The organism is Phenylobacterium sp., from assembly GCF_031425575.1.
Lineage (GTDB): Bacteria > Pseudomonadota > Alphaproteobacteria > Caulobacterales > Caulobacteraceae > Phenylobacterium.
Genome location: NZ_JANPJP010000131.1, coordinates 1 through 55,462 on the forward strand (window position 1 = coordinate 1; position 55,462 = coordinate 55,462).

Here is a 55,462-nt window from a genome sequence, read left to right on the forward strand (position 1 = left end):
CCCTGGCCGCCGCCAACCTGCAGCTGGAACTGGCGGTCCACTCAGGGCCGCCGCCGGCGCCGGCCACGAGTTCGGGCCGGCTGGTGGACCAGTCGGCATGAGCAAGGACCTCCGCCTGGCCGTCGCCCTGAAGTATGACGCCCCTGGCGCCCCCCGGGTGGTGGCCGCCGGCCGCGGCCTGGTGGGAGAGCGAATCATCGCCGCCGCGGAGGCCCACGGCGTGCCCCTGGAGCACAATCCCCTGCTGGCCGAGGCGCTCTCCAAGGTCGAGGTCGACAGCGAGATTCCCGAGCGGCTGTTCGTGGCCGTCGCCGAAATCCTCGCCTTCCTGATGCGCAAGGGCCCTGAAGCGAAGACTCTTTGACGAAACAGCGTTTTGTCTCCGCCTCGGTAACCTTATCGCTACATCATTACCCGCCTCATGGAGACGAGACTCTGGGGGCGACGGACAAGACATGATCGAGCTATCAGAAGCCGCGCGGCTGTGCGCCCTCGACGACTATCAAGTCCTTGATAGCGCTCCGGAGGCGGCCTTTGATCGACTGACGGCGCTCGCCGCAGATCTGTTCCACGCTCCGATCGCTCTGGTGTCCCTGGTCGACGCCGAGCGGCAATGGTTCAAGTCCCGCCACGGCCTGGACGCGGTGGAAACGCCACGCTCCCAAGCCTTCTGCGCCCACGCCCTGCCCCTGGCGCCCGGCGCGACCCTGGTGGTGGAGGACGCGACCCGCGACCCTCGCTTCCGGTCCAACCCCCTTGTGACTGGCGATCTGGGAATCCGCTTCTATGCCGGCGCGGTCCTGACCGGCAGGGACGGCCACAACCTTGGGACGCTCTGTGTCATCGACACCAAGCCCCGTCCGACGCCAGGTCCTGAAGATCTCGACCGCCTGCGGAATCTGGCCCGTGTCGTCGTTGACACGTTGGAACTGCGCCGCGCCAAGCCAGAGGCCGAAGAGAGGCGACGCCTTGTGGAGATGACCGAGCGCATCTCAGGGGTCGGAAATTGGCGCTATCAGTCTAACCGCGGTCACCTGACCTGGTCCGATGAGGTCTATCGGATCCACGGCGTTACGCCTGAGAGCTTCGATCCCGCCTACGCCGGCGCGGTCAACTTCTACATCGATGGGGACAGCCAGCGGGTTGATCAGGCCGTCACGGAAGCTTTGCGCACCGGCGAGGGGTTCAAGCTCGAGGCCCGCATCCGCCGTCCCGATGGTGAGGTGCGGGACGTGCTCTGCAAGGCAGACTGCATCCGAGGCGCTCTGGGCGAGGTGATTGGCCTGCATGGCGTCTTCCAGGACGTCACCGAACAGAAACAGGCCGTGCACCACCTGGAGTCCCTGGTCCGCCGTGCGGAGGCCGCCGAGTCGGTGGCCCACCTCGGCAACTGGCGGCTCGATGCGCGCACCCGCGAGCTGACCTGGTCACCGCAGATGTATGAGATCTACGGCCTGTCACCCGATTCGCCCCTGAACCCCACCGCGGTTCTCGCCGTATACCACCCTGACGATGTCGCAGTCGCCGAAGCGCGGGTCGCGCGCCAACTCACCACCGGCGAGGCTGTCGAAGGCGCCATCACCCGCATCCTCCGCGACGGGGAGGTTCGTTATCTCTCCTACAATTCCCGCGGCGAGCGCGGGCCCGACGGTGAGCTGGTGGCCTTGGTCGGCACCGCCGTCGACATCACGCGCCAGCACAGGGCCGAGCTCGCCGTGGCCGAGAGCGAGGCCAAGTATCGTGCGCTGGCCGAAAACTCGACGGATATCCTGGTGCGCTTCGGGCGCGATGGCCTGATCCGCTACATGTCGCCCGCCTGTCGCAGACTGGGCCTCGATCCAGACGAGGAGGTGGGGCGTCCTATCGCCCGACTGATCGCGCCTGACCACCTGAACCACTCCGCCGCGATCATAGCCGCCCTGTTCAGCGGCGCTGAGATCGACACCACGGTGCGTCGGCAACACAAGATCGTCGGTGAAGCTGGCCGCGAGGTGTGGTTGGAGGGCAGCCCCAACCTTGTCCGGGACGCAAGCGGCGAGGTGGTGGAGGTCGTCACCGTCCTGCGCGATGTCACCGCCCGGCATGAGATCGAGGCGGCCCTGGCCCAGAGCGAGCACCGCTTCCGCACCCTGACCACCAAAGCCCCAGACATGATCAGCGAGATGCGGCTGGACGGCACGCTGACCTATGTCTCGCCGGCCAGCCAGGCGATCCTTGGCTTTACGCCCGAGGAGATGATCGGCCGTACGCCATTCTCGTTCATGCACCCGGATGACGCGGCTCGCGTGCTGGAGATGTGCAAGACGGTCTTCGAGTCCGAGGGGCAGGTCGAGCCCTGGTCGGTGGAGTACCGCGCCTATGACAAGGCGGGCCAGGAACTGTGGATGGAGTCCAAGCCCACCTTCGTCACCGATCCGGTGAGCGGCCGCTTCGTGGGGCTCACTGACGTCATGCGTGACATCACCTCCCGCAAGGCGCTCGAAGCCAAGTTGCGTCTGGCGCAGGCCGAGGCCGAGGCCGCCGCCGCGGTGAAGACCGAGTTCCTGGCCAATATGAGCCACGAGCTTCGCACGCCGCTCACCAGCATCATCGGCTTCACCTCCCTGGCCGGCGAACAGCCCGACCTCGCGCCCCTGACGCGGGCCTATGTCGAGCGAGTGGGCGACGCCAGCCGCGCCTTGCTCTGCACGGTCAACGACATCCTTGATTTCTCCAAGTTGGAGGCTGGCCAGGTCACCTTCCAGGTCCAGCCCGTAGCCCTGGCCAAACTGTCCCGGGCGACACTCGATCTCTTCACCCCACAGGCAGGCGCCAAGGACCTCCGCCTCACCCTGGACGGCGAGGATGGCGACTTGATCCTGTCCATCGATCCGGACCGCATCCGCCAAATCCTGCTGAACCTGGTGGGCAATGCGGTGAAGTTCACGCAAGGGGGCGGCGTCACCCTGCGCACCCGCTATGACGCGCCTGCCCGGACCTTGAAGGTCGAGGTCGTCGACACGGGAGCGGGCATTCCCGCCGACAAGCAGGACCGTCTGTTCCAGCGCTTCTCCCAGGTGGATGGCGCCCTGACCCGCGCCCACGGCGGCACCGGCCTCGGCCTGGCCATCTGCAAGGGGTTGGTCGAGGCGATGGGCGGCCAGATCGGGGTCGAGAGCGAGATTGGCCGGGGCAGCCGATTCTGGTTCACGGTCCCCGCCCCTCTGGCCCAGGCGCCGGAAGTCGGCGAGGACGGCTCGCCGGTGACGCGGCCGACCTTCGTCGGCGTTCGGGTCCTGGTGGTGGATGATCATCCCGCCAACCGCGAACTCGCCCGGCTCTTCCTGGCCGGTGTGGGGGCCGAAGTGACTGAGGCCTGCGATGGCGAGGAGGCCGTGCGACTGGCCGCCGAGCTACCCTTCGACGTCATCCTTATGGACATCCGCATGCCGCGGCTCGACGGCCCCGGCGCCCTGCACGCCATCCGCGCCGCGCCGGGACCCAATGACGCCACCCCGATCCTGGCCTTCACCGCCGACGCCGCAAGCGACAACCGGCTGCTGGCTCTGGGCTTCCAGGATATCGTGGCCAAGCCGCTGCAGCCTGGAGCCCTGATCACCGCCGTGGCCCGCGCGTCGGACTTCACCTCCCAACCCTGGAGCGCCGTCCATGCAGGCTAGGCCCCGCATTCTGGTCGCGGAGGATGACGCCGGCATCCGCGACGTGGTCCGAACCCGCTTGGAAATGGCCGGTTACGAGACCCACACCGCCCGCACGGGCGTCGAGGCCTTGAAGCGGGTCCAGGAGCTGAAGCCCCAGGGCCTGGTGCTCGACATCAACATGCCCGAACTGGACGGCTTTGGGGTCCTCATCGCCCTGAAGGCGCGGCCCGAGCTCCGATACCTGCCCACCCTAATGCTTACCGCGCGCCACACCCCCGACGACATTCGTCGCGCCGTCGGACTGGGCGCCAAGGACTATCTGACAAAGCCCTTCAGCGAGAATCAGCTACTGGCTCGTGTCGCCCGCCTGCTGCGGTCGCCGATTCCGCCGGCTCCCCCGAAGCCGTCAGACGACAGCGTCATGATATAGGCCCTCCAGCAACGTCGGCCGCTCCCGCGCGTTGGGGCGCGCGGAGGATTCCATGCGACTCTCGATCCAGGCCGACCTGACCTACAGCTTCGAGCGCCCCTGCGAGGTCCTGCTGCTGCTGGAGGCCGCCCGCGCGCCGGACCAGGCGATCCATTCCGAGCGCCTCACCATCACCCCCGCCACCGAGATCGCCCGCCTGGACGACTCGGTCACCGGTGAGCGCCGGGCGGTCTTCACCGCCCACGGGGAGGTGACCATCGCCTACACCGCCAGTGTCGAGCTGCTAGCCCGCGCGTCGGACCTGAAAGGCTGCGCCGCCACCGCCATCCGCGACCTGCCCGGCGAGGCGCTGCGCTACCTGCGCGCCAGCCGCTACTGCCCCTCCGACCGCTTCGAGGCCTTCGTCGCTGAGGAGTTCGGCAAGCTCGACGGCGGCGACAAGGTCGCCGCCATTGTCGACTGGATCGGCGGACACCTCGCCTATGAGCCCGGTGTCAGCGACGCCATGACCACCGCCATGGACACCTTCGTCGACCGGGCGGGTGTCTGCCGCGACTTCGCCCACCTGGCCATCAGCCTGTGCCGCGCCGCCGACATCCCGGCCCGCGCCGTCAGCGCCTATGCCTGGAAGCTGGAGCCGCCGGACCTGCATGCGGTGGCCGAGGTCTATCTCGGGGGCCGCTGGCGGCTCATCGACGCGACGGGCCTGGCCCCCATCGATGGCCTGGTGCGGGTCGCCACCGGCCTGGACGCCGCCGACATCGCCTTCATGACCATCTTCGGGAGGGCCAACCTGATCTCCCAGAGCTTCACTGTCGGGAAGATCAAGGGATGACCCTGGACGCGATCGTCATCGGCGCGGGGCCTGCGGGCCTGGCGGCCGCCATCTACCTGGCCCGCTTCCGCCGGAATGTCCTGGTGCTGCACGACGGCGACAGCCGGGCGGCCTGGATCCCCCGCAGTCACAACCATCCGGGGTTTCCGGGCGGGATCGTCGGGGTGGATCTGCTCGACCGGACGCGCCGCCAGGCCGAGGAATTCGGAGCGCGGATCGAGGAGGCCCAGGTTACCGGGCTCTGCGTGGACGGCGACGGCTTCACGCTCACCACGGCAGACCAGTCGCTGTCGGCCAGGTCCGTCATCCTGGCCACCGGTGTCGTCGATCGCCTGCCCGATCTGCCGGGCGTGGAGGCCGCGGTGCGTCGATCCCTGGTCCGCATCTGTCCGATCTGCGACGGCTTTGAGGTGACCGGCCAGGCCGTGGCGGTGATCGGTGACGGCCCCCTGGGCGCGGGCGAAGCCCTCTTCCTGCAGACCTATTCCGACGACATCACGCTGATCCATACCGGCGCCGCCGAGGACCTGCCGGACGGCGAGCGCCAGAGTCTGGCCAAGGCGGGCGTCCGCCTGATCGAGGCGCCGATCCAGGAGGTGACCCTTGACCACGAGAGGCTGACCGCCCTGGCCTTCACCGAGCAGGGCAAGCTGGAATTCGACGCAGTCTACACCGCGCTCGGTATTGATCCGCGCACGGACCTCGCCGTCCAGGCCGGGGCGCGACGCTGCGACGACGGACGCCTGATCGTCGATGATCACCAGGAGACCACCGTGCCGGGCCTCTATGCCGCCGGCGACATGGTGCGCGGCCTCAACCAGATCAGCACCGCCCAGGGCGAGGCCGCGATCGCCGCCACCGCGGTGCACAATCGACTGCGGGAGCTGGAGTCAAAATAGGCCTGGTTCGGCGAACCAGACTCTTTGCTGCATCGCAGCAACGATCCATGCTGCACCTGCGTTGTTTTCATGTCAGCCTCCTGTGGCTGACGTGAAAGGCCTGACATGCGTCCTCTGTCCGACACCCTGATGCGGATGACCGCGTTCCGCGAGGCTAGCGCTGGGATCGGCTCCCGCGCCGGCTCCGACCGGCTGACCGAGCTCACCGGCTTCGGCGGCAATCCTGGCGCCCTGACCGCCCTGGCCTATGTGCCCCCCGGCCTGCCCAGGGGCGCGCCCCTGGTGGTGGCCCTGCATGGCTGCACCCAGAGCGCGGCGGAGTACGATCTCGGCTCAGGTTGGTCGGCCATGGCTGACGCGGCGGATTTCGCTGTCCTGTTCCCCGAGCAGGCCCGCGCCAACAATTTCAACCTCTGCTTCAACTGGTTCGAGCCCGGCGACACCCGCCGTGGCAAGGGCGAGGCGGCCTCTATTCGCCAGATGATCGAGGCGATGATCAGCCAACACGGTCTCGACCGAAGCCGCGTCTACGTCACAGGCCTCTCCGCGGGCGGGGCCATGACCAGCGCGATGCTGGCCACCTATCCGGAGGTGTTCGCCGGCGGCGCGGTGATCGCGGGCCTGCCCTACGGGGTCGCCGCCTCCGTCCCCGAGGCCTTTGACGCCATGCGCGGCCACGGCGGTCCTGGCGAGGCCGCCCTGCCGGGCAAGGTGCGCAAGGCCAGCCCGCACAAGGGGCCCTGGCCGAGCATCTCGGTCTGGCATGGCTCGGCCGATCACACGGTCAGCCCGTCCAACGGGGAGGCGGTGCTCAGCCAGTGGCGCGGCGTCCACGACCTGGACCTCGATCCCAGCCACACCGAGGTCGAGGCTGGCCACACCCGCCGCATCTGGCGCGACGCCGAGGGCCGCGCCTTGGTGGAACACAACCTGGTGGCCGGCATGGGCCACGGCGTGCCGCTGAAGCCCGACGGGTCCGCCGGCGGCGGGGTGAGCGGCGCCTACATGCTCGACGTCGGCGTGGCCTCCACCCGCGACATCGCCGCCAGCTGGGGCTTGATCCACGAGGCGGAGGCTGTCCCGGCGCCGCGTCCGGCCGAACCCCTCCGCACGGTGAGGCCGCCGTCGCGCAAGCCGGCCGTGGCCGCGCCCGTCCTCCCGAATGTGTCGGCCATCGGCTCCGTCATCGAGGACGCCTTGCGCAAGGCCGGTCTGATGAAATAGCGCCTCAATCGTTTCGCCAGGTAGTCCATAATATGGACCATAGAGACGCGGGCGGGTCGGACTAGGTTTACCTCTTCATACGGCGCCCAAACCTTGAGTCGCCGACGGAGGGGCTGATGCTGATCCTTTTGGGGGTGGCGGTGGTGGTGGCGGGCTTCGCCGCCGGCTTCAATCCGCTGCTGGTGGTGATGGTCTCGGCCGTCCTCACCGGCATGGCCGCGGGGTTGTCTCCGCTGGAGGTCCTGGCCGCCTTCGGGAAAGCCTTCAACGAGAACCGATATGTCAGCGCCGCCCTGCTGGTCCTGCCGGTCATCGGGGTGCTGGAGCGGGCGGGCCTGCAGGAGCGGGCGCGCGCCCTGATCGCCGGCTTCAAGAGCGTGACCCTTGGCCGCCTGCTGATCGGTTACCTGCTGTTCCGCCAGGTCACCTCGGCGCTCGGCCTGACCTCCATCGCCGGCCACGCCCAGACCATCCGGCCCATCGTCGCCCCCATGGCCGAGGCCGCCGCGGAGAGCGAGACGGCCGAGCTTCCTGATGAGGCCCGCCAGAAGGTTCGCGCCATGACCGCGGCCACCGACAATATCGGCCTCTTCTTCGGCGAGGACATCTTCCTGGCCATCGGCTCGATCCTGCTGATGGTGGGCTTCCTCGCTCAGAGCGGCATCGTGGTCGAGCCCCTGCAGTTGTCGATCTGGGCCATCCCGACCGCCATCGTCGCCTTCGCCATCCATGCGCTGCGGCTGGCGCTCTTCGAGCGCAGGTTGAAGGGGCGTGGAGCATGATCAAACTCGGCGTCGTCTACCTTCTCGCGGGCCTGGTCTTCGCCGCCTTCGCGGTGCTCAGCGCCCGGGACGCCACCAATCCCAAGCGCTGGATGAACACCGGCTTCTGGGGTCTGTTCGCGGTGAGCTTCCTGGCGGGCGACGGGCTGGGAGACCTGGGAAACGGGGTGCTGGTGCTCTGCATGGCCCTGATCTCCGGCCTCGGCGGCCTGGGGCGCGGGGAGCCCGATGGCTCGTCGGAAGCCCGCAAGCTGTCGGCGGAGCGCTGGGGGAACAGGCTGTTCATCCCGGCCCTGGTCATTCCCGCCACCGTCCTGATCGGGACGCTTGGCCTGCAGCACGTCACCATCGGCGAACTGCCACTGTTCCAGCCCAAGCAGGGGACCCTGATCTCCCTGGCGCTCGGCGCCGTGCTGGCGGTGGTCACCGCGCTCATCCTGCTGCGCCAGCCGGTCATCAGCCCCCTGCAGGAAGGCCGGCGGCTGATGGACACCGTGGGCTGGGCCGCGCTGCTGCCGCAGATGCTGGCGGCGCTCGGCGCGGTCTTCGCCCTAGCTGGCGTCGGCAAGGTGGTGGGCGACCTGGTGACCGCCGCGATCCCCATGGACGGACACCTGGCGGCCGTGGCCGTCTACTGCCTGGGCATGGCCCTGTTCACCATCATCATGGGCAACGCCTTCGCGGCCTTCCCGGTGATGACCGCCGGGGTCGGCCTACCCTTCCTGATCGTCAAGTTCGGCGGCGACCCGGCCGTCGTCTGCGCCATCGGCATGCTGTCCGGTTTTTGCGGGACCCTGATGACGCCGCTCGCCGCCAACTTCAATATCGTGCCCGCAGCCCTCTTGGAACTGAAGGACCGCCACGCGGTGATCCGCGCCCAGATCCCCACGGCCGCCCCCCTGCTGCTCGCCAACATGGTGCTGATGTATGTCCTCGCCTTCCGCTGAGCTCACCGCCGCGGTCGCGTCGCGCTTCGCCCGCATCGCCCTGGGCCACGTCGCCCGCGAGTATCCCAACAAGATGGACCACGTCCTCGATGGGCCCGGCGACGCCGTGGGACCCCGGGCGCTGCACCCCATCTTCTTCGGCAGCTTCGACTGGCACTCCTGCGTGCACGGCTACTGGACGCTCGCCACCCTACGCCGCCTGCACCCCGAGATCCCCGAGGCCGCCGCCATCGACGACCTGTTCGCGGGCGCCTTCACCGCCGACAAGGTCGAGGCCGAGCGGGTCTATCTGGACCGGCCCTCCAGCCGGGGCTTCGAACGCCCCTACGGCTGGGCCTGGCTGCTGATGCTGCAGGCCGAGTTGATCCGCCACGACGATCGGGTCTGGGCGCGCCGCCTGGCCCCGCTGGCGGAAGCCTTCGCCGAGCGGTTCCGCACCTACCTGCCCAAGGCCACCTATCCGGTACGCACCGGCGTCCACAATTCCACGGCCTTCGCCCTGGCGCTGGCGGCCGACTACGCCAAGGCCGTGCAGGACACCGCCTTCGAAGCCCTGCTGCGGGACACCGCGCGCGCCTGGTAAGGCGGCGATCGCAACGCCGCGGCCTGGGAACCCTCCGGCGACGACTTCCTGTCGCCGACCCTGATGGAAGCCGAGGCCATGCGGCGGCTGCTGCCCGTCGCGGAATTCCGCACCTGGTTCGCGGGCTTCCTGCCGGACGCCGCCAAGGGGCTGCCCGCCAGCCTCTTCACCCCCGCCACGGTCAGCGACCGCAGCGATGGCAAGATCGCCCATCTGGATGGTCTGAACCTCAGCCGCGCCTGGTGCTGGCGGGCGATCTCAGGGAGCCTCGCCCCCGATGACCCTCTTCGCGCCGTGGCCCATGCGGCCGCCGACCGCCACTTGGCGGCCAGCCTGCCCCATGTGGCGGGCGACTATATGGGCGAGCACTGGCTGGCCAGCTTCGCCCTGCTGGCCCTGACCGCCTAGGCGCGGCGAAGAACCACGTCGCCGGTCGCCGCCTGGATGAACAGCTCCACCTGCGGCTCGCCCTCGCGGGGCGGTTCACTGGCGTCGAGAGCGGACTTCACGTCGCCGGTGGCGGTGGTGACGTCGAGATAGGCCGAGGAGCCCTGGGCGACGCCCACCACGATATCGCCTGACGCGGTCTTGGCCCGCACCCGGCCATGGTCCACCCGCTTGACCGCAAGGTCGCCGGAGCCGGCCGTGGCGTCGACCGCGTCGCCGGCCTGACGTAGGGTGACGTCCCCTGACCCGGTCGAGGCCCGGAACTCGCCCGTGATCTCCCCGGCCTTGATGTCACCCGATACGCTGGTGAGGTCGGCGTGCCTCGCGCGGCTGACTTCGATGTCCCCCGACGCGGTCTTGGCCTTCAGGGACCCGGTGATCTCCCCGACATCGATGTCGCCTGAGCCGGTGATCAATTCGGCGTCGCCGCCGATCCGCTTGACGCTGATGTCGGCCGAGCCGCCCCGGGCGTCGCAGTCGGTGTCGACGGTCCCGATCTCGATATCGCCGGAACCGGTCTGCACCTCGGCGCGGGCCACATGCTCCAGCTCGACATCGCCGGACCCGCCGTGGGCGGAGACCCGGCCGAGCCGGCCCTTGGTCTCCAGGTCGGCCGAGCCGGTGTGGATCAGGGCGTCGCTGGCGGTGGGAACCTTGATCACCGCCCGCACCCCGCCGCGGATTTGGAAAAGACGGCGCCGCGGTCAGGGCAGCAGGACGACGATCTCGTCGCCCCGCTGCTCCACCGTCGCCTGATCGATGAGCTCCTGGGCGTGGGAGTCGCCCGGGAGCGCGGTCAGCTCGACCGTCGCGGCGCCAGTTTCGGAGGCCAGGACGGTGACCGGTCCCTGCCAGAGTTCAACCCGCAGGTTGACGGGGTCGGGGGTCTGGAAGCTGTGCATGGAGGTTTCCCGGCTCATCGCGCCCATCCCTGGATGCGCTTGGACGAACGATTGCGGCCCGGGGCTCCGGGACCGATGGGGGCTGATCCGCCGGCCGCCGCGCGGGCGGCGTTGACCAGCCAGGTGTTCAGCGACTGGCCGCGCTGGGCGGCCAATTCCTCAGCCCGGACCTTCAGGGTCTCAGGCAGGCGCAAGGTGATGCGGGTGACGGCGTCGTCCCCCTCTTCCTCGCCGGTCTCGGCGATGGGGGCGGCAAGGGCGCCGCCGGTGACCACGAAGACCGGCTCGCGGCCCTGCAGGCGGACGTCCACCACCGGGCCGCCAAGGTCGCGGGTGATCTCGGCGGCGGCCGCGCTGAAGGCCTCCATCAGGGCCAACCGCACGGCGGGCTCCAGGGCCATGGTCAGGCGCTCGGCGGCGGCGCGCGCCGGCTCGCCGCCGGCCTCGGCGGCGTTCATCAGATCCTGGCGCAGAGCGTCGACGAAGGGCTTGATGTCCATGGACGTCATTTAGACACCATTATGGTGTCACGTCAACGCCATCATCACGCAGGCATGCAAGGCGGCAGGGCCCGGACACTGGAACCTGACGGCTAAGCTCCACAGCCGACAGACAAAACGAGATCACGACACAGAGTCATATGAGGCGTACAGCTTGGCGGTTGGCCTGCTTTCGCGGTCGAACGCAAAGAATCCTGGCGTCCGGGATCGGACCTGTTTTCGCTCATGCCGACCTCCCTTCAGGGAATCGAAGACGCGCAGACGCTCGCCCAGGCGATCGTGGACACGATTCACGAACCGCTGCTGGTGCTGGACGCCGAGTTCCGGGTCCTGGCCGCCAGCCGGTCCTTCTACGCCATCTTCCAGGTCGATCCCGAGCACACCATAGGCCGGCCGCTCTACTGGCTTGGCGATGGTCAGTGGAACATCCCGGCCCTGCGTGTGCTGCTGGAGACCATCATTCCCGAGCGAGTGGCCATGGACGGGTTCGAGGTCGAGCATGACTTCCCAGGCCTGGGCCCGCGCACCATGCTGCTCAATGCTCGCAAGGTGATCTATGAGCGTAGCGCCAACACCACGATCCTGCTGGCCTTCACCGACATCACCGCGCGCCGAGCGATCGAGCGCGAGAAGGAGGAGCTTCTGGAGCGCACCGAGGACCTGCTTGCCCAGCAGCAGACCCTGTTGCAGGAGATGCAGCATCGGGTCGCCAACAGCCTGCAGATCATCGCCAGCATCCTGATGATCAAGGCCCGCGCCGTGACGTCCGAAGAGACCCGCCAGCACCTGAGCGACGCCCACCAGAGGGTGATGTCGGTGGCCGAAGTTCAGGCCCATCTCCACGCCTCGGGCGGCGTCGAACGCATCGAGGTGGGGGGCTATCTCACCAAGCTGTGCGCCAGCCTGGCCAAGTCGATGATCGGCGAGGACCGGCCGATCATCCTGACGGTCGTCGCCGACGACGGTGAGATCGGCTCCGACAAGGCCGTCAGCATCGGCCTGATCGTCACCGAACTGCTGATCAATGCGGTGAAGTACGCCTTCCCGGCCGGCAAGCCCGACGCCCAGGTGATGGTGACCTACACGAGCGCCGGCGACGGCTGGACCCTCACCGTCGTCGACAATGGCGTGGGAAAGACGCCGGACGCCGCGCCTGGCAAGCACGGTGGTCTCGGCACGGTGATCGTGGACGCCCTAGTCAAACAGCTTGGAGCTAAGATGAAGGTTCAGTCCGTCGGCGGGGTGAGCGTCTCCATCACCCACGCCGCCTCCGTCTTGCTTCCTCAGGCGGCGTGAAGCCTATCTTGTGCGCCTCGTAGGCCTCGAGGCTGCCGACATCTTACGACCAAAGCTTCGGCGGCCCAGCTCGCCGCAAGGCGCCGCCCGCATGACACGGGCGGCGCTGCAGTGTTCCGTGGCGGCTACTTCTTCTTGGCGGCCTGGACCTCGATCTCCGAGAGCATGCCCGGCGCCACCAGGGCCGCCACCTGCATGGTGACCCGGGCCGGCTTGTTGGGCTGCTCGGCGGTCCCGAAGAACTGCCTGTAGGCCTCCATCATGCCGGCGAAGTCCATGCCGCCGCCCTTGGCGGGATCGCCCACCAGGTAGACACGCATCATCACCACGTCGCCCATGGTGTAGCCCTGACCCTTCAGGACGTCCTCGATGCGCTTCAGGACTCCGATGGTCTGGGTCTTGGTGTCGCCGAACTGCACCGGGGTCCCGGCGGGCGCGCCGGGGTTCAGCGGCGGGGGGGTCATGCCGCTGACATAGATGGTGTCGTAGCCGGCCGGCACCACGGCGGCCTGCAGGATGGCGCTGGTGGGGGCGCCCACCCGCACGATGCCATCAGCGGCGGCGGCGGCGGCGGGGGCGGCGGCGGCCAGCACAGGCAGGAGGGCGGCCAGGATCAGTCTGCGCATTTTGGAGGTCTTCCTTCATGTGGGCGCCGGCGGGCGGCGAGGCGTAGCCACCTTGGGTCAGGCGGGCGGTGATGTTCAAGCCATGCCCTTGGCCCCGCGGCGCGTGCTGATCCTTTGGCATCGCCCCAATCGCTCGCAAAACGTCCTGTCTGATTAAACGCCAAGCACGCGTCGCCCAGTTGCTTGGCAGTTATCGTGACCCTCCTCACGGACGCTCCAGGTCTTCACCCAGTCCCTGATCGGAAAATTGGCGCGCCCCGCCGATTCCGTGCCCGAATATCGCGCACCCTCTGCGTCGAACACCCAAAATATGACGTCATCGCGACTCTCCGGTCGCATCTCGTTGACTGCAAAAAGGATTCGTGTGGACCTCTTACTGTCAGATGAATTTTCCGGAAGACGTCGTTGGGAAAATTTTTCGACACAATAGAAAATAAGAACACCATGAGGAAACGTTTCACGCGGGCGATCTCAATCTACGCGTGAGTTCATCGGTATGAGTGTCTGAAAATTGGATTATGACTCTGATGCGGCCGTTGCGGCCGGGCTTCTCGCGGCATTCTGCGCGGATATTGAGTAAAATCATACCGACAATTCTGAACGAATACTGGAGGTCAAGGGTCTCAGCCCATCTCCGGAGCGTCTTTAAACATCCCGGCGCCTGAGCACACAGGCGTGCGGGGGAACCTTGCGGCCGACTTCAGCCGCAACTGAACGAGGGGGCCGACCAATATGAAATCCACAACCCGCAACGCATGGCTGGCGAGCGTCTCGCTGGTTTCCGTCCTGATCGCTGGGGCCGCGTCCGCCCAGACCCTGGCCGCCGGGGCGGCCGAGGTCGACGAGGTCATCGTCACCGGCACCCGCCAGACCGGCCTGAAGGTCGAAGACAGCGCCGCGCCCATCCAGGTGGTGGACACCGCCGCCCTGACCCGCACGGGCCAGACCGACCTGCGCGTGGGCCTCGCCAACCTGGTGCCGTCCTTCAACGCCCAGGCCTTCGGCGGCGACACCGCCAACCTGACCCTCTCGGCGCGTCTTCGCGGCCTGTCGCCCAACCACGCCCTGGTGCTGGTCAACGGCAAGCGCCGGCACACCACCGCCAATTTCGCGGTGCTCGGCGGCGCCTTCCAGGGCGCGGCGGCCACCGACCTGAGCTTCATCCCGATGGCCTCCATTGGCCGCATCGAGGTGCTGACCGACGGCGCGGCGGCCCAGTACGGCACCGACGCCATCGCCGGCGTCGTCAACATCATCCTGAAAAAGTCTGATGCCGGCGGATCGATCTCCGCCACCGGCGGCGAGTACCTGGACGGGGGCGGCAAGACCGCGGCGATCTCGCTCAACATCGGCGCCGCGCCGACCGAGAACAGCTACCTGAACCTTACTGCCGACACCAAGTATCACGGCTTCTCGAACCGCGGCCAGCCCGACCAGCGCGTGTTCAATCCGGCCAGCCCCGGCTATTCGGCGGCGAATTTCGCTGTGGAGAGCCTGATCCCCGGCTTCCCCAACCTGAACCTGATCTCCGGCGACGCCGAGTACCGGCTGAGCAACCTGGGCTATAACGCCGGGGTCTCTGTCGGCGACGATCTCGAGGTCTATTCCTTCGGTTCCTATGGCCACAAGGATGCGTCCAACTACCAGAACTACCGCCGCTACAACCGGGTCCAGGGCCTGCAGGGCGCTGCCGACCGGCCCTTCCCGCGGGGCTTCAGCCCGCGTGAGCGCATCATCGAAGACGACTATGCCGTCACCCTGGGCGTGTCCGGCGTGATCAGCGGCTGGAACTTCGATCTCAGCTCGACCTACGGGATCGACGACATCGAGGTTCGCGTCGAAGACTCCGCCAACGCCAGCCTCTACAGGGACACCTCGACCCTGACCACCAAGGGCTTCACCCCCACCTCGTTCCACAACGGGACCTGGACCACCACTCAGCTGACCAACAATCTCGACCTCTCCAAGGAGTTTGAGGTCGGCCTGGCGACGCCCCTCAATGTCGCCTTCGGCCTGGAGCAGCGGCAGGAGAGCTATGAGATCGGTCAGGGCGACGCGGCCTCCACCTACAAGGAAGGCTCGCAGTCCTATCCCGGCTTCGCCAAGACCGACGCCGGCAAGAACACCCGCGACAGCTGGGCGGTCTATGTCAACCTGGCGGCGTCCCCGATCGAGGCCCTGCAGATGGACGCGGCGGTCCGCTATGAGAACTTCAGCGACTTCGGCTCGACCACCGTCGCCAAGCTGACCAGCCGCTACGACTTCAACGACGACTTCGCGGTCCGCGGCACGATCAGCACCGGCTTCCGCGCGCCCACCCTGCAGGAATCCTTCTACTCGGCCACCAACGTCTCCCCGACCTCGGCCTTCGTGCAGCTGGCGCCCAATTCCGCCGCCGCCCGCATTCTGGGCATCGACAAGCTGAAGCCCGAGGAATCCACCAACTACAGCCTCGGGATCGTCGCCCATCCGGTGCCGCGCATGACCGCGACCATCGACGTCTACCAGATCGAACTGACCGACCGGATCTTCGGCTCCAGCTCGGTGTTCGGGACGCGGAACGGGGTTTCCACCTCGCCGCCCGTGCTGGCGGCGATCCTCGCCAACGGCAACGTGCTCGATCCCACCGTCACCACCACCGGGATCAACATCTTCTCCAACGGCCTGGACACCCGCACCCGCGGCGTGGACATGGTGATTTCCTATCCCACCGACCTCGGCGACTATGGCCGCATCGACTGGACCCTGAGCGGCAACTACGGCACCACCAAGGTCACCAAGGTGAAGCCGCGGCCGGCGCAGCTGGCCACGACCAGCGCCGCCTTCCCCACCGGCCAGCTCCTGTTCGCCGGCAACGCCCAGTCTCTGCTGGAGAAGGCTTCTCCGCAGTACAAGGTGGGCCTGAACGCGCTCTACACCTTCGGAAACTTGACCGTGAACCTGACGGAGACGGTCTACGGGAAGTCCTCCGCCCTCGCCGATCCCGGCACCGGTCCTCTGCTTCAGACAGCCATCGGCACGACGGCGATCACCGACGTGGAAGCCTCCTACACCTTCGCCGATGCGGTGACGGTCTCGATCGGCGCCAACAACCTGTTCAACAAGTATCCGGACAAGTTCTCGGCCGCCTACCAAGCCGCCTGCGTCGCCTCTGGCTCGGGTTGCGCGCCTCAGTACCCGAGCTACTCGCCCTTCGGCATCAACGGCGGCTACTACTACGGCCGGGTGACCTACGCCTTCTGACCGAGGTTTCTGGAGAGCGTGGAAGGGCGGCCCTTAGGGGCCGCCCTTTTTCGTTCGCCCCCTTGTGGACAGAAGCCCCTCAAGCCGGGGGGCGCCGTTCTAGCTCTTGATGAAGGGGGCGGCTTGGGGACAGTCTCTTCCCATGAGCCTGCCGCCCCTGCCCACCCAGCCCGCCGGAACCCCGTGGCCGACGGAGGAGTGGCCGCTTGGCCTCTTCCCGCCCGGCTTCGACCGCCTGCGCCTCGACGACCTGATGGCCGAACAGTTCGATCAGCTGGCCTTTGGCGAGGCGCACGCCGTGGTGATCATCCGGGAAGGCCGGCTGATCTTCGAGCGCTATGGTCCCGAGCACGGGCCGGACAAGACCTGCCTCTCCTGGTCCAAGGCCAAGAGCATCACCCACGCCCTCACCGGCCTGCTGGTGGGGGACGGCAAACTGGACATCCATGCCCCCGCCGACGTGCCCGAATGGCGCGACGCCGGCGATCCGCGCGGCGCCATCACCCTGGACCACCTGCTGCGCATGTCCTCGGGCCTGGAGTTCTCCGAGGTCTATGAGCCTGACAAGCCGTCCGACACCATCGCCATGCTGTGGGGGGTGGGGAAGGACGACGTGGCTCACTACGCCGCCGACAAGCCCCTGCTCTACGCGCCGGATCGCCACTTCTCCTATTCCAGCGGTACGACCAACATCGTCGCCCGCGTGCTGGCCAGGACGCTCGACGCCTATGGCCCCGACTTCGAGGCCTTCATGCGCGCGCGGTTGTTTGCGCCGCTCGGCATGACCAGCCCGGTCCCCAAGTTCGATCCGGCCGGGACCTTCATCGGCTCGTCCTTCTGCTTCGCCACCGCCCAGGACTTCGCCCGCTTCGGCCTGCTCTATCTGCGCGGCGGGGTGTGGGAGAACCAGCGCCTGCTGCCCGAGGGCTGGGCCGACTATGCCCGCACGCCGACCTTCCAGCAGGAGGGCGTCACCGATGGTCCCTATGGCGCCCACTGGTGGCTGGGCCTGGGCGGCCCCGGCTGCTTCTCCGCCAATGGTCATGAGGGCCAGTTCACGGTGGTGGTCCCCGAGCTCGACCTCGTGGTGGTCCGCCACGGCAAGACGCCGACCGAGCAGAAGGACGACCTCAAGGCCTGGCTGGCCGAACTGGTGGACTGCTTCCGGCCGTGAGTTTCGCCGTCGTCCTGCTGGTCCTGCTGGGCGTCGGCTTCCTGCTGGTCCGCAATCGGCTGAACGACGGCGCGGTTCCTAGGGCCCGCAGCCTGCTGGTTCCAGGTGCGCCCAAGACCGTCATGGCCATCTGGGCCCACCCCGACGACGAGATCACCAGCGCCGGGACCCTTGCGGCGATGGCGCGCGAAGGGGCTCAGGTGATCCTCGTCTACCTCACGCGCGGCGAGGCCGCCCGCGACACCGGATATAACCGCGAGGACCTCGCGCGCGTCCGCGGCCTTGAGGCGCAGGCCGCGGGCGCGACCCTCGGCGCCCATGCGGTGGAGGTCTTCGAATGGCCCGACGGCGGCCTGTCCGCCACCGACGGCGCGGCGGTCAAGAACATGCTCCGTAAACGGATCGATTATTGGAAACCGCGCGTGCTGATCAGCTTCGACGAGCGGATCGGCTATTACGGCCACCCCGATCACGTGGCTGTCGGCCGCTGGGCGCGCGACCTGGCCCAGGAGGAAAACGCGATCCGCCGCCTCTACCAGGCGACCTTGCCCAAGCCGTTGATCAGGCTCGCCCTCAAGCTGGTGGCCGCCTTCCGCGACAACTATCCGAGCGACCCGCAGGCCGGCCTCCCCGCCCCAACCGTGGCCGTGCCCATCGCGCGCTTCGCGGGCGCCAAGCGCCGCCTGCTGGACGTCCACGCCAGCCAGGCCAAGGTCATCGCCGACGTCCAGCCCGGCTATAACAAGCTGCCGGCCTGGCTCTACTACCGCCTGTTCGACCGGGAGTATTTCGCGCTGGCCGTGAGCAAGTAGGTCCTCCCCCAGGCGCTTCGCGCCAACTCCCCCAGTGGGGGAGCATCTTGATCATCAATCCGGATCGCCCTTCAGCACGACATCCCTGTGCGCCAGGGCCACCGCCGCCGGCAGGCTCGACCAGCCTTGTAGCAGAGACCCCCGCCCCCAGGGCGGCGAGAAGTATTCCACCGCCCCCATCCAGCCCTGGGCGAGACAGAACTCCCACCACCGCACCATGGGGTAGCGCCAGCCCGGCAGGCCACGTCGCAGCCGCTCCCCGGCATAGAGCCCGTCCAGCCACGGCCAGTCGGAGCCGTTGTGGTAGCGGAATGGGAACACCGTCTTGGACCTCAGATCGCCGCGCCGGCTGAAGGGCGGATAGGCGCACATCATGCCCCAGTCGCCGAACCCCTGGCGGTCATTGTGGCGGCTCTCCAGGTTCTGGCGCACGCGCTCCAGCACCTCCAGGGCGTCGGCCTCTGGGACGGCGTCGTGGCGCAGCAGGGTCAGGCTGTCGAGGGTGAGGTGGTCCTCGGCGACGCCGGCAGGCGCATCGAGGTAGTCCGGATAGCCGCCGCCCGGCCGCGTCATCTGGGCCGCAACCGCAGCCCGCGCGCCCGCCGCCGTCGCCCGGGCCCGCGCCGCCAGCTCCGAATCCGACACCGCGCCCAGCTCGACGATGGCGTCCAGCGCCCCGATCCACAGGCCGATGTCATAGCTCACCAGGCCAGAGCGATAGACATTGTCGGCCCAGTCGCGATCGTGGCGCGGCTTTACCGGCAGGCCGTCCGGCGAAAGGGCCACATAGCGTTCGTAGATCGCCCTCACGAAGGGCCAGCTGCGGTCCACCGGCTCCGCGTCCCCCGTCGCGCGAACGTAGTCGCCCAGGGTCAGGATGAAGAACAGCGGGCTATCGAAGTGGTCGCTCCACCAGTCGGCCCTGCGCTTGTGAATCCAGTCGAAGCCCAACACTGTGCTGCGGAGCGCCTCCCAGGCATGGGCCATCTCTGGACCTGAGACGATGACCCCGCTCGGGGCCTCGCCGTCGGGCTGGATGCCCGCCGCCAGCAGGTCGATCTGCGCATGGACCACGGCTGGCGCAGCCTTCAGCAACAATTGCAGGGTCCAGTAGCCGTCGCGGAAATAGGTTCGAGCCGGGGCGCTATAGGCCAGACCTGCGGCCAGACCATCGAATCGGCCGCGTTCATCGCGTCGCACCGAGGACAGCGCCGCGTGGGCGCCCTGCATGACCATGGAGCGCAGCACCGGGTCGGCTTCGGGAAGTTGGTCGCAGTGGACAGCATAGTGTTCGGCCTCGGTGACGATGGTCTCCACCGACAGGCCCAGGCCGCGCTCGGCCTCGTCGAGGTCCGCGCCGGCGGAGATCACCAGATCGGCGCCGCGAGTCTCCAGCAGCACGACCGCCCAGGGCAGGTCGATCCGCCGTCGCGCGCCCTTGCGCGAAACCCTGGACTTCGGATGCGCCGTGCGGTCCCAGGACGCGCACTTCCGCGCCGGCGTGAAGCCGCGATAGGTCACGCCCTTCAGCAACAGCACCGGGTCCGACTGCGCGGCATAGGCTCCCCCGCTGGGGGTCGTCACCAGGTTCGGCGCATGGACATAGGGACCGGCCAGGGCCGAGAACCGAAGCCGTCCCAGATCGCCCGCCCCCCACAGGGCCAGCTCCATCCGCCCGTCGGCGTGCAGCTCCCCCTGCAGACGCGGCCCCATGATCGGCAGCAGCACGGGGACCTGGCTCTCCACCCGCCCGTCGGGGCGCGGGGTCAGCATGGCGCGCCGTGGGCCGCGACGGCGACGGCCAGCTCGTCACGCATCATCTGTTTCAGACGCTCCGGCCCCAGGATCTCCACCTTGTCGCCCCAGGTGAACAGGTGCCAGGCCAGCTCCCGCATGCCGCCGGCGTGGAAGGTGGCCAGCACCCCGCCGTCGGGCAGTCGCTCCAGCCTCTGGGTCGGGTGGAACCGCCAGCCCATGGCCTCCTCGGCGCCATGGGGCAGGATGCGCAGTCGCACCTCCTCCACCGCGTCCTGATAGATGCCGAAGGAACGCTCCACGAAGGCCTGCAGGGTGAAGTCCTCGGGCTTGGCGCCGAAGGTCTCGGTCACCTCCAGGTCGGCCACCCGGTCCAGGCGCCAGGTGCGCGGCTCCTTCGAAGTCCCCTCCGCGCCCACCAGATAGTTGGACCGCCCAAACAGCACCCCGAACGGCGTGATCTCCCGCACCCGCCCCGGCGTCGAGCCGCCCTGGTAGCGGAAGCGCAGGCGGCGCAGAGACTTGATGGCGTCGCGGATGGCCCCCAGCACGCTCTCGTCCTCGAAGGGTCGGGGACCTGCGTGGATCGAGATGGCCTCGGCTTCCAACAAAGCCTCCAGGTCCGGGGCGAGCTTGCGGCGCACGCCGGCCCGCATGGCCGACAGCACCTTCTGTTCCAGATTCAACAAGGCGGCCGACCGCCCGGTTGCGCCCATGGCCCGGAACTGTTCGGCCGCGGCGTGCAGGGCGGCGAACTCATCAGCCGTTGGCGCCTGAAAGATGCCGTCCAGGCCGGAGGGAATCTTGAACCGTTTGGTGGGCGGGTCCTCGATCTCCTCCATCTGCGGGAAGGCGTCACGGACGGCGTCCCGCATCCGCTCGGCGGTCCGTCGTCCAACATTCATGGAACTTGCGATCTCATCGAGCGTCATTCCTTCGGCGGAAGACGCCAGGAGACGCGCCAGTTCGAGTAACCGAGTCGCCTTTTCGTGCCGCAAAGTCGGCCCCCACATTTGTACGTCCGTTTCTGACGCACCGGCATCCTACCTTGATGATGCCGAAACGAAAGGAGCCACACATGCCCAACGTCGCTCAACTCCGCCGCCCCCGCGCCGTCAGCTCCGAACCGTTGTTCCTGTTCGACGTCCGCCGCCCGGTGGAGGCCGCCAACGCCGACATGATCGCCAAGGTCATCAGCCACGCCGACATCGCCCTGCGCCAGGCCGGCGGCCGCATGAAGCTGCGGGTCTCCGAGGAGATGGTGGAACGCCTGCAGATCCAGGGCCGCCTGGCCACGGGCGACCACCGCCTGGCCGACCTCACCGTGGTCTGGGACGAAGCCGAGGGCGAAGTGGTCAGCGTCCGCGACGACGCCCGCCTGCGCGACGCCAACGCCCGCTTCGCCGAATGGGACTCCCTCTGGGACGAAGCCAGCTACGAGTTCGCCGATGAGCGGCGGTCGGTGGCGGCTTAGACCTCTGAGGCCTTGTCGGCCTTGGCGGACGCAATTCCAGCCGGCGTCAACGCCATCGTTTCGGGTAGGCATATGAACTTCATGGGCGTTCCGTCGCGCAGATAGCGATCCAGTTCGCGCACCCTGGTCTCCGCCGTGTCCATTTCCTTGGCGAGGTCATGGCTCCATCGAAACCACTCCCCGTCGCTGTCATTCAGGCTGAACCATCGCGGCGGTCCACGATAGATCCGCCCATTCATCCAGGCGACGTAGCCGGTCGGCGAAGCCACGACGCGCGGGTCTGTGGTCATCCACTCGATCACAAAGCGGCCATCGGAGTATTTCGACCACAACAGACCGACTTGGTCGAGATGCCCTTCCCTCATCCGCCGCCAGCCCAGACGACTGCGCGTCGACTTCACGGGGAGGTTTGCCCCGCGCCGAAAACCGAGTTCCTTGAGCACTGGGTAGAGACGGGCATGCGCGGCCTCCCGCGTCGCCTTCTGTTTCTCTCTGTTCATCGCCGCCAGCGTTCCTCTTCGAGTCCAGCGCCGAAACTGGTGAACGGGAGGGACAGTAGTTTCCCGATATCTTCCGGCAGGAAGTGATCGACGCGATAGTCTTCTTCCTTCGCCCGCAGCATCTTCTGTGGGGTGCTGAGCCTGGCGGCATACCCGAACTTTGCTTCCACCGGCTTGCCCGACAGCGTTCTGTGATCCAGGACCGTGTACCGGTTCCCGACCCGCACGATTTGTCTGTTGGGATTGACCCCTTCGCCCTCCAGCCAGCTCCGCGCCTTGGAGAGGCTCTCCCCGACCGCACCCTTGTGCAGGCCCTTGGACCCATTGTTGCGTGCGGGCAGGGCGTGAACGCGGAAAGTTCCCAGCGCTCCCATCCCCTTGCCCATCACACTGCCAGCCGCCGCGCCTTCGGACACCCGGACCAGGGACGGCATGCGCCCGTTGAACGCGTCATCCGCCGCCGCGCTGACAGCGCCCCCCAATGCGCCCCCACGAGCCGGACCCAGATAGACCGTTCCCAAACTGTCGACACCGCCGCCGACCGCCGCAGCGCCGTAGGACCCGAGGCTACTCCGTCGACCAGACGCCCAATCCGATGCTCCCTGCCCTGCGACGCCCATGCCGCCTCCGGCGCCTGCCGCGATCGCCGACCACCGGGCGTGATCTCCCAGGCCTCTCGCCAGGGGCGTGATCCGCTGGGTCGCCGTCGCGCCCTTCACAAAGCGGGCGGCCTTGGGGAAATAGCTGGCGGCCCTGAGCGCGCCGGCTTCCAGCCCGAACGGCGTCACCGCCGTGACCAACGCGCCAGCGACTTGGCCCGTGGTTCGCATCATCGGGTGGTGGGCCTGATCGTAGGCGTCCTGAGCTTTCAGGACCGCCTTCTGTTCATGGTAGCGCTCTGACCAATGGCCGTCGCCCGGAAGGCCCGCGTGGGCCAGGGCGGACAACTGGTCCCCCGCGCCGAAGGTCACGCCATCACTGAAGCCGTGGAACGTGGCGGCCGCGCGCTCGTCCGCCAGCCGTATCGCTTCGGGCGTCGGGGGTGGGGCATAGCCGCGCCCCTTAGGCTTCGTGGCCAGGGCTGGAACTGCCGTCTGACGCTTCGGCGGCGCTGAGCCCGACGCCCCTATGGCTGGCGCATACCCGCGCCCCATCATCTTCGTCGTTTGAGGTTGCGCCACTGTCTGCCGCCTCGGCGCTGGCGGCGCCTCTGGAGCAGTCAGCTTCCGCAGCGCCGTGAGCGAATCGCCCACGGCCGCCTGACCTGAGCGGGTTGCTTGATTCCAGAGCGCTCGGCCCTGGTCTTCAAGCCGCCGACGCGCCTCCTCGATGTCGGCGGTTTTCCTTCGATAGTAGCGATCAAGCGATCCGCTCATGACCATCCCCCGGGCTGATTGATTGAACGCGCCGGCGGACGGCCTCACACGCCGCTCCGCACATCTCAAAGCGGCGGCAGGCGCGGCTCGAGTGACCTTAGGACCCTACCACAGGTAAAGCTTGTTGGCGAACAAAAGCGGAACAAAGTGCAGAGGAGAGCTTGGCGTGGTTAGTTGCGAATAATTCGCAACCGCAGTAATCAAAGTGCTCCTCAAGGAGTCGCGCCCATGTCCTGCGAAACGACCCACCTCCGCGACCTGAGCCAGGGCGAGCACATGCTGGTCTGGGGGTTCCGCGCCATGGCCTTCGGAGTCGGCGCCTGCCCCCTGGTGCGGCGTCAGTACGAGAGCGCCTGCGGGATGGTGGGCTCGGAGGCGCTGAACGCCCTGGAGGTCTTCGTCCGCGAGCTGGCCCGGCGCGGAAAGCGCAAGGTCACGCTCTGCGTCCCCGGCTCCTTCCGCCTCAGCCGCGACGAACAGCTGATCGTGGCCATCTTCGCCGCGGCCCAGTTGGAGGACTATCCGCGCCTGGAGGCCCACCTGGCCTGGCTGCTGGCCGACGCCTGCCAGCCCCCCTTCCCCGCCGCCGCCTGCCTGGTGGCCCAGGCCTTCGCCATGAATGGGCTGATCCTGCGCGTGCCGGACATGGCCCCGCCACCCGTGGCGATGGTGGCCTATGAGGCCGACGACGTGGTGGTCCCCTTCCGCCGCGCGATCTGACTCCTTTCCTCCCGCTTCGCCCGATAGGATAGACCTGTCATGACACCGGTGTCACGACTCAGAGGCGGGCGGCGTGCCAGGCCACGTGGTCGGCGATGAAGCTGGCCATGAAGAAGTAGGAATGATCGTAGCCGGCCTGCATCCGCAGGGTCAGCGTCTGGCCCGCCGCCTTGCAGGCGGCCGCCAGCAGCTCCGGCTTCAGCTGGTTTTCCAGGAAGTCGTCCCCGGTTCCCTGGTCCACCAGGATGTCGTCGAACTTCGCCGCGCCGGCCTCGATCAACACGCAGGCGTCGTGCGGCATCCAGGCCGTCTCATGCTCCCCCAGATAGGCGGTGAAGGCCTTGCGCCCCCAGTCGCACCGGCTCGGCGAACAGATCGGCGCGAAGGCCGAGACCGACCTGAACAGGTTGGCGTGCCGCAGGGCCAGGGTCAGGGCCCCATGCCCGCCCATGGAGTGTCCGGAGATCCCCACGCGGGCCAAGTCCACTGGGAAGCCGTCCCCCACCGCCGCCAGCAGGTCGCCGGTGATGTAGCTCTCCATCTGGAAGTGTTTCGCCCAGGGCTCCTGCGTGGCGTCCAGGTAGAACCCCGCCCCCTGGCCCAGGTCATAGGCCGGGTCGTCGGCCACCCCTTCGCCTCGCGGGCTGGTGTCGGGCGCTACAATGGCCATCCCGGCCGCCGCCGCCGCGCCATAGGCCCCAGCCTTGGTGGTGAAGTTGTCCTCCGTACAGGTCAGGCCCGACAGCCAGACCAGCAGGGGAAACGGCCCCTCCCCGGCGGGAGTGAAGATCGAGAAGCCCATCGGCGTGCCGGTGGCCTCGCTGGCGTGCCGGCAATAGCTCAGGGTCCCGCCGTGGACGCGGTGCGACTTGAGGATTTCCACCCCTAGAACACCACCACCGAGCGGATGCTCTCGCCCGAGTGCATCAGGTCGAAGGCCTTGTTGATGTCCTCCAGCGGCATGACGTGGGTGATCATCGGGTCGATCTCGATCTTGCCGTCCATGTACCAGTCGACGATCTTCGGCACGTCGGTGCGGCCCCGCGCCCCGCCGAAGGCCGTGCCCTTCCAGACCCGGCCGGTGACCAGCTGGATCGGCCGGGTGGCGATCTCCTTGCCGGCCTCGGCCACCCCGATGATGATGCTCTCCCCCCAGCCGCGATGGCAGGCCTCCAGCGCCTGGCGCATCACCGTGGTGTTGCCGGTGCAGTCGAAGGTGTAGTCGGCGCCCCCATCGGTCAGGGCCACCAGGTGAGCGACGATGTCACCGTCGATGGCCTTCGGATTAACGAAGTGGGTCATGCCGAACTTGCGGCCCCAGGCCTCCCGATCAGGATTGATGTCGACGCCGATGATCATGCCGGCCCCCACCATCCGCGCGCCCTGGATGACGTTCAGCCCGATACCCCCGAGGCCGAAGACGATGACATTGGCGCCCGGCTCGACGCCCGCCGTATTGACCACCGCGCCCACCCCGGTCGTCACGCCGCAGCCGATGTAGCAGGCCTTGTCGAAGGGGGCGTCGTCGCGGATCTTGGCCACCGCGATCTCGGGCAGGACGATGTGGTTGGCGAAGGTTGAACAGCCCATGTAGTGGGCGATCGCCTGGCCTCGATAGGAGAACCGGCTGGTGCCGTCCGGCATCAGGCCCTTGCCCTGGGTGCTCCGGATCGCCGTGCAAAGGTTGGTCTTGCGCGACAGGCAGCTTTTGCACTGGCGGCATTCCGGCGTGTAGAGCGGAATCACGTGGTCGCCGGGCTTCACGCTGGTCACGCCGGGCCCCACCTCCAGCACCACGCCGGCCCCCTCATGGCCCAGGATCGAGGGGAAGACACCCTCGGAATCCAGCCCGTCCAGGGTGTAGGCGTCGGTGTGGCAGATCCCCGTCGCCTTGATCTCCACCAGCACCTCGAAGGCCTTGGGCCCCTCCAGGTCCACCTCGACGATCTCCAGGGGCTGCTTGGCTTGGAAAGCGACGGCGGCGCGGGTCTTCATGGGCGGAATCCTTCAGGGCGTTGGCCGGACCATGTCGGCCCGCCGCCGGAGAGGCAAGACGACCGGGGGCCCAAAATTTCCCTCTGGTCGAAACGACCTAGCTGCGGAGCTCGGCCGTAGCCGAAGCTCCGGCCCGAGACAGGCCTTGGTTAAGCATGCGCAGGTTGCGAGCGGAAATACTGCGGGTCAGCGAGGCATGGACAACACACGTTCGGAAGGTCGAGTTGGGTGGTTAGCAGTCCTTCCACTGTCAATAAGATTGTCGTTCGACCTCACGGGAAGAGTTTTTCACGCAATGCGCTAGTTGTGGCTTTCACCTGACAGTTCCATCAGGGCCGACACTTCTTAAGATCGACATAGAAGGAGACGCCGCCCGAAGCTGATCCGTCGATGCTGTCCAGGGTGACAATGGCCTCCGGTGACCCGCCGTTCGATCGCAAGTCGAGCGTTGCCGCAAGGTTAAGCGCGGCGTCCTCGCCACAACCGGCGCGCTTCATCAAGCCGGCGCCGATATTCTCGAAAAAGCTGAAGTCACCGTCGAAGGCCCCCTTGAGCCCGCGTCGAAAATTGCGGCCCCGACCCTTGCGCCCCACGCCGTAGTCAACGCTCAGCTGGGCGACCTGTCCGGGGTCGAGGTGCGCGAAACCACGATAGTCCATTCGAAACACGCCGAGAGAATAGCCCGCTGGCAGATTGAGTGGAATTCTGACGGCGCAATTCGTCCGTGCGACCCCCGCGGCGGCCTGGCTCCCTTTAGCGGCGAAGTTGTCGAACAGGACGCTGACGGACGTCCCGTCTGGCGAGTTTACGACGCTGTACGATCCCCCGCCGCAGTCAGCGTGGCTGAAGACGACGGCCAGGCCACGGGCCTTGAACGCTTTGATCGTCGGATCATCGATTTCAGAAACGGCCTGGGGCGGCTTCGCCTGAACGCCTGTCCCGGAGGACAGGGCCAGGGCGAAGAGGGGCGCGACAAGAGCAGCCGACCAACGCATACGAAATTCTCCGATTCTGAATACGAGGGCCAGCCGCGCCTTGTCCCGGCTTCCTAGCAGCGGCGCCAGTTCAGGCGATAGACGATGGCGGCGTTCACATCCTGGGAGTCCACCGTGGCCATGGCTTCAGCATTGTTAGCGGTGGTGACCCGCATGCTTGAGTTCGTGCGCAGATTGACGTCCGCGCCGCAGGCTGACCAGACCATGCTCTGCAGGGTGAGTTCATTGTTGATCAGGTAGTCGGAGTCGAGCGGGCCGTTGAAGGTGCGGCGGAACGCTGGGCCGCGCCCGCCGGCGAAGAAGTACTCGACGTTAAACTGCGAAGAGGCCCGGCTCGGGAGACGGTTGAAGCCGCGGTAGTCGATGGAGACGACGGCGACGCTGTAGCCCTCGGGCACGAAGACCGGGATGGCGACGTTGCAGCTCTTGCGGTCAAAGGATCGGCCGGTCGTTCCGCCGGCGGACACCTGATACTCATCGAAGATCAGGCTGAGGGACTTGTTGTCCGGGCTGAGGGTGGCCGAGACGCTGCCCGACGGACAGCCGGTGCCGCCATAGCCGGGAGTCCCCAGCGCGATGTCTTGTTGGGCGCTCGCCGTCCCGGCCATCGCCAGGGCGCTGAGCGCGACCAATCCCATAAGCTTAGCTTTCATCGTCCTGGCCTTCTGAATAGCTCCAACCGGAATTGGTCGGATGACGCAGCCTTAATGGGCGGGCCCTAAATCTGGTCTGACGGTATCTGTCAGGCACCGTTCAGGTTCCGGGTGGAGGGGCGCCGCATTCGAAACGCCAGGGACGTTTCGCGATTTCCTGCAATGGAGCCGAGGCGCGAATGACGGGCGTCAACTTCCGCTTCGGGTCGCGAGCGGTCTCGAACAAGGCCGCCGAAAGCGGACGTTCCCTAGATCGCCGGAAACCGGACTCTGTCGAAGGCAGCGAAGGGTGGTGAGCGGACTCTGGCCCTCAGGCCTCTGAAGCTCCGCTAAGCGCCAGGAACAGTCGTTGACCCAGAGACAAACTCACGACCTTGGCCACCTACAAGCTGAAGTGGGCATTCGGAACCGCGATCCTGCCGATCTGACCGAGGTGGATATGAGCGGCCCGTTCAGACCAGGTTCACGGCGCAACCGCCTAGATGGTCACAGTCGGATTTGAAGGATTAGAGTCCATGAAGCATCGCATCCTGCTTGGCGCCGCCATCGCCGCGTTCGCCATTCCGGCGGCCGGAGCCTCGGCCCAAAGCCTCCCGGACATTATCGGCGCCATCGCCCAGTCGCAGCTCGGCGTCCGCAACGGCCAGAGCAACCCTTACGGCCCCTATGGTCAGTCGACCCAGAGCCTCCCGGGCATCATCGGCGCCATCGCCCAGTCGCAGCTCGGCGTCGGCTACGGACAGACCAACCCGTACGGCCCCTATGGCCAGTACGGCTACGGCCAGAGCGGCTACGGCCAAAATGGCCAGTACGGTGCCTATGGCTACGGCCGGGTGTCGCAGAGCCAGGCCATCCGCATCGCCCAGAGCGAGGGCATCCAGGTGCAGTCGGCCACAAGGCTGGACGGCAGCTATGCCGTCACCGGCCGCGACGACAACGGCCAGCGGGTGACGCTGCGGATCGACGGCCGCACAGGCCGGATCGTCGACGTCAACCGTCAGTGGGATCGCGGCGACGACGGCCGCTGGGACCGCGCCGACCGCCACCGCGAGCATGACCGCCGTCACCATGGCCGCAGCCATGACGATGACGATAACGACGAGGATGACGACGACTAAGACCGTCCGCCGAGCCCGGACGACAACGCCGCCGCGGGGGTTCGCCCCCGCGGCGGTTTTCATGTCAGTCGGCGGCGTAGGCCTCGACCTCGGCCAGCCGCGCGGCCTTGTCCGCTGCGGCCAGGAACGAGCCTTCGAAGCTGTGTCGGGCGAGGCGGGTCAACTGGGCCCGGTCGAGGCCCACCGCCGCGGCCAGCTGACGATAGTTCTCGTTCACATAGCCGCCGAAATAGGCCGGGTCGTCGGAGTTCAGGGTCACGTGCAGGCCGCGCCGCAGCATCTCGGGCACGGGATGGTGCTTCAGGTCCGTGACCACGCAGAGCTTCAGGTTCGACAGCGGGCAGACGGTCAGCGTCGTCACGTCCGCAACGGGTCGAACGCCGCCTTATCTCGTGTCGCCGAAAGCCGACCCGGCCGACCTCAGCCGCACGTCGCGCCAAGTTCACCCCGCCGATAGCGGCAGCCGCACCTGCGCCACCAGCCCCGCCGCCGTGGATACCAACACCACGTCGCCACCATGCGCGCGGGCGATGGAGCGCGCCACGGCCAGGCCCAGCCCCACCCCCCCGACGTCGAGTGTTCGGGCGGCCTCGGCGCGGTAGAAGGGCTGGAACACCCGCTCCAGCTCGCCGGCCGCCAGGCCCGGCCCGTCGTCGGCGATCTCCACCACCGCGTGGCCCTCCTCCCGGAAGACCCGCACCCGGCCCCGCACGCCGTACTTCACCGCATTGTCCAGCAGGTTGCCGAACAGGCGCTGCAGGCCGAGCGCATCGGCCTCCACCGTCACCGGCCTGCTGTCCTCCAGAACCGTCAGCTCCTGGCCGCCGGCGTCGTCCACCAGGCATTCCAGCAGCGACAGCAGGTCGAGCCGCTCGCGCGGCCGGGCGGCGCTGGCGTCGCGAATGAAGGCCAGGACCGAGGTGATCATCGCCTCCATCTGCACGACGTCGGCCAGGACGGCCTCCTTCACCGGGGTCGGCGCGCCTTCCAGCTTGAAGCGGATGCGGGACAGAGGGGTGCGCAGGTCGTGGGAGATGGCGCCCACCATGGCGGTGCGGTCGTCGATGAAGCGCTTCAGCCGCACCTGCATGTCGTTGAAGGCCCGCGCCGCCGCGCCGATCTCGGCCGGCCCCGACAGCGCCATCAGCGGCCCGCTGGGATCCCGCCCCAGGGTCTCTGCGGCCTGGGCGAACTGGCCCAGAGGCGCGGTGATGCGGCGAGCGAACAGGTAGCCGAGCGGCGCGACCACCAGCAGGCACCCGGCCAGCCACGACAGCACCCGCCTCTGCCAGTCATTGGGGAAAGGCTCGGGCTGGGGCTGCACCACCACCCACTGGCCGTCGCTGCGGCGCACCGCGGCGCTGAACTCGCCGAACATCGGCGGGCCCATCTCCCGGAAGGCCATCACCGGCGGCAGGTCGCCGGACGGCCCGGCGATAAAGACGTCGAACCGACGCTGGCCCGGCGGTCCGCCCGGCGGCGGCCTGTCGGCTCCGAACGCCTCGGCCATCATCCGCTCGTGGCGCATCTCCATGGCCGCGCCGCCGATGCCCAGGGTGCGGTGCAGCCGGCCGGGGAAGGTCATGTGCTGGGTCAGGCGGACGTCAGCTTCCCGAACCCTCAGTAGGGCCGCCAACTGGCGGCGGGCGTGCTCGCTGGGGAAAGGCGGATTGGCAGACTCGGGGGGCGGCGCGGCCTGCACCTCCCGCAGCAGGGGGCGTCCGAAGCGCGGCACCAAGGAGCCGCCCTTCAGGGCCTGGGCCACGTCCTCCAGCCGATAGACTGGGCGCGGCGGCGGCGGCATCAGCACCACCACGGCGAAGGTGACCACCTGGGCGGCGATCAGGCTCACCACCAGCAGGGCCACCAGCTGCAGGGCGATGGGCGCGCGACTGCGCCCCCAAGGCCTCACGGGCGGGTCACCTTGGCGTCGAACAGGTAGCCGGCGCCACGATAGGTCTTGATGATCTCGCCGCTGGAGCGGTCATGCAGCTTGCGGCGCAGGCGGCTGATCTGCACGTCGATGGCGCGGTCGAAGACATCGGCCTCGGCCCCTCGCGCCCTCTCGATCAGCTCGTCCCGCGACAGGATTCGCTGCGGGTGTTCGAGGAAGACGCTGAGCAGGGAGAATTCGCCGGCGGTCAGCAGGATGGTCACCCCGTTCGGCGCCCGCAGCTGGCGGCGCACCCCGTCCAGGGTGAAACCCAAGAAGTAGTAGGCCTTGCCCCGCAGCGGCCCGGGACTGCGGGCGTCTTCGCCGCGGCGCAGCACCGCGCGCACCCGCGCCAGCAGCTCGCGCGGGCTGCAGGGCTTGGCGAGGTAGTCGTCGGCCCCCAGCTCCAGGCCCAGGATGCGGTCGATCTCCTCGCCCATGGCCGACAGCATGATGATGGCCGGCCCGCCCGCCTCCGAGATGCGCCGGCAGATGGAGAGGCCGTCCTCTCCCGGCAGCATCAGGTCGAGAACGATCAGGTCGATGGGCGCCCTGGCCAGCACCTGCTCCATGGTCAGAGCGTCGCCGGCCTGGAGCACCCCATAGCCGTGCTGGGAGAGGTAGTCGGCGATCCCACTCCGCAGCTCCGCATCGTCGTCGACGACCAGGATCTGCGGCGTGGGGAAGGCGTTGGCGGCGGGAGTCATGCAAGCTTCAGTGCAGGCCAATAGTGGCGTCACTATCGCACCCCCGCCACAATTCGTCGCCGGCCGACGCTTCAGTCGTGGGACGGACCGCCGGGGCCCCCGTGCATCATCATCATCTTGCGCCCCATCATCGGTCCGCCCCCGTGCATCATAGCGCCGGCGCCGTGCATCCGGTGCAGGGCGTCGAACACGGCCTGCTGATCGGGAGCGAGGGCGGCGTAGAAGGCCCGCGTCGCGGCCTCCATCTTGGCATGGAGCGCCTGGCGCTCGGCGGCCTTCTTGTCCATCTCGTCCAGCCGCTGCGGCGTGGTCATGGCGGGCTTGGGCGCGGCCATCGCCATGGGCGGCATGGCATGGTGATGCATGGCGTCGCGGAAGGCGCGCCAGGCGGTTTCCTGGTCGGGACGCAGGCGCAGGATGGTGTGCATGTCCTTGTCCATCTGCGCCATGTGCTCGGCCATCTTGGCCTTCATGGCGCCGGAGTCGCCCGCGCCGTGCATGGCGTGCATGTCACCCATGCCGGCCGGCGGGCCGTGGGGTTGAGCGGCGGCGGGGCCGGCGAGGGCGAAGAGGGCGAGAGCTGCGAGGGCTGCGGCGTTGGTCATGGAATTCCTCCTGGGAAACTTGCACCCAAACTCGCATGGGCGGCCTCCGCCTTGATTTCAGTCACAGCCTCGCGATTGAAACAGAGCCGAAACGGAGGGCGGCCCTAGCCGCGGCCTGGGCCGCCGTGCTTGGGTGCCTCGTCAAGCCTACCTGGGAGAGCTTCATGGCCGACGACGATCTGACTGTGACCATGAACACCGAGACCCATCGCTTTGAGGTCAAGCTCGGTGCGGAGACCGCCTTCGCCGAGTACGAGCTGAAGGGCGACACCATCGCCTTCCCGCACACCGTCGTTCCCGACGCCTTCGCCGGCCAGGGGGTCGCCGGTCGGCTGGTCCAGGCGAGCCTAGCCTACGCCAAGGAAAACAAGCTGTGGGTGAAGCCCACCTGCAGCTTCTTCCACGCCTATATCGCCAAGCGGCCGAAGCTGCATGAGCTCGTCCATCCCGACATGCGGGAAGGACTGGCCACCCCCTAGGCTGTCAGTCCCTGCATCTGCGCCGCCAGGGCGCGGACCCGTTCCGGACCGCCCAGCAGTTGGCGGTTGAGACCCACCCGCTTGAACCAGAAGTGCAGGCCGAGCAGGTCTGTGATGCCCATGCCACCGTGCACCTCGGTGGAGGTGCGGGCGATGAAGCGCGACACCTCCGACAGGTGCGCCTTGGCGTGGGCGGCCACCAGTGAGCTTTCCTGCGGCGCGGCGTCAAAGGCGTAGGCGGCGTACCAGACCAGGGCCCGGCAGGGCTCCAGCTCAGCGGCCATCTCCGCGCAGAGGTGCTTGACCGCCTGGAAGGAGCCGATGACCCGACCGAACTGGCGGCGCTCCTTGGCGTAGGCCACCGCCTTCTCGATCATCACGTCACAGCCGCCCAGGGTGTCGGCGGCCAGGAGAATCCAGCCGGCGTCACGCAGGCGGGCCAGCGCGCCCTGGCCGCTGGCCAGGGGTTCGGCGGCCACCTGGTCGAAAGTCAGCTCGGCCATGCGGCGCGTCTGGTCGATGCCGGTCATGATCTCGCGGGCGAGACCCGCCGCGCCGCCCTCAACAAGATGCAGGCCGCCACCGGTGTCAGCGATGATCAGCAGGTCGGCGGCCAAGCCATCGGGCACAAACAGCGCCTTGCCGGTGAGTTTGCCCCCCGCCGCCGTGACCCCCGCGCCATCCCGTGCGCCGGCCACCGCCTCGGAGATGGCGATCGCCGCCGTCACCTCCCCCGACGCCAGCCTCGGCAGCCACCTGTCCTGCTGCTCAACCGACCCCGCCAGCCGCAGGGCCAGGGGCGCCAGCACCGCCCCCAGGAAGGAAACCGGTGTCACCGCCCTTCCCAGGGCCTCGGCCATCAGGGCCGCGTCCAGCAGGGTGAGGTTGAGGCCGCCATAGGCCTCGGGGATCACGATGCCCGGCAAGCCGAAATCGGTGAGCGCGGCCCAGACATCGGCGCCCCGGTCAGCGGGATCGCCGGCGAATTTCCGAACCCGCTCCAGCGGGGCCGCCTCGGCCAGGGTGCGGCTGAGGCTCTCCTGCATCATCCTCTGGTCGTCGGTGAGGGAGAAATCCATCAGACCACCGCCAGCTTGGGTTCGCGCGGCAAACCCAGCCCCCGCTCGGAGATAATGTTCTTCTGGATTTGGGCGGTGCCCCCGCCGATGATCAGCCCCAGATCGAACATATAGTTCCTCTGCCAGCTCCCCTTGGCCCGCAGGTGCGGCCCGTCCTCGTAGAGCACCCCCAGCTCCCCCAGGGCGTCGATGGCCAGGGCCGCGATCTGGTGGTTGAGCTCGCACCCCTGCAGCTTGACCACCATCCCGGCCAGGCCGGCGTTCTCACCGCTCATGGAGGCGGTCAGGGTCCGCAAGCCGTTGAACTTCATGGTCAGCACCCGCGCCTGAAGCGCCATCAGCCGGTCGGCCATCACCGGATTGTCGATCAGCCGCTGCCCGTCCACCGCTTCGGTCTTCATCAGGTCGATGAGGGCCGCGAACCTGGCCTCCGTCGCATTGGGGTCTCCCAGCATGCCGCGCTCATGCTTCAGCGTCGCATTGGCCACGAACCACCCCCGCCCCCGCCCGCCCACGACGGCGCTCTGCGGGACCCGGACGTCGGTGAAGAACACCTCGTTGAACTCCGCCGACCCGGTCATGGTCTTCAGGGGCCGCACCTCGATCCCGGGCGTGCTCATGGGAAACAGGATGTAGGAAATCCCGTCATGCTTGGGCGCCTGCGGCTCGGTCCGCACCAGGCAGAAGATCATGTCGGCCTGGGCCGCCGTGCTCGTCCAAATTTTTTGGCCCGAGATCAGGAAGTCCTCACCGTCCTCAACCGCCTTGGTCTGGAGGTTGGCGAGGTCGGAACCTGCGCCCGGTTCGGAATAGCCTTGGCACCAGACGATCTCGCCGCGCAGGGTTGGCGCGATCCAGCGGGTCTTCTGTTCCTCCGATCCCACCTCCAGCAGGGTGGGAACCAGCATGGAGATGCCCTGGTTGGCGAACCCCCGCGGCGCGCCGGCGGCGGTGAACGCCTCGGCGATGATCCGGGACTTCAGGATGTCGGGCTCCGCGCCATAGCCTCCATAGGCCTTGGGGATGGTCCGAGCCGCATAGCCGTTGTCGATCAGCAGGGCCTGCCATTCCATGGCCGCCTCGCGGGGACGATCCGCCCCGGCCCCCGGCGCATACCGGTCCTTGTGGACCGTAAGGAAGGCGCGCGCGTCGTCACGGAACGCCTCCATATCGGGCGTCAGCCTCAGGTCCATGGCGTTTTCCTCCAGCGGCGTCTTGTTCGCGCACAGGCCAGCACCGTCCGGCTCGGTCCGCAAGTCTGACCTCGCGGAACCCGCCTTCACTCAAGTCTTGAACCGATTGCGCGTGCCAGATTGTCGCGGCGGATCCCAAGTCGCGGCTTTTATTGGGGAACCACACCAGCGGCCAGGGCGGGCCAAGATTCCGGTAACCATTTCTTCAAGCCAAACACCGTACCCAATTGAGACGTCCGATCGATCTGGCCTTGGCGCGCCTTGCGCGCCCAAAGCATTCGATCCGGAGAAACAGATCAACAGGGGGCTCATCGATGATCGTTCATAGTATGTCGAAGTATTTCCCGCCCCGCATGAGCATCATCACGACCCCCCTGAGTCTCGCCAAGCTCGCAGAGTCGCGTTCTCCGACTCGCCGACTCAAATCCGACCCCAGCCCGTCCGCGGCTGCTCAGAACGCCCGGCCTCCGCATGGCTGACAACAAGACCATCGCCCTAGATCGCCGCCTCGACTTCATCGGTCTGGACGCCAAGGCCCGCGCCGCTCTGGTGGACGCGCGGCCCGTGGTGGAGCGCGCGCTGCCTGTGGCGATCGCCGCCTTCTACGAACAGCTTGGCCGTCACGACCAGACCCGCAGCGTGTTCGGCGGCCCGGAACACATGGCGAAGGCCCAGCAGCGCCAGATCGGCCGCTGGGGCGGCGTGCTCAGCGCGCACTACGACGAGGCCTATCTGAAGGACGTTCGGGCGATCGCCGAGGCCCACGTCAATATCGGCTTCAAGTCCGAGTGGGCCATCGGCGGTTATGCCCGCATCCTCGACGAGATGGTGCGCTCCATCCTGGCGACCCATTGGCCGAAGGGGTTCGGCGGCAAGACCGCCCAGCGCGACAAGGCCTGCGACGCCATCGGCGCGGTGATCAAGGCCGCCCTGCTGGACATGGACCTGTTGCTGTCCTTCCAGAACGAGATCGTCGAACACCAGCACGTCGAGGCCGCCAGCCTGCGCAGCGAACTCGACCTGGAGCAGAAGAAGGCCGTCCACGGCCTGGCCGGCGCCCTGCAGGCCCTGAGCGAAGGCGACCTGCGCCACCGCATGGGTCAGACCTTCTCGGGCGAGTACGCCAAGCTCGGCGCCGACTTCAACAAGGCCATCAGCCACCTGGAAGAGGTGATGGGAGCCATCGCCGGCAATGTCTCGGGCATCCACGCCGGAGCCGGAGAGATCAGCACCGCCGCCGACGACCTCTCGCGTCGTACCGAACAGCAGGCCGCGACCCTGGAAGAGACCGCTGCGGCGCTCGACCAGATCACCGTCACCGTCCGCAAGACCGCCACCGGCGCAAAGGCGTGCGCCGAGGTGGTGCTGGCCGCCCGCGGCGACGCCCAGACCAGCGGCGATGTGGTGCAGCAGGCCGTCTCGGCCATGAGCCAGATCGAGAGTTCCGCCCAGCAGATCAGCCAGATCATCGGCGTCATCGACGAGATCGCCTTCCAGACCAACCTGCTGGCCCTGAACGCCGGCGTGGAAGCCGCCCGGGCCGGTGACGCCGGCAAGGGCTTCGCGGTCGTCGCATCCGAAGTGCGCGCCCTGGCGCAGCGCTCGGCCGAAGCCGCCAAGGAAATCAAGGCGCTGATCAGCGCGTCCACCGCCCAGGTCAGCTCCGGCGTCCAGCTGGTGGGCCAGACCGGCGAGGCCCTGCAGCGCATCGTCAGCCGCGTCGCCGAGATCGACGGCCTGGTGAGCGAGATCGCCGCCAGCGCCCAGGAGCAGGCCGTCGGCCTCGCCCAGGTCAATACGGCCGTCAACCAGATGGACCAGGTGACCCAGCAGAACGCGGCCATGGTGGAGCAGTCCACCGCCGCCAGCCACAACCTCGCCCAGGAAGCCGAAGGGCTCGCGGGATCGGTGGCCATGTTCCAGGTCGGCGCCCAGCACGAGCCGCCGCCCGCCGTCCTGCGCAACGCCACAACCGCCACGCCCGCCCGCAGGCCTCCGGCCGCGGCCTTCGCCGCCCGTCATGGCGCCCCCCAGATCCGCACCTCGGCCCGTGACGGCGCCGCGCTCCGCAAACCCGCGCCGCAATCTGGCGCCGATGAATGGGAAGAATTCTGATGGCCACGGACACCGCAACCCTCGCGGAACGGGCGACCGTCAGCCTGGCCCCGGTCCTGGACCTGCAGGCGGCCGAGCCGCTGCGGGCCGAGCTGATGGCCCTGCGCGGGCGTCCGCTGGACCTCGATGCGTCTCAGGTCACCCGCATGGGTGGTCTCTGCCTGCAGGTTTTGATGTCTGCGCGCAAAATCTGGTCCGAGGACGGCGTCTGCTTAACGGTGGATCAACCGTCTTTGGCGTTTTCAGAGCAATTGGCTGCGTTCGGTGAACCCGAGCTTCAATTCGAGCCGGAAGGGGAACTTTCGTGAGCAAGACCGTACTGACCATCGACGATAGCCGCACCATGCGGGAGATGCTGAACCATGCACTGGTTGAGGCGGGCTACCGCGTCATCCAGGCCGTGGACGGCGTTGACGGCCTGGAAGTCCTCCAAGCCAACGCCGGCTCGGTGGATGTGGTGATCACCGACATCAACATGCCTCGCCTCGACGGCTTTGGCGTGATCGAGGGCGTCCGCGCCAATCCCGAACACCGCGCCACGCCGATCCTGGTCCTGACCACGGAAAGCGATGCGGCCAAGAAGGAGCGGGCCCGTTCGGCCGGCGCAACCGGCTGGATCGTGAAGCCCTTCAACCCGGTGAAGCTCGTCGACGCCGTTCGCCGCGTCGCCGCCTGACCCTCTAGAAGCCGTTTCGGAGCGTTCCGTTGGATCCGTTCGAGAGCATCAAACAGACGTTCTTCCAGGAGTGCGACGAACTCCTGACCGACGCCGAGCAGGGCCTGTTGGCCATGGAGTCGGGCGACGCTGACGACGAGACAATCAACGCCGTCTTCCGCGCCGTCCACTCGGTGAAGGGCGGCGCCGGAGCTTTCGGGCTGGAGGACCTGATCCGGTTCGCCCACGTCTTCGAAACGGTGATGGACGAGATCCGCTCCGGCAAGATGGAGCTGACAGACGACGTCGCCAAGACCCTGCTGCGGTCCTTCGACGTTCTGGCCGACCATGTGGCCGCCGCCCGCGACGGCGGCAAGGTGGAAGAAGGTCGCTCGCAAGGCGCCTACAGCGAACTGCGCGGCCTGATCGGCGGCGAAGACGAAGAGGACGACCTGGGCGGCGGCGGCGACGAAGACTTCGGCTTCGTACCCCTCACCCTCAGCATCGAGGGCGACGAGGCCCCGGGCGGCTTCATCGATCTCGACGCCCAAAACGCCGAGGCCCAAGCCGAGCTTCCGGTCGCTGAGGCGCAAGGCGACAGCCTGGCGTCCTGGATGATCGAATTCTCTCCGAAGTCGGAGATGTACGCCAAGGCCAACGAGGCCGGCCTGGTGCTGCGCGAGCTGGCCCGCCTAGGCGAGACCCGCGTCACCCTGATCGACGAGGCCCTGCCGCCCCTGGACCAGCTCGCCGCCGAGCAGGCCTATGTGAGCTGGCGCATTCAGCTGTTCACGGACTCCGACGAAGCCTCGATCCGCGAGGTGTTCGAATTCGTCGAGGACGACTGCAACCTGATCATCACCCGCGACGGGGCCGAGCCCTCTGCCACCGCGCCGCAAGCCGCCGATGACGGCCTGAGCGACGACGACCGCGCCGCCGCGGCCTCGGCCACCGCCGATCTGGATATCGCCGCCCTGCTGGCCCGTGTGGGCGGCGGTGAGGCCCCGGCCGAACCGGAAGCCACTCCCGAAATCGTCGCCGAGACGCCCGTGGAGGCTCCCGCCGAAGACGTGGCCGCTCTGATCGCCCGCGCCCAGAGCGTGGCGCCGGCGCCCGCTCCCAAGCCCGCCCGCCCGGCCCCTGTCGCCCCCCCGCCGGCCGCCGCGGCGGCTGCTGCGGCCAACGCCGCGCCCGCGGCTGCGGCGAGCGTCACCATCCGCGTCGACCTGGACCGGGTCGACCGCCTGATCAACGCCGTCGGCGAGTTGGTCATCCAGCAGGCCATGCTGTCGCAGCGGGTCCTGGAGAGCGGCCTGGCGCGGTCCTCCAACGTCGCCCTGGGTCTTGAGGACCTGGAACTGCTGACCCGGGAAATCCAGGACAGCGTCATGGCGATCCGCGCCCAGCCCGTGAAGTCGGTGTTCCAACGGATGCCGCGACTAGCCCGCGAAGTGGCCGACATGACCGGCAAACGCGTCAAGCTAGTGATGGAAGGCGAGGGCACCGAGGTCGACAAGACCGTGATCGAGCGCCTGGCCGACCCGATCACCCACATGCTGCGCAACGCCATCGACCACGGGCTCGAAGATCCTGAGGGACGCGCCGCCGCCGGCAAACCCGCTGAGGGTCTGGTGCGCCTGCGCGCCCTGCACCGCGGCGGTCGCATCGTCATCGAGCTGCAGGACGACGGTCGCGGCATCAACCGGCCCCGCGTCCGCGGCATCGCCGTCGACCGCGGGCTGATCACCGAGGACCAGGTGCTGTCGGACGAGGAGATCGACAACCTGATCTTCCTGCCCGGCTTCTCCACCGCCGAGGTGATCTCCGACATCTCCGGCCGCGGCGTCGGTATGGACGTGGTCCGCCGCTCCATCCAGGGCCTTGGCGGACGCATCTCCATCTCGTCGGAGCCCGGCAAGGGCTCGAAGTTCACTATGTCCCTGCCCCTGACCCTGGCGGTCCTGGACGGCATGGTGGTGACCGCGGCGGAACAGACTCTGGTGGCGCCGCTCTCGGCGATCGTCGAAAGCCTGACACCCCGCACCGAAGACGTGCACTACATCGGCGGCAAGGACGCGGTGATCCGCATCCGCGACATCTTCGTGCCCCTGATCGACGTGGGCGTGGCCCTCGGCTTCCGCGAAACCGCCATCGACCCCGCCTCCGGCGTGGCGGTCCTGGTGGAGAGCGAAGGCGGCGGCAAGGCCGCCCTGCTGGTGGAAGCCATCCAGGGTCAGCGCCAGGTCGTCATCAAGAGCCTGGAAGCCAACTACCAGCAGATCGACGGCGTAGCCGCCGCGACCATCCTGGGTGACGGCCGCGTCGCCCTGATTCTCGACGTCGACGCCCTTGTGACCACGCAGCGCCGCAAGCCGGCGGCGCGTCCCAGTGAAAAGCGAATGGCCAGCTGAGTATGACCGCGCCCCTCACCACCTCCACCAGCCCCTCGCGTGAGCTCATCGCCTTTCGGATCGGCGACCAGGAATTCTGCGTCGACATCATGCAGGTGCGGGAGATCCGCGGTTGGACGACCGCCACCCCCCTGCCACGCACCCCGGCCTACATGAAGGGCGTCATCAACCTGCGCGGCGCCGTCCTGCCGATCGTCGATCTGGGCGCGCGCCTGGGCCTGACCACGGCTGAACCCAGCGCCCGCCACGTGATCATGGTGGTCAACCAGGGCCACCGGACCCTGGGCCTGCTGGTGGAAGCTGTCAGCGACATCATCAATGTCACCGAGGACATGGTGCAGCCCACCCCGGACGTCGCCTGCGACCAGGTGAAGACCTTCGTGAAGGGCCTGTTCGCCATTGAGGGCCGCATGGTCAGCCTGATCTCGCTGGACCGCGTCCTGCCGGAAATCGAAGCGGAGGCCGCATGAGCAGCTTCCCGAGCAAGAACGGAGCCCTCGTGGAGGGCGAGTTTCTCTTCACCAACGATGACTTCCAGCAGATCGCCCAGATTCTGCACTCCCACGCCGGCATCGCCCTGGCCGAGGGCAAGGCGGCCCTGGTCTATTCGCGTCTCGCCAAGCGCCTGCGCTCGCTCGGCCTGCGCTCGTTCCGGGAGTATTGCGCCCTGGTGGAGGACGCCCGCGAGGTGGACGAACGCCAGGCCATGATGGCCGCGCTCACCACCAACGTGACTCGCTATTTCCGCGAGCCGCACCATTTCGACCACCTGCGCGACGTGGTCTTGCCGCCCCTGGTGGACCGCGCCCGTAAGGGCGGCAAGATCCGCCTTTGGTCGGCCGCCTGCTCCAATGGCCAGGAGCCCTATTCCATGGCCATCACGGTGCTCTCGGCCCTGCCGGAAGCCGCCAATCTGGACGTCAAGATCCTGGCCACCGACATCGACCCCAACATGGTCTCCGAGGGCAAGGCCGGCATCTACCGCGAGGACGCCGTGGCCCCGGTTCCGGTCGAGCTGCGTCGCCGCTGGTTCAAGAAACCCACCTCCGGCGGCCAGGACAGCCGCTGGGAAGTGGCTGACGAGCTACGCGCCCTGGTGGCCTTCCGGGAGCTGAACCTGATCGGCGACTGGCCGATGAAGGGCAAGTTCGACGCCATCTTCTGCCGCAACGTCGTGATCTATTTCGACGAGCCGACCCAGGAACGCGTCTGGAGCCGCTTCGCCCCTATGCTGAACCCGGGCGGCACTCTTTACATCGGCCACTCCGAGCGGGTGACCGGCGCCGCCACAAACATCTTCGAAACCACCGGTCTCACCACCTATTCCTTGAGGAGCGGCCGATGAGCGTTGGAGTTCTCGTCGTCGACGACTCGGCGACCATGCGCGGCCTGATCGCGGCGGCCCTGAAGCGCGACCCGGACATCGAGGTCCTCGGCTTCGCCAACGATCCGCTGGAAGCCCGCGAGCAGATCAAGAAGCTCAATCCCGACGTGGTCACCCTGGACGTCGAGATGCCGCACATGAACGGCATCGAGTTCCTGGAAAAGATCATGCGCCTGCGCCCGACGCCGGTGGTCATGGTCTCGACCCTGACCCAGAAGGGCGCCGAGATCACCATCGAGGCCCTGGAGCTCGGCGCCGTTGACTGCGTCGGCAAGCCGGTGCCCGGTGATGGCGTCTCCCCGCATGAGGCCTTCGCCGACCTTCCGGAAAAGGTGAAAGCCGCGGCCCGCGCCCGGGTGCGGCCCTATTCCGGTCCCGTCGCCCCGGTGGAGCGCGAGAAGAACTACGCCGCGGCCGGGGAGCTGATCCTGGCGATCGGCTCCTCCACCGGTGGCGTCGAGGCCCTGATGACCATCCTGGCCAACTTCCCCGACACCTGCCCGCCGACGGTGATCACCCAGCACATGCCGGCGACCTTCACCAAGAGCTTCGCCGAGCGCCTGAACCGCATCTCCGGCGCCACCGTCGCCGAGGCCCATGACGGGGCGCGGCTGATGCCGGGCCACGTCTATGTCGCCCCCGGCGGCGTGGCCCACCTGGAGGTGGTCTCCTCAGCCCACCCGGTTTGCCGTCTGCGGGAGTCCGACCCCGTGAACGGTCACCGGCCGTCGGTTGATGTGCTGTTTGAGTCGGTCGCCAAGCTGAACCGTCCCTCCGTCGGCGTGATCCTGACCGGCATGGGGCGCGATGGCGCCGCAGGCCTGGCGGCCATGCGCAAAGCCGGCGCCCGGACCCTCGGTCAAGACGAGTCCAGCTGCGTGGTCTATGGCATGCCCAAGGCGGCCTTCGAGACCGGAGCGGTGGAAAAGCAGGTCGGCCTGTCGCGCATGGGCCCGGCCATTCTCAATGTCTGCTCGGCCACGGCCGAGTCTCAAAGGAGCGTGTGATGCCTGCCGCGTCCGCCCTGAAAACCCTCATCGTCGACGACCAGCAGACCATGCGGTCGCTGATCCGCACCAGCCTGCACGCGCTTGGGATCACCCAGACGCGGGAAGCGCCCGACGGCGAAGAAGCCCTGCGCGCCATGCTGAGCCTGCCGGTGAACCTGGTGATCACCGACTTCAACATGCCCAAGCTGGATGGCTTGGGCCTGCTGCGCGCCATCCGCGCCCACGGCCCCACCTCGAAGGTGGCTGTGATCATGCTGACCGGCCGCGCCGATCGCGAGCTGGTTCAGCGCGCGGTTCAATTCGGCGTCAATAATTATCTGGTCAAACCGTTCACGACGCAGACCCTAAAAGAAAAAATCGAAGCGGTGTTTGGGCCCCTTTCATGATCGTTGAGAACGTCTCGAATCGTCCCGGCAAGCGGGTCCATGTCGTCCAGGGGGAGCATCACGTCTCCTCTGACCCGGACGTCATGCTGACGACGATTCTCGGCTCGTGCGTGGCCGTCTGCCTGCGTGACACCGAGGTCGGGTTCGGCGGCATGAACCATTTCCTGCTGCCCGAGGGGAAGGCCGAGGGCCTGGACGAAGGCCGCCGCTACGGCGCCTTCGCTATGGAACTGTTGATCAACGAGCTGCTGCGCAACGGCGGCCGCCGTGAACGCATGGAAGCCAAGCTGTTTGGCGGGGCCCGCATGTTCGGCGGCCTGTCCGACGTAGGCGCCTCCAACGCCGCCTTCGCCGAGAAATTCCTGCGCGACGAAGGCATTCCGGTGGTGGGCGGCAGCCTCGGGGGCTTCGGCGCCCGGCGGGTCCAGTACTGGCCGACCACCGGCCGCGCGCAGCAACGCACCGTCACCGACACCAACGAAGTGGCGCGCCTGAAGACGCCGCCGAAACCCGTTCCGGTGGTCGAGGACGACGGGGACCTGGAGCTGTTCTGATGAGCCATTCCGCCGCCCAGACCCCGCGGGTTCTCGCCTCCCTGGCCGACGAGTTGGAACACGCCGGCGCGCTTTGCGACCGGCTGGAGATGCTGGTCACCCAACTTGTCCGCGCCAGCCGCGGCGAGACCCTGGAGATCGCCCTGCACGAGGCCCAGACCGTCGATGTCCTGACCCAGCACCTGGCGGCGCTCGCCACCTTCACGCGGCGCCTGTCGACCCAGGCTCAGAGCGGGGACGCCTATGATCTCTCCGACGCCATCGCCGGGGTGACCCTCGGCGACCTCGCCCAGCGCCTGGCCCAGGTGACGCGTGAGGCAGAGAGCCTCACCGCCGCCGAGTCCGGCGACCTCGACCTGTTCTAAGCCCCAACGCGAAACCCCCGATCGCCATGGCCCTAGACCCCAACATCCGGATCAACCTCGATCGCTCGGTCGTGCTGCTGGTGGATGATAATCCGCAGGCGCTGGAGGCCCTGAGCGCGATGGTCCGTGGGTTCGGGGTGCGCAAGCAGTTCAAGTGCGGGTCGGGCGCCGAGGCCATGCACTACGTGAAAAGTCAGGAACTCGACCTGATCATCACGGACGCCCAGATGCCCGACATGGACGGCTACGACTTCGTTCGCTGGCTTCGCAGGGATGCGCCGCCCGAACTCATCTTCACCCCCGTCATCATGCTGACCGGCCACGCGCCGCGCAGCATGGTGGAGAAGAGCCGCGATTCCGGGGCCAACTTCATCCTCACCCGGCCGTTCACGCCCGAGATCCTGCTGCAGCGAATCTTCTGGGTGGCCCGGGACGAACGCCAGATGGTCAAGGCCGAGAACTATGTCGGTCCTGACCGCCGCTTTAAGAACCTCGGCCCTCCCCTTGGAACTAAGGGCCGCCGCAAGGACGATCTGTCCACCCACGTCGGCGCCGCCACCGATCCCAACATGGATCAGAACGAAGTCGACATGCTTATGAAGCCTGCACGGGTGCAAATTTGAGCAAGACCGAGTTCATCAAGGTCCAGAACCGCCTGTCGCAGCAGTTGGCCAAGCCCGGTGGCATGACCGCCGACATCGCCACCCAGCGCGCACGCCGCGAACTGGCCGCCCAGGCCGGCGACGCCAAGAAGTCGCTGGGGGTCACCATCGGCCGCATGGAGGCCATGGTCGCCGAGAAGACCGCCTCGGCCGACGACATCTATGTCGAGAGCGCCATCGTCCTCGACATCGCGGGCATGTTCGACATGCGCACCCTGTGCGACGCCTCCTACAGCCTGTGCGAACTTACGGACCGCCTGCGGACCAAGGACCGCCAGGACTGGAGCTCGATCGGCGTCCACGTCAACGCCCTGCGCTTGATCTGGAGCAAGGACGACAAGGACGCCGCCCAGCTGAAATCCGTCGTCGACGGGCTCTGGGCCATCACTGACCGACTCGACGCCAACTAGGGCGGCGGCTCGGCCAGCCGCTGCACGGGACTGACCGCAATCGTCACGGGCCCGCTGTTCCTGGCCGCCCTGTTCATCGCCCGCTTCGTCTATCTGGCGACGGCCTGACCGACCTTTGGGCACGGGCCAGCTTCGGTTATGGTGAACCCAGACGGACGCAGCGGACGCAGATGGTCATGATTTCGCTCTTGCTGGCCCTTGCTGGGGCCACGCCCCCCGAGGGCGAGCATGCGACGCTGCAGGCCTGTGAAATGACGCCTGGCGGCTGGGTCTGCCATTACACCATCCCCGCCATCACCCTGCTGGGCGCCGCCAATGCGCCGCCGCCAACCGTCACCCTGACCCCGACCCCGACCGTTCAGACCCCGGCGGGGGCTCCACAGCCTGTCACGCCGAACAATCTGGAGGCGACGAGACGGGCGCGGCTGATCGCCAACTGCGCCGATGCGGGCTGGATGTCGCTCTGCCTGCCCAAGGACCGCCGGGAAGCCCGCAGGCTGAAGGACGCCGCGACAGCCAGCGCCGCCCTGCGGACCCAGGTCACCCGTCTGCTGAGTGAGAATAGGTGCCCCGAGGCGGTGAAGACCGCTCTGGTGGCGGGCGACATAACCCTGGCGCGTGAAGCACGGGAATTCTGCGCACCCTAGACACGACAATGGGCCGAGCTCACGCTCGGCCCATGTGCTTTGAGGCCTTTTGTGCCTGGAGCCTTTTCCGATCTGATCGCGTCCATCAGACCGGCTAAAACGGGGCTCCAATTCAAAAGCTTAGGGCTTCAGTGGCCCGGCCCACCACTCGCCGGCGGGCAGCTCTTGCCGTCCTCGCAACCCGAATAGTGGATTTGCGGCGGCTCCACGGTGACCTCCGACGGGCGGACATAGACCTGGGGCCGATGCAGATAGATCTGCGGCGCGGCGATGCGCACCGGTGGCGCGTCGACATAGACCGGCGGGCCTTGGATATCGATACGGCCCGAGGCGACATAGACCGGACGGCCATAGACGCGGACGCCAGGGCTCTGGACACGGATGTCGGCCCACGGCCCGGTCGGGCGGTAGAAGACGGCTTCCTTGTCGCAGAGACACCCATCCTGGGGACGGTGATAGGACTCATCGGGGCAATCCCGAACCATCTGCGGCCGGTTATAGCCGTAGCGGTCTTGCGCGCCAGCGTTGCCGGCGGACATCAGAAGCGCACCCACGCCAGCGATTAGTATGTACTTCAAGACAACCCCCAGATGGAAACGAGACCGTGTTCGCGCCGGCTGCGGACCTTGGAAAACCATGGCCTCAAAGGGCGGAGCCTGACCGTAAAGAATTCATTAACCATCTGGCAAGGCGCTGCATCCCTGGGTCCGGGCAACCCCGCTTGACCACACACCAGGGTAGTACGCGGGGCGACTAAGCGCCGGTCCGGTGGAGGTAGGCCAGGGCGATCTCGCGCAAGCGCTCCGCGCCAAAGCTGTCGTCATGGCCGCCATGCACTACCTGGACCGGCAGAAGGAGCAGCCGCTCCATGGTCGCACGATAGGCCGGGATGTCCGCACCTGCGATTTCGTCCAGCAGTGGGCCGTCATAGATGGCGTCGCCGGAAAACAGCGTGCCGGTCGCAGCCTCCCACAGGCCGATACTGCCCGGCGAGTGGCCCGGCAGGTGCAGCACCTCGAAGGCCCGGTCCCCCAGGTCCACCACATCGCCCTCGGCCAGGATGCGGGTCGGCTCGCAGCCCTTCAGAACGTGGGCGGCGGGACGGTAGCCCGGATGCGGGATGGCGGTGAGCAGACCGTCGGAGATGTCATAGCCGGCCTTGGCCAGCCAAGCCTGGGCGTCCGGGCTGAAGTCGGCCAGGTCGAGGGAGTAGGAGTCGCGGCCCTGGCTCAGGGCGTCGGCCTCCGCGCCATGGCACAGACGGCATTCGAACTCGTGCAGGCCGCCGACATGGTCGCCGTGGGCATGGGTGGCTACGGCCAGCAGCGACGTCTCGAACAGGTCGGCGCCCGCGGCCCGCAGGCTGGTGATCCCCATGCCGGTGTCCACCAGCAGGTCGGCGTCCCGGCCCCGCCGCCGCCAGATGTTGCAGCGGAGCAAAGGGTGGACGTGAGGCTCACAGATCAGGGTCAGGTCGGCGCCCAGGTCCCGGCGCTCGAACCAGCGCTCAGCGATGGGCAGGCTCACGGGGCGTCTCCCACCAGGCCGGCCTCTTCCAGGATGGCGCGCATCGGCGCCAGGCCCTCGCCGTAGCGCCGCCAGCGGCCCACCGACGAGGCGTAGAGCGGCTGGCGCACCTGGACCGAACTGGCGGTCGCAACCGGGGCGGCGTTTTCATGGAAGGACAGGCAGCGCGAGTCCCAGGTCAATCCGCAGAACGCCAGCAGCCGCCGGGTCTGCGCCTCCTGGTCGGCGACGACGTCCTCATAGGCGATCTCGGTGAAGCGGTCGGCCGGCAACACCTCTCGCCAGTGGGCCACCAGGCGGTCGAAGCCGACATAGTACCGGGCCACGTCCTCCAGATCGAAGGCGTAGTTGTAGTAGGAGAAGGTGGTGGCGAAGAGCTGCCGGAAGTTCGACAGGCAGACGTCCATCGGATCGCGGCGCAGGCAGACGATGCGCGCGTTGGGCAGGGCCCCGTGGATCAGTCCGGCATAGAGGATGTTGAGGGGCATCTTGTCGGTGAAGCGCGGCGTGCCGCCCGTCATCGGCCGGGTGCTGGCCACGTAGTCGGCGCCCAGGCGGGCCATGTCGACCCCGCCGGTCGCCTGGAAGGTCTCGACATCCATCACCAGGTTGGACGGCGTGCCGGCCGCCCGCTTCAGCAGCAAAGCAAAGTTGCTGAGCTCGCCCGCCGAGGTGACATCGCGGTGGCTGGAGAGGATGCGGTCGATCAGGGTGGTGCCGCTGCGGGGCAGGCCCACCACGAAGATCGGTTCCGGCGACAGGTCGCCCTCGGCCTCCGCCCCCGCGATGGAAGTCCGGGCGGCGGCCTCGAACAGGGCGGCGTCGTGATCAGGCCTGTAGCCGATGACCCGACGCTTGGCCGCCTTGGCCTTCTTCAGCCACTCCAGCGATGCAGGGTGATCGCCGAGATCCTCGTGGGTCTTGGCCAGGGCATGGCCAAGGTGCAGGGCGCGGTCCGGATCGGGCGAGCCTTGATCGAAGAGAGCCTCGAGCTCGCTCGCGAAATTGCGCTCGCGCGTCTGGCGGGCAAGCTGCACCCGGGAGGACCAGGCTCGGTAGAGGTCCGGCGCCAGGGATAGGGCTCGTGCATAGGCGCTCTCGGCGCCCTGGAAGTCACCGGCGAACTGGCGCGACGCCGCCAGATTGTAGAGGAAGCTCGCATTGCCCGGCGTCGTGGCCACGGCGGCCTCGAAGAACGGCAGCGCCCGGGCATGGTCGCCGGTCCGGGTGAAGACCACCCCGATGGTGTCCAGGGTCAGGGCGTCCGTCGGGGCCAGGGCCACCGCCTGCTCGGCCGCCTCAAGGGCCTCAGGGCGTCGGTTGAGGGCGATGAGGGTGCGAGCCAGATAGGCGTGGTGCCGGGCCGCGCCGGGCGCCAGATCCACGGCCTTGGCGAACAGTTCGACGGCCCGAAGCGGGTTGTCGTGATCGGCGGCGATCACCCCCAGCAGGAACCAGGCGCGGCCGTCGCCGGCGTTCTCGCCAAGCGCGGAAAGACAGAGTTTGTGCGCCTGCTCATAGGCGCCCCTGGCCATCTGCCCCTCGGCCAAATCCAGCAGACCGGGCATTTCAGCCACGTCGCACGCCCTCTTTCCATGCGCTGAGCGCATACGTTTTGTCCAGAATGTGCATAACCACGCTGCACCGCAACATTGCACTTGAGACGACCGCTGTCGTCAACCGAGCCTCTCCTCAATCTGTAGATGGAGGGGAATATGTTCCTAAGATCGATATCTCGAACCGCACTGCTGAGCTCGATCAGCGCGCTGGCCCTACCCCTTGTGGCGCTCGCGCCCCAGGCCGCCTTCGCCGCCGACGCCGGCGACGCGGCCAGCGTTTCCGAACTGATCGTCACCGCGACCCGCCGCGACACCACGATCCAGGACACGCCGGTGAACATCGCCGCTGTGGGCGGCGAGGAGATCAAGCAACAGGGCTTCGACAACCTGGCCGAGATCACCCGCTTCGTGCCCGGCATCTTCATCGTCGACCAGGGCGCCCGCCAGGGCAACAACATCATCGTGCGCGGCCTGAACGCCACAGCCCTGGGCTCCAACGACGGCAACAACGACGGCGGCGGCACGGTCGCCACCTATGTGGGCGACATCCCGCTATTCGTGGACCTCAAGCTGAACGACATCGAGCGGGTCGAATTCCTGCTTGGCCCGCAAGGCACGCTCTATGGGGCGGGCACCCTCGGCGGCGCCATTCGCTACATTCCCACCAAGCCCCGGCTGGGTGTCTGGGAGGGCAGCGTCCGGGGTGACACCTACGGGTACGCCCACGGCTCCAACCCCAGCATCGACGTCGGCTTCACCCTCAACGCCCCGCTGGGGGACACCTTCGCGATCCGCGCCTCGGTGGACTTCCTCGACGACCAGGGCTTCATCGACCAGCCCTTCGCGGTCAGCCAGGTCGGAATCTCCGATCCAGATCCTGACTTCACCAACCCCACCGCCGTCCGCAACAACCTGCACGGACGCAAGGACGTGAACACCGAGGAGACGGTCTCCGGGAGGCTGGGCCTGCGATGGACGCCTACCGACGCCATCGACCTGAACCTCACCTACTACTACCAGAACGCCAAGGTCGGCGGCCGCCAGGTGAGCGGCAGCGGCGTCACCAGCTTCCCGGTCCCGGTGGACAAGTGGGAGTCGGTGCTGCGGGTCACCGAGCCCAACGAGGTGACCAACCAGCTGCTGGCCCTGGAAGGGACCTTCGATCTCGGCTTCGCCGATCTCACCTCGGCGACCGGCCTCTCCAAGTACAAGGACGACGGGCGTCGCGATCAGACCGACCTGCTGATCGGCCTGGAGTACAGCTACGAAGCTTTCCCGAGCTTCACGGCCTTCACCAATGAGCAGTCGGACGACAAGGCCTTCACCCAGGAGCTGCGCCTGGTCTCCAAGAGCGAGTCCGCCCTCAGCTGGATCGTCGGGGCCTACTACAACAGCAAGACCGAGGATGGGTTCAGCAAGGAGTTCACCCCCTTCTATGACGCCTATCTGAAGTCGGTCTTCGCCACCGGCCCCCTGCGGCCGGACTCGGTGGAATATTACAGCGTCACCAACCGCAAGCTCACCGAGTCGGCTGGCTTCGGTGAGGTCAGCTACGAGTTCACCGACGCATGGCAGGTCACCCTCGGCGGCCGTTACTACACCTACGACCTGGAGGTCGAGAGCGGCACGGATCTGCCGCTGTACAACACCACGGTCGGCGGCCGCACCCCGGTCGACGCCTTCGTCATCAACTATTCGACGGTGAGCCAGAAGGACAAGGGCTGGCTGTTCAAGTTCAACACCTCGTACAAGTTCAGCGACGACGTGATGACCTATTTCACCGTCAGCGAAGGCTACCGGATCGGCAGCGACAACGGCGTGGGCGCCTGCCCCACCCCGCTCCCCACCAACCAGATCGTCTGCGCCCTTCCCAACGAGACGGAGTACCTGCCGGACAAGACGCTGAACTACGAGCTGGGACTCCACAGCCAGTGGTTCGACAAGCGCCTGACGCTCAACGGGGCGCTCTACTATATTCAGTGGAAGAAGCCGCAGGTCGACTCGGCGACCGCCAACGGCCTGCAGCCGATCACGATCAACGGCGGAGATGCGGAGTCCAAGGGGATCGAGCTCAACTTCGCCGCCGACCTGTTCGAGGGCTTCACCCTACGCGGCAGCTACATGCACAACGAGACGGAGTTCACCGAAACGACGCCGAACCTGATCCCGTTCATCACCCCGCCGGGCTTCCAGGGCACCCTGCAGTACGCTTCGGGTGAGGCCGGCGACCGCCTGCCAGGTTCACCGGAGGACCAAGGCAGCCTCTTCGCGCGTTACGAGACGCCCCTGTTCGACGGCCAGTTGGCCTTTGGCTACGGTGTCACCGCCGCGGGCGAGGTCCTGACCCGGGCCGGCAACAAGGGCGGCGGGGTCGTTCTGCCCGCCTACGCCGTGCACAACCTGTCGGTCGAATACCAGGCCGAGATGTGGAAGGCGACGCTGTACGCAGACAACCTGTTCGACACCTTCGTGAAGACCGGCGCGCGCAACACGCCGGCCTACAACCAGGTGGTGACCGACGACACCGGGGCCAACGTCTACCAGCGGGGCTTCTACTACACCGTGCTGCCGCCGCGCCGCATCGGCATCCGCTTCGAGCGCAGCTTCTAAGGCCCGTACCCCTTAGCGAAGCTCTCCACCCCGACTCAGGCCGAACGCCTGGGTCGGGGTTTTTGCTTGTGACGCTTGGAAATCGTGGGCGCCACGACGGCGCCCGCTGAGTACGACCTGAGCAAAACGTGTTACGATCCTGTAGAAACCCGGGCTTCCTGCAGTCTTGAGGTTACAGACCGCGGCGGAGGCCTAGGGTATTTTGGACAGTGTTCCAGGAGCAGGCGATGAGCCCCCAGTCGATGACCCGCCAAGCCGAAGCTGAGCCCGCCACCGCCGAGATGGGCGCAAAGCTGCTGGCCTTCTCCTCCATCCCCGTGATCGACATATCGGCCCTGCGCGGGACCGACCGCGCCGCCCTGGAGGCCACCGCCGCCGAGATCGGCCGGGCCTGCGAGACAGTGGGCTTCTTCTACATCAAGAACCACGGCGTCCCCGAGGCGATGATCGAGCGCACCTATAAGCTCTCGCGCCAGTTCCACTATTCGTCGAAGGACCTGAAACAGCAGGTCCACATCTCCAATTCGCCGGGCACCCGGGGCTGGATCCCGGACGGCGACAAGGACGAGGACGGCGACCCGGAACTGTACCGCCTGGTGGAGCCCAATCCCGACCACGACTACCTGACCAAGCCGCGCCTGCATGCGGCCTTCGACGTCTCCATCGAGCTTGCGGAAGACGACCCGGACTTCGTCGCCGGCAACCTGATGCTGGTGCCCAATCAGTGGCCCGACTTCATCCCTGGCTTCCGTGAGGAGGTGATGTCCTATTACGACGCGGTGACGAAGGTGGGCGACAGCCTGTTCCACGCCTTCGCCGTGGCGCTCGGCCTGCCCGAGGACTTCTTCGCCAATCTGACCAGGAAGCCGCCGTCGCAGCTGCGGCTGCTGCACTATCCACCCAACGACCGGCCGATGGACAACGACAACCTGGGCATCGGCGCCCACTCCGACTTCGAGTGCTTCACCATCCTGCACCAGGGCGGCCCGGGCCTGCAGGTGATGAACGCCGCCGACGAATGGGTCTCGGCCCCGCCGATCTCCGGCACCTTCATCGTCAATGTCGGCGACCTGATCGAGGGCTGGACCAACGGCCGCTTCAAGGCCACCCAGCACCGGGTGGTGAACACCGGCAAGGAGCGCTTCTCCATGCCGCTGTTCTTCGCCGTCGACTATCACACGGTGATCGAACCCCTGCCGCAGTTCGTCTCCTCCGAGGTTCCGGCCAGGTACAACCGCATCGTGGCGGGCGACCACCTGGCCGGCTTCAGCGTCAACGGTGCCAAGCACCTGCGCAAGAAGATCTGCCTGGGCGAGCTCAAGATCGACTTCCCGATCCACAAGGAGAACCCGTTCAAGCGCAAGGCCGTGAACGAGTTCCCCAGCACCCCCAAGGTCGAGGCCGCCCGCTAGGCCGGCATCTGCGCCACGACCTTGGTGGTCAGATAGGCGTCGATGCCCTCCATGCCGCCCTCGCGGCCATAGCCGCTTTCCTTGATCCCGCCGAAGGGTGCCTCGGCGCCGCCGATCATGAAGGTGTTGATTCCCACCATGCCGCTCTCGAACCGGCAGGCGACGAAGGCGGCGTCCTCCTGGCTGCGCGTAAAGGCGTAGGCGGCCAGTCCGAAGGGCGTGGCGTTGGCGCGCGCCATGGCCTCCTCCCGGTCGGCGAAGGGCGCCATCACGGCTATGGGTCCGAAGGGCTCGTCGTGCAGGACCCTCGCGGTCTCCGGCACATCGGTCAGCACCGTGGGTCGGTAGAAGTAGCCGGTGTTGCCGATCCGCTCGCCGCCGGTGCGCAGGGTCGCGCCCTTGGCCACCGCGTCGGTGACCAAGGCCTCCACCGAGGCCAGACGGCGGTCATTGGCTAGCGGCCCCATCTCGGTGGCGGGGTCCAGACCGTCGCCCACGACGAGCGCCTTGGCGCCTTCGACGAAGGCCTCGACGAAGGGCTCGTAGATCGACTGGGCGATCATGAAACGGGTCGGCGAGATGCAGACCTGGCCAGCGTTGCGGAACTTGCCCATGATCAGGCTCTTGGCCGAGGCCACCGGATCGACGTCGCCGAACACCAGCACCGGAGCGTGGCCGCCAAGCTCCATGGTGCAGGGCTTCATCTGGGCGGCGGCCAGGGCCGCCAGTTGTTTGCCCACCGGGACCGAGCCTGTGAAGGACACCTTGCGGATGATCGGAGAGGCGATCAGGTGCTCGGAGATTTCCGGCGGGCGGCCGAACACCAGGGTGAGGACGCCGGGCGGCAGGCCGGCATCCACCAGGGCCTGGGCCAGACCGACGCAACCGCTAGGGGCGTCCTCAGGGCCTTTCAGGATGATCGAGCAGCCCGCGGCGATGGCGCTGCCGATCTTGGCTGCCGCCTGGGACGCCGGGAAGTTCCAGGGGGTGAAGGCCGCCACCGGCCCCACCGGGAAGCGGCCGGTGGTCCACATCAGGCCCGGCGTGTTGGAGGGGATCACCCGGCCATAGGTGCGACGGCCCTCCTCGGCGGCCCAGTCGAAGGCGCGCGCACAGCTCTCGATCTCCATGCGCGCCTGGGCCAGGGGCTTGCCCTGTTCGCGGGTCAGGGCCGTGGCCAGCGCATCGGCCCGTTCCAGGATCAGGAGGGCGGCGGCCCGCAGGACCTGGGCGCGGGCCAGGGGCCCGACGTCGCGCCATTTCAGGAACGCGGCCTGGGCGCTGGCGAGGGCCTCGTCGAGATCCGCCGTGGTCGCCACGGCGAACCGGCCGAGCACGCTCTCGTCCACCGGATTGAGGATCGGCAGCCACTCGCCGCCCCCGCCGGCGCGCCAGACATTGTCGATCAGCAGCGGCCGGTCGGAGGCGTCGATTTCGGTGTCGTAGGGCATGGGCGGAGCCTCGCTTGAACAGGTGTCGAGGCCATCCTTCCGCGCTTGAGCCGACCGCGCCGCCCTCGCCTGCTCATCGAACCGGAGTCTCTGGCACGGCGCCTGCTCAGTAGTACGAACTGCTCGAAACGTAGTCGCCGGGCGCCCCTTCCTTGCACGGGTTCAGGGCAATCGGGACAGGGCCTCGCGGCCACGCCCGGCAGGCTTTGCCAGCCCTCCGGCGCGGATCGACTGTCGAGGGGTAGGAATGGAGCGTGGCTATGGACGCAGACCAAGACGGCCGACGACCGAGCTTGCTGAACCGGCGAGGCCTGCTGATGGGAGCGGCCGGGCTGAGCCTGGCGGCCTGCTCCCCCAAGGCGTCAGGCGGGGGCGCCGACACTCTCAAGGTCTCCAGCTACGGCGGCAACTTCGAGGAGGCGATGTCGAAGTACGTCTACCCCGTCTTCGAGAAGGCCAGCGGCATCAAGGTCGAGTCGATCCCCCAGCCGGCCGGTCTCCAGTTCCTCCTGCAGCTCATCGAGGCCAACAAGGCCGGCATCGCCCCGATGGACCTCTGCATCTCCACCGCCGTCGACATCAACCGCGGTCGCAACGCGGGCCTCTGGCGGATCCGCGATGCCAAGCCCCTCACCAATCTCGGCAACCTGCCCGCGCAGTATGTCTCCACCGGCCCCAAGGGTATCGACGGCGTCGGCGCGCTCGGCTGGTTCCTAGCCCTGGTGGTCAATCCCGACCAGATCAAGACCGCCCCCACCAGCTGGACCACCCTGTGGGACCCGGCCTATCGCGACGCCTGGGGCCTGGCCGGCGCCGGCACCAGCCCGATCTTCGACATCGCCGCGGCCACCTATTTCGGCGGCGGCGAAATCCTCAACACCGAAGCCGGCATCCTGCAGGTGATCGCCAAGCTCGCCGAACTGAAGCCCAACACCAAGCTGTGGTGGGATTCCGAGGGCACCATGCAGACCGCCCTGGAAAACGGCGAGGTGAAGGGCGGCGTCTATTTCGCTGACGTCGCCGCCACCCTGAAGGCCAGCGGCACGCCGCTCTCCATCATCTTCCCCAAGGAAGGCGCGGTGATCGACTTTGGCTGCTGGTGCCAGCCTATGGCGTCCACCAAGGTCGCCCAGGCCGACGCCTTCATAAACTTCATGTGCACCCCCGAGGCGCAGCAGCTGATCGCGCGGAAGGTCAACGCCCCGCCGCTCATCAAGCGTGAGCTGATGGACCTGACGGACGCCGAGTTCAACAAGGTCTCCAGCGACATCCCGCCCATCACCATCAACACCAAGGCGCGCGCTGAGCACCTCGATTTCATGGCGACCAACTTCACCAAGATGATCTCCAGCTGAGGAGCGCCCGCCATGTTCGGACTTGA

General features: G+C 67.6%; 54 protein-coding genes and 2 pseudogenes (1 of these 56 cut by a window edge). 34 read left to right on the top strand and 22 right to left on the bottom strand.

Annotated features, from left to right (window positions below; genetic code table 11):
• The first annotated feature begins 97 nt into the window (after positions 1-97).
• The 9 genes and pseudogenes from RMO97_RS07475 to RMO97_RS07515 all read left to right on the top strand — a co-directional run bounded on the left by RMO97_RS07475 (position 98) and on the right by RMO97_RS07515 (position 9,749).
• Positions 98-364, top strand: coding sequence for an EscU/YscU/HrcU family type III secretion system export apparatus switch protein (locus tag RMO97_RS07475; RefSeq protein ID WP_310540012.1), 267 nt, complete (start codon positions 98-100; stop codon positions 362-364).
• 91 nt (positions 365-455) lie between these two features.
• Positions 456-3,659 carry a PAS domain S-box protein gene (locus tag RMO97_RS07480; protein WP_310540013.1) on the top strand — a complete coding sequence of 1,068 codons (3,204 nt, stop codon included), beginning with the start codon at positions 456-458 and terminating at the stop codon, positions 3,657-3,659.
• Positions 3,649-4,071 (top strand): response regulator, encoded by a 423-nt coding sequence (locus RMO97_RS07485; RefSeq protein ID WP_310540014.1) that lies wholly within the window; start codon positions 3,649-3,651, stop codon positions 4,069-4,071. The genes RMO97_RS07480 and RMO97_RS07485 overlap by 11 nt, the downstream gene beginning before the upstream one ends.
• A 52-nt stretch (positions 4,072-4,123) precedes the next feature.
• The gene (locus tag RMO97_RS07490) at positions 4,124-4,906 is read left to right on the top strand and encodes a transglutaminase family protein (RefSeq protein WP_310540015.1); all 783 of its coding nucleotides are present in this window, start codon (positions 4,124-4,126) and stop codon (positions 4,904-4,906) included.
• Complete coding sequence (locus RMO97_RS07495; RefSeq protein WP_310540016.1) at positions 4,903-5,805, top strand: NAD(P)/FAD-dependent oxidoreductase; 903 nt, start codon at positions 4,903-4,905, stop codon at positions 5,803-5,805. Before RMO97_RS07490 ends, RMO97_RS07495 begins: the two co-directional genes overlap by 4 nt.
• Positions 5,806-5,910: 105 nt before the next feature.
• Complete coding sequence (locus tag RMO97_RS07500; protein ID WP_310540017.1) at positions 5,911-7,029, top strand: PHB depolymerase family esterase; 1,119 nt, start codon at positions 5,911-5,913, stop codon at positions 7,027-7,029.
• 116 nt (positions 7,030-7,145) lie between these two features.
• Positions 7,146-7,811, top strand: coding sequence for a DUF969 domain-containing protein (locus RMO97_RS07505; RefSeq protein WP_310540019.1), 666 nt, complete (start codon positions 7,146-7,148; stop codon positions 7,809-7,811).
• On the top strand, positions 7,808-8,758 hold the full coding sequence (locus RMO97_RS07510; RefSeq protein ID WP_310540021.1) for a DUF979 domain-containing protein: 951 nt from the start codon (positions 7,808-7,810) through the stop codon (positions 8,756-8,758). The genes RMO97_RS07505 and RMO97_RS07510 overlap by 4 nt, the downstream gene beginning before the upstream one ends.
• Positions 8,739-9,749 (top strand): annotated as a pseudogene (locus RMO97_RS07515) (DUF2891 domain-containing protein). Before RMO97_RS07510 ends, RMO97_RS07515 begins: the two are co-directional and overlap by 20 nt.
• Here the strand turns inward: RMO97_RS07515 and RMO97_RS07520 are convergent.
• Genes RMO97_RS07520 through RMO97_RS07530 form a run of 3 tightly spaced genes read right to left on the bottom strand, consistent with a single transcriptional unit; the run spans position 9,746 to position 11,190 of the window.
• Positions 9,746-10,450, bottom strand: a complete 705-nt coding sequence (locus RMO97_RS07520) for a DUF4097 family beta strand repeat-containing protein (RefSeq protein WP_310540022.1) — start codon at positions 10,448-10,450, stop codon at positions 9,746-9,748. The pseudogene RMO97_RS07515 and the gene RMO97_RS07520 overlap by 4 nt on opposite strands.
• 42 nt (positions 10,451-10,492) lie before the next feature.
• Complete coding sequence (locus RMO97_RS07525; protein WP_310540024.1) at positions 10,493-10,708, bottom strand: hypothetical protein; 216 nt, start codon at positions 10,706-10,708, stop codon at positions 10,493-10,495.
• Positions 10,705-11,190 (bottom strand): hypothetical protein, encoded by a 486-nt coding sequence (locus RMO97_RS07530; protein ID WP_310540025.1) that lies wholly within the window; start codon positions 11,188-11,190, stop codon positions 10,705-10,707. Before RMO97_RS07530 ends, RMO97_RS07525 begins: the two co-directional genes overlap by 4 nt.
• 225 nt (positions 11,191-11,415) lie before the next feature.
• Here RMO97_RS07530 and RMO97_RS07535 point away from each other — a divergent pair, with 225 nt between their 5' ends.
• Positions 11,416-12,486, top strand: a complete 1,071-nt coding sequence (locus RMO97_RS07535; protein ID WP_310540027.1) for a histidine kinase dimerization/phosphoacceptor domain -containing protein — start codon at positions 11,416-11,418, stop codon at positions 12,484-12,486.
• A gap of 125 nt (positions 12,487-12,611) precedes the next feature.
• Here RMO97_RS07535 and RMO97_RS07540 read toward each other — a convergent pair whose 3' ends face one another.
• Entirely contained in the window at positions 12,612-13,112 is a 501-nt protein-coding gene (locus tag RMO97_RS07540; RefSeq protein ID WP_310540028.1) for a RidA family protein, read from the bottom strand.
• Between the two features lie 732 nt (positions 13,113-13,844).
• On the opposite strand from RMO97_RS07540, the gene RMO97_RS07545 reads away from it, so the two are divergent.
• The 3 genes from RMO97_RS07545 (at position 13,845) to RMO97_RS07555 (ending at position 18,341) form a co-directional block, all read left to right on the top strand.
• A complete protein-coding gene (locus tag RMO97_RS07545; protein WP_310540030.1) occupies positions 13,845-16,355 on the top strand; it encodes a TonB-dependent receptor in 2,511 nt (836 codons plus the stop codon).
• A gap of 142 nt (positions 16,356-16,497) precedes the next feature.
• Positions 16,498-17,529: a serine hydrolase gene (locus RMO97_RS07550; RefSeq protein WP_310540031.1), complete on the top strand. Its 1,032-nt coding sequence runs from the start codon at positions 16,498-16,500 to the stop codon at positions 17,527-17,529.
• The gene (locus tag RMO97_RS07555) at positions 17,526-18,341 is read left to right on the top strand and encodes a PIG-L family deacetylase (RefSeq protein WP_310540032.1); all 816 of its coding nucleotides are present in this window, start codon (positions 17,526-17,528) and stop codon (positions 18,339-18,341) included. The genes RMO97_RS07550 and RMO97_RS07555 overlap by 4 nt, the downstream gene beginning before the upstream one ends.
• Before the next feature lie 54 nt (positions 18,342-18,395).
• Here the strand turns inward: RMO97_RS07555 and RMO97_RS07560 are convergent, their stop codons facing one another.
• A complete protein-coding gene (locus tag RMO97_RS07560; protein WP_310540033.1) occupies positions 18,396-20,114 on the bottom strand; it encodes a hypothetical protein in 1,719 nt (572 codons plus the stop codon).
• Positions 20,108-21,094 carry a WYL domain-containing protein gene (locus RMO97_RS07565; RefSeq protein ID WP_310540079.1) on the bottom strand — a complete coding sequence of 329 codons (987 nt, stop codon included), beginning with the start codon at positions 21,092-21,094 and terminating at the stop codon, positions 20,108-20,110. The genes RMO97_RS07560 and RMO97_RS07565 overlap by 7 nt, the downstream gene beginning before the upstream one ends.
• Positions 21,095-21,174: 80 nt before the next feature.
• Here RMO97_RS07565 and RMO97_RS07570 point away from each other — a divergent pair, with 80 nt between their 5' ends.
• A complete protein-coding gene (locus tag RMO97_RS07570) occupies positions 21,175-21,570 on the top strand; it encodes a hypothetical protein (RefSeq protein ID WP_310540035.1) in 396 nt (131 codons plus the stop codon).
• Here the strand turns inward: RMO97_RS07570 and RMO97_RS07575 are convergent.
• Positions 21,567-22,070, bottom strand: coding sequence for a DUF4304 domain-containing protein (locus RMO97_RS07575; protein ID WP_310540037.1), 504 nt, complete (start codon positions 22,068-22,070; stop codon positions 21,567-21,569). The two genes, RMO97_RS07570 and RMO97_RS07575, sit on opposite strands and share 4 nt — an antisense overlap.
• A complete protein-coding gene (locus RMO97_RS07580) occupies positions 22,067-23,494 on the bottom strand; it encodes a hypothetical protein (protein WP_310540038.1) in 1,428 nt (475 codons plus the stop codon). Before RMO97_RS07580 ends, RMO97_RS07575 begins: the two co-directional genes overlap by 4 nt.
• Before the next feature lie 180 nt (positions 23,495-23,674).
• On the opposite strand from RMO97_RS07580, the gene RMO97_RS07585 reads away from it, so the two are divergent.
• Positions 23,675-24,166 carry a hypothetical protein gene (locus RMO97_RS07585; protein ID WP_310540040.1) on the top strand — a complete coding sequence of 164 codons (492 nt, stop codon included), beginning with the start codon at positions 23,675-23,677 and terminating at the stop codon, positions 24,164-24,166.
• A gap of 58 nt (positions 24,167-24,224) precedes the next feature.
• Here RMO97_RS07585 and fghA read toward each other — a convergent pair whose 3' ends face one another.
• The 4 genes from fghA to RMO97_RS07605 form a co-directional block, all read right to left on the bottom strand.
• Positions 24,225-25,049, bottom strand: a complete 825-nt coding sequence (fghA, locus tag RMO97_RS07590) for an S-formylglutathione hydrolase (RefSeq protein WP_310540043.1) — start codon at positions 25,047-25,049, stop codon at positions 24,225-24,227.
• Positions 25,050-25,051: 2 nt separating this feature from the next.
• Positions 25,052-26,161: an S-(hydroxymethyl)glutathione dehydrogenase/class III alcohol dehydrogenase gene (locus RMO97_RS07595; RefSeq protein ID WP_310540045.1), complete on the bottom strand. Its 1,110-nt coding sequence runs from the start codon at positions 26,159-26,161 to the stop codon at positions 25,052-25,054.
• Positions 26,162-26,490: 329 nt separating this feature from the next.
• Entirely contained in the window at positions 26,491-27,156 is a 666-nt protein-coding gene (locus RMO97_RS07600; RefSeq protein WP_310540047.1) for a DUF4360 domain-containing protein, read from the bottom strand.
• 53 nt (positions 27,157-27,209) lie between these two features.
• The gene (locus RMO97_RS07605) at positions 27,210-27,809 is read right to left on the bottom strand and encodes a DUF4360 domain-containing protein (protein ID WP_310540048.1); all 600 of its coding nucleotides are present in this window, start codon (positions 27,807-27,809) and stop codon (positions 27,210-27,212) included.
• 515 nt (positions 27,810-28,324) lie between these two features.
• Between RMO97_RS07605 and RMO97_RS07610 the strand changes: the two genes are divergently transcribed.
• Positions 28,325-28,927: a hypothetical protein gene (locus RMO97_RS07610; protein WP_310540049.1), complete on the top strand. Its 603-nt coding sequence runs from the start codon at positions 28,325-28,327 to the stop codon at positions 28,925-28,927.
• Between the two features lie 64 nt (positions 28,928-28,991).
• Here the strand turns inward: RMO97_RS07610 and RMO97_RS07615 are convergent.
• The 4 genes and pseudogenes from RMO97_RS07615 to RMO97_RS07630 form a co-directional block, all read right to left on the bottom strand.
• Positions 28,992-29,303 (bottom strand): annotated as a pseudogene (locus RMO97_RS07615) (adenosine deaminase); the annotation flags it as partial.
• A gap of 66 nt (positions 29,304-29,369) precedes the next feature.
• Positions 29,370-30,839, bottom strand: coding sequence for an ATP-binding protein (locus tag RMO97_RS07620; protein WP_310540050.1), 1,470 nt, complete (start codon positions 30,837-30,839; stop codon positions 29,370-29,372).
• The gene (locus RMO97_RS07625; protein ID WP_310540051.1) at positions 30,836-31,567 is read right to left on the bottom strand and encodes a response regulator; all 732 of its coding nucleotides are present in this window, start codon (positions 31,565-31,567) and stop codon (positions 30,836-30,838) included. The genes RMO97_RS07620 and RMO97_RS07625 overlap by 4 nt, the downstream gene beginning before the upstream one ends.
• Before the next feature lie 71 nt (positions 31,568-31,638).
• Positions 31,639-32,172 (bottom strand): Spy/CpxP family protein refolding chaperone, encoded by a 534-nt coding sequence (locus tag RMO97_RS07630; RefSeq protein WP_310540052.1) that lies wholly within the window; start codon positions 32,170-32,172, stop codon positions 31,639-31,641.
• A gap of 164 nt (positions 32,173-32,336) precedes the next feature.
• Here RMO97_RS07630 and RMO97_RS07635 point away from each other — a divergent pair, with 164 nt between their 5' ends.
• Positions 32,337-32,651, top strand: coding sequence for a GNAT family N-acetyltransferase (locus tag RMO97_RS07635; RefSeq protein ID WP_310540053.1), 315 nt, complete (start codon positions 32,337-32,339; stop codon positions 32,649-32,651).
• Here the strand turns inward: RMO97_RS07635 and RMO97_RS07640 are convergent.
• Both RMO97_RS07640 and RMO97_RS07645 read right to left on the bottom strand, forming a co-directional pair.
• Positions 32,648-33,730, bottom strand: coding sequence for an acyl-CoA dehydrogenase family protein (locus tag RMO97_RS07640; RefSeq protein WP_310540054.1), 1,083 nt, complete (start codon positions 33,728-33,730; stop codon positions 32,648-32,650). The genes RMO97_RS07635 and RMO97_RS07640 overlap by 4 nt on opposite strands.
• Positions 33,730-34,923: an acyl-CoA dehydrogenase family protein gene (locus tag RMO97_RS07645; protein ID WP_310540055.1), complete on the bottom strand. Its 1,194-nt coding sequence runs from the start codon at positions 34,921-34,923 to the stop codon at positions 33,730-33,732. The genes RMO97_RS07640 and RMO97_RS07645 overlap by 1 nt, the downstream gene beginning before the upstream one ends.
• A gap of 471 nt (positions 34,924-35,394) precedes the next feature.
• Here RMO97_RS07645 and RMO97_RS07650 point away from each other — a divergent pair, with 471 nt between their 5' ends.
• From RMO97_RS07650 to RMO97_RS07710, 13 genes are all read left to right on the top strand, one after another.
• Positions 35,395-37,038, top strand: coding sequence for a globin-coupled sensor protein (locus RMO97_RS07650; RefSeq protein WP_310540057.1), 1,644 nt, complete (start codon positions 35,395-35,397; stop codon positions 37,036-37,038).
• Positions 37,038-37,346 carry an STAS domain-containing protein gene (locus RMO97_RS07655; RefSeq protein ID WP_310540059.1) on the top strand — a complete coding sequence of 103 codons (309 nt, stop codon included), beginning with the start codon at positions 37,038-37,040 and terminating at the stop codon, positions 37,344-37,346. Before RMO97_RS07650 ends, RMO97_RS07655 begins: the two co-directional genes overlap by 1 nt.
• Positions 37,343-37,714, top strand: a complete 372-nt coding sequence (locus tag RMO97_RS07660; protein ID WP_310540060.1) for a response regulator — start codon at positions 37,343-37,345, stop codon at positions 37,712-37,714. The genes RMO97_RS07655 and RMO97_RS07660 overlap by 4 nt, the downstream gene beginning before the upstream one ends.
• 29 nt (positions 37,715-37,743) lie before the next feature.
• Positions 37,744-40,104: a chemotaxis protein CheA gene (locus RMO97_RS07665; protein WP_310540061.1), complete on the top strand. Its 2,361-nt coding sequence runs from the start codon at positions 37,744-37,746 to the stop codon at positions 40,102-40,104.
• A gap of 2 nt (positions 40,105-40,106) precedes the next feature.
• Complete coding sequence (locus RMO97_RS07670; protein WP_293496933.1) at positions 40,107-40,574, top strand: chemotaxis protein CheW; 468 nt, start codon at positions 40,107-40,109, stop codon at positions 40,572-40,574.
• Positions 40,571-41,449, top strand: a complete 879-nt coding sequence (locus RMO97_RS07675) for a protein-glutamate O-methyltransferase (protein ID WP_310540063.1) — start codon at positions 40,571-40,573, stop codon at positions 41,447-41,449. Before RMO97_RS07670 ends, RMO97_RS07675 begins: the two co-directional genes overlap by 4 nt.
• Positions 41,446-42,495: a chemotaxis response regulator protein-glutamate methylesterase gene (locus RMO97_RS07680; RefSeq protein WP_310540064.1), complete on the top strand. Its 1,050-nt coding sequence runs from the start codon at positions 41,446-41,448 to the stop codon at positions 42,493-42,495. The genes RMO97_RS07675 and RMO97_RS07680 overlap by 4 nt, the downstream gene beginning before the upstream one ends.
• A complete protein-coding gene (locus tag RMO97_RS07685) occupies positions 42,495-42,884 on the top strand; it encodes a response regulator (protein WP_215338423.1) in 390 nt (129 codons plus the stop codon). Before RMO97_RS07680 ends, RMO97_RS07685 begins: the two co-directional genes overlap by 1 nt.
• Complete coding sequence (locus RMO97_RS07690) at positions 42,881-43,438, top strand: chemotaxis protein CheD (protein WP_305338871.1); 558 nt, start codon at positions 42,881-42,883, stop codon at positions 43,436-43,438. The genes RMO97_RS07685 and RMO97_RS07690 overlap by 4 nt, the downstream gene beginning before the upstream one ends.
• Complete coding sequence (locus RMO97_RS07695) at positions 43,438-43,803, top strand: hypothetical protein (protein WP_310540066.1); 366 nt, start codon at positions 43,438-43,440, stop codon at positions 43,801-43,803. The genes RMO97_RS07690 and RMO97_RS07695 overlap by 1 nt, the downstream gene beginning before the upstream one ends.
• Before the next feature lie 26 nt (positions 43,804-43,829).
• Positions 43,830-44,426 (top strand): response regulator, encoded by a 597-nt coding sequence (locus tag RMO97_RS07700; RefSeq protein ID WP_310540067.1) that lies wholly within the window; start codon positions 43,830-43,832, stop codon positions 44,424-44,426.
• Positions 44,423-44,875: a hypothetical protein gene (locus tag RMO97_RS07705; protein ID WP_305338874.1), complete on the top strand. Its 453-nt coding sequence runs from the start codon at positions 44,423-44,425 to the stop codon at positions 44,873-44,875. Before RMO97_RS07700 ends, RMO97_RS07705 begins: the two co-directional genes overlap by 4 nt.
• 176 nt (positions 44,876-45,051) lie before the next feature.
• A complete protein-coding gene (locus RMO97_RS07710; RefSeq protein WP_310540069.1) occupies positions 45,052-45,522 on the top strand; it encodes a hypothetical protein in 471 nt (156 codons plus the stop codon).
• 128 nt (positions 45,523-45,650) lie between these two features.
• Here the strand turns inward: RMO97_RS07710 and RMO97_RS07715 are convergent, their stop codons facing one another.
• From RMO97_RS07715 to RMO97_RS07725, 3 genes are all read right to left on the bottom strand, one after another.
• On the bottom strand, positions 45,651-46,061 hold the full coding sequence (locus RMO97_RS07715; protein WP_409035296.1) for a hypothetical protein: 411 nt from the start codon (positions 46,059-46,061) through the stop codon (positions 45,651-45,653).
• A 214-nt stretch (positions 46,062-46,275) separates the two neighbouring features.
• Positions 46,276-47,049: an MBL fold metallo-hydrolase gene (locus RMO97_RS07720; RefSeq protein ID WP_310540071.1), complete on the bottom strand. Its 774-nt coding sequence runs from the start codon at positions 47,047-47,049 to the stop codon at positions 46,276-46,278.
• Complete coding sequence (locus RMO97_RS07725) at positions 47,046-48,617, bottom strand: sulfotransferase (RefSeq protein WP_310540081.1); 1,572 nt, start codon at positions 48,615-48,617, stop codon at positions 47,046-47,048. The genes RMO97_RS07720 and RMO97_RS07725 overlap by 4 nt, the downstream gene beginning before the upstream one ends.
• Positions 48,618-48,764: 147 nt before the next feature.
• Here RMO97_RS07725 and RMO97_RS07730 point away from each other — a divergent pair, with 147 nt between their 5' ends.
• Both RMO97_RS07730 and RMO97_RS07735 read left to right on the top strand, forming a co-directional pair.
• Positions 48,765-51,218 carry a TonB-dependent receptor gene (locus RMO97_RS07730; protein ID WP_310540072.1) on the top strand — a complete coding sequence of 818 codons (2,454 nt, stop codon included), beginning with the start codon at positions 48,765-48,767 and terminating at the stop codon, positions 51,216-51,218.
• Positions 51,219-51,445: 227 nt separating this feature from the next.
• The gene (locus tag RMO97_RS07735) at positions 51,446-52,630 is read left to right on the top strand and encodes a 2-oxoglutarate and iron-dependent oxygenase domain-containing protein (protein ID WP_310540073.1); all 1,185 of its coding nucleotides are present in this window, start codon (positions 51,446-51,448) and stop codon (positions 52,628-52,630) included.
• Here the strand turns inward: RMO97_RS07735 and RMO97_RS07740 are convergent.
• A complete protein-coding gene (locus tag RMO97_RS07740) occupies positions 52,627-54,081 on the bottom strand; it encodes an NAD-dependent succinate-semialdehyde dehydrogenase (RefSeq protein WP_310540075.1) in 1,455 nt (484 codons plus the stop codon). The genes RMO97_RS07735 and RMO97_RS07740 overlap by 4 nt on opposite strands.
• Before the next feature lie 260 nt (positions 54,082-54,341).
• On the opposite strand from RMO97_RS07740, the gene RMO97_RS07745 reads away from it, so the two are divergent.
• Entirely contained in the window at positions 54,342-55,436 is a 1,095-nt protein-coding gene (locus tag RMO97_RS07745; protein WP_310540076.1) for an extracellular solute-binding protein, read from the top strand.
• 12 nt (positions 55,437-55,448) lie between these two features.
• The coding region annotated (locus tag RMO97_RS07750) for an ABC transporter ATP-binding protein (protein ID WP_310540078.1) crosses the window boundary (this coding region is incomplete at its 3' end): on the top strand, positions 55,449-55,462 show 14 of its 1,000 nt. The annotated region continues 986 nt past the right edge of the window.

What these genes read in the sequence shown, in the direction of transcription:
- RMO97_RS07485 (WP_310540014.1), top strand. Translation starts at nt 3,649, where the DNA reads ATGCAGGCTAGGCCCCGCATTCTGGTCGCGGAGGATGACGCCGGCATC.
- RMO97_RS07490 (WP_310540015.1), top strand. Translation starts at nt 4,124, where the DNA reads ATGCGACTCTCGATCCAGGCCGACCTGACCTACAGCTTCGAGCGCCCC.
- RMO97_RS07545 (WP_310540030.1), top strand. Translation starts at nt 13,845, where the DNA reads ATGAAATCCACAACCCGCAACGCATGGCTGGCGAGCGTCTCGCTGGTT.
- RMO97_RS07640 (WP_310540054.1), bottom strand. Translation starts at nt 33,730, where the DNA reads ATGGATTTCTCCCTCACCGACGACCAGAGGATGATGCAGGAGAGCCTC.
- RMO97_RS07735 (WP_310540073.1), top strand. Translation starts at nt 51,446, where the DNA reads ATGAGCCCCCAGTCGATGACCCGCCAAGCCGAAGCTGAGCCCGCCACC.
- RMO97_RS07625 (WP_310540051.1), bottom strand. Translation starts at nt 31,567, where the DNA reads ATGACTCCCGCCGCCAACGCCTTCCCCACGCCGCAGATCCTGGTCGTC.
- RMO97_RS07570 (WP_310540035.1), top strand. Translation starts at nt 21,175, where the DNA reads ATGCCCAACGTCGCTCAACTCCGCCGCCCCCGCGCCGTCAGCTCCGAA.
- RMO97_RS07675 (WP_310540063.1), top strand. Translation starts at nt 40,571, where the DNA reads ATGAGCAGCTTCCCGAGCAAGAACGGAGCCCTCGTGGAGGGCGAGTTT.
- RMO97_RS07740 (WP_310540075.1), bottom strand. Translation starts at nt 54,081, where the DNA reads ATGCCCTACGACACCGAAATCGACGCCTCCGACCGGCCGCTGCTGATC.
- RMO97_RS07730 (WP_310540072.1), top strand. Translation starts at nt 48,765, where the DNA reads ATGTTCCTAAGATCGATATCTCGAACCGCACTGCTGAGCTCGATCAGC.
- RMO97_RS07550 (WP_310540031.1), top strand. Translation starts at nt 16,498, where the DNA reads ATGAGCCTGCCGCCCCTGCCCACCCAGCCCGCCGGAACCCCGTGGCCG.
- RMO97_RS07500 (WP_310540017.1), top strand. Translation starts at nt 5,911, where the DNA reads ATGCGTCCTCTGTCCGACACCCTGATGCGGATGACCGCGTTCCGCGAG.
- RMO97_RS07605 (WP_310540048.1), bottom strand. Translation starts at nt 27,809, where the DNA reads ATGAAAGCTAAGCTTATGGGATTGGTCGCGCTCAGCGCCCTGGCGATG.
- RMO97_RS07535 (WP_310540027.1), top strand. Translation starts at nt 11,416, where the DNA reads ATGCCGACCTCCCTTCAGGGAATCGAAGACGCGCAGACGCTCGCCCAG.
- RMO97_RS07710 (WP_310540069.1), top strand. Translation starts at nt 45,052, where the DNA reads ATGATTTCGCTCTTGCTGGCCCTTGCTGGGGCCACGCCCCCCGAGGGC.
- RMO97_RS07505 (WP_310540019.1), top strand. Translation starts at nt 7,146, where the DNA reads ATGCTGATCCTTTTGGGGGTGGCGGTGGTGGTGGCGGGCTTCGCCGCC.
- RMO97_RS07480 (WP_310540013.1), top strand. Translation starts at nt 456, where the DNA reads ATGATCGAGCTATCAGAAGCCGCGCGGCTGTGCGCCCTCGACGACTAT.
- RMO97_RS07510 (WP_310540021.1), top strand. Translation starts at nt 7,808, where the DNA reads ATGATCAAACTCGGCGTCGTCTACCTTCTCGCGGGCCTGGTCTTCGCC.
- RMO97_RS07595 (WP_310540045.1), bottom strand. Translation starts at nt 26,161, where the DNA reads ATGAAGACCCGCGCCGCCGTCGCTTTCCAAGCCAAGCAGCCCCTGGAG.
- RMO97_RS07540 (WP_310540028.1), bottom strand. Translation starts at nt 13,112, where the DNA reads ATGCGCAGACTGATCCTGGCCGCCCTCCTGCCTGTGCTGGCCGCCGCC.
- RMO97_RS07630 (WP_310540052.1), bottom strand. Translation starts at nt 32,172, where the DNA reads ATGACCAACGCCGCAGCCCTCGCAGCTCTCGCCCTCTTCGCCCTCGCC.
- RMO97_RS07575 (WP_310540037.1), bottom strand. Translation starts at nt 22,070, where the DNA reads ATGAACAGAGAGAAACAGAAGGCGACGCGGGAGGCCGCGCATGCCCGT.
- RMO97_RS07495 (WP_310540016.1), top strand. Translation starts at nt 4,903, where the DNA reads ATGACCCTGGACGCGATCGTCATCGGCGCGGGGCCTGCGGGCCTGGCG.
- RMO97_RS07670 (WP_293496933.1), top strand. Translation starts at nt 40,107, where the DNA reads ATGACCGCGCCCCTCACCACCTCCACCAGCCCCTCGCGTGAGCTCATC.
- RMO97_RS07690 (WP_305338871.1), top strand. Translation starts at nt 42,881, where the DNA reads ATGATCGTTGAGAACGTCTCGAATCGTCCCGGCAAGCGGGTCCATGTC.
- RMO97_RS07695 (WP_310540066.1), top strand. Translation starts at nt 43,438, where the DNA reads ATGAGCCATTCCGCCGCCCAGACCCCGCGGGTTCTCGCCTCCCTGGCC.
- RMO97_RS07600 (WP_310540047.1), bottom strand. Translation starts at nt 27,156, where the DNA reads ATGCGTTGGTCGGCTGCTCTTGTCGCGCCCCTCTTCGCCCTGGCCCTG.
- RMO97_RS07650 (WP_310540057.1), top strand. Translation starts at nt 35,395, where the DNA reads ATGGCTGACAACAAGACCATCGCCCTAGATCGCCGCCTCGACTTCATC.
- RMO97_RS07635 (WP_310540053.1), top strand. Translation starts at nt 32,337, where the DNA reads ATGGCCGACGACGATCTGACTGTGACCATGAACACCGAGACCCATCGC.
- RMO97_RS07725 (WP_310540081.1), bottom strand. Translation starts at nt 48,617, where the DNA reads ATGCCCGGTCTGCTGGATTTGGCCGAGGGGCAGATGGCCAGGGGCGCC.
- RMO97_RS07680 (WP_310540064.1), top strand. Translation starts at nt 41,446, where the DNA reads ATGAGCGTTGGAGTTCTCGTCGTCGACGACTCGGCGACCATGCGCGGC.
- RMO97_RS07655 (WP_310540059.1), top strand. Translation starts at nt 37,038, where the DNA reads ATGGCCACGGACACCGCAACCCTCGCGGAACGGGCGACCGTCAGCCTG.
- RMO97_RS07715 (WP_409035296.1), bottom strand. Translation starts at nt 46,061, where the DNA reads ATGTCCGCCGGCAACGCTGGCGCGCAAGACCGCTACGGCTATAACCGG.
- RMO97_RS07745 (WP_310540076.1), top strand. Translation starts at nt 54,342, where the DNA reads ATGGACGCAGACCAAGACGGCCGACGACCGAGCTTGCTGAACCGGCGA.
- RMO97_RS07685 (WP_215338423.1), top strand. Translation starts at nt 42,495, where the DNA reads ATGCCTGCCGCGTCCGCCCTGAAAACCCTCATCGTCGACGACCAGCAG.
- RMO97_RS07585 (WP_310540040.1), top strand. Translation starts at nt 23,675, where the DNA reads ATGTCCTGCGAAACGACCCACCTCCGCGACCTGAGCCAGGGCGAGCAC.
- RMO97_RS07610 (WP_310540049.1), top strand. Translation starts at nt 28,325, where the DNA reads ATGAAGCATCGCATCCTGCTTGGCGCCGCCATCGCCGCGTTCGCCATT.
- RMO97_RS07645 (WP_310540055.1), bottom strand. Translation starts at nt 34,923, where the DNA reads ATGGACCTGAGGCTGACGCCCGATATGGAGGCGTTCCGTGACGACGCG.
- RMO97_RS07525 (WP_310540024.1), bottom strand. Translation starts at nt 10,708, where the DNA reads ATGAGCCGGGAAACCTCCATGCACAGCTTCCAGACCCCCGACCCCGTC.
- RMO97_RS07475 (WP_310540012.1), top strand. Translation starts at nt 98, where the DNA reads ATGAGCAAGGACCTCCGCCTGGCCGTCGCCCTGAAGTATGACGCCCCT.
- RMO97_RS07700 (WP_310540067.1), top strand. Translation starts at nt 43,830, where the DNA reads ATGGCCCTAGACCCCAACATCCGGATCAACCTCGATCGCTCGGTCGTG.
- RMO97_RS07530 (WP_310540025.1), bottom strand. Translation starts at nt 11,190, where the DNA reads ATGGACATCAAGCCCTTCGTCGACGCTCTGCGCCAGGATCTGATGAAC.
- RMO97_RS07560 (WP_310540033.1), bottom strand. Translation starts at nt 20,114, where the DNA reads ATGCTGACCCCGCGCCCCGACGGGCGGGTGGAGAGCCAGGTCCCCGTG.